This is a genomic window from Pseudomonas sp. NBRC 111143 (genome assembly GCF_001320965.1).
Lineage (GTDB): Bacteria > Pseudomonadota > Gammaproteobacteria > Pseudomonadales > Pseudomonadaceae > Aquipseudomonas > Aquipseudomonas machongensis.
In genome coordinates, this window is record NZ_BCBT01000036.1 from 1 (window position 1) to 55,903 (window position 55,903).

General features: G+C 62.7%; 54 protein-coding genes, 1 other RNA gene and 1 pseudogene (1 of these 56 cut by a window edge). 40 read left to right on the forward strand and 16 right to left on the reverse strand.

Going from position 1 to position 55,903, the window contains the following annotated elements:
• Positions 1–32: 32 nt before the first annotated feature.
• The gene (gene rhlB, locus APH44_RS18720; RefSeq protein ID WP_054893970.1) at positions 33–1,490 is read right to left on the reverse strand and encodes an ATP-dependent RNA helicase RhlB; all 1,458 of its coding nucleotides are present in this window, start codon (positions 1,488–1,490) and stop codon (positions 33–35) included.
• A 114-nt stretch (positions 1,491–1,604) separates the two neighbouring features.
• Positions 1,605–2,261, reverse strand: coding sequence for an alpha/beta hydrolase (locus tag APH44_RS18725; RefSeq protein WP_054893971.1), 657 nt, complete (start codon positions 2,259–2,261; stop codon positions 1,605–1,607).
• A 336-nt stretch (positions 2,262–2,597) separates the two neighbouring features.
• Between APH44_RS18725 and APH44_RS18730 the strand changes: the two genes are divergently transcribed.
• From APH44_RS18730 to APH44_RS18745, 4 genes are all read left to right on the forward strand, one after another.
• Positions 2,598–3,626, forward strand: a complete 1,029-nt coding sequence (locus APH44_RS18730; RefSeq protein ID WP_054893972.1) for an amino acid ABC transporter substrate-binding protein — start codon at positions 2,598–2,600, stop codon at positions 3,624–3,626.
• 67 nt (positions 3,627–3,693) lie between these two features.
• The gene (locus APH44_RS18735) at positions 3,694–4,872 is read left to right on the forward strand and encodes an amino acid ABC transporter permease (protein WP_054893973.1); all 1,179 of its coding nucleotides are present in this window, start codon (positions 3,694–3,696) and stop codon (positions 4,870–4,872) included.
• Between the two features lie 10 nt (positions 4,873–4,882).
• On the forward strand, positions 4,883–5,980 hold the full coding sequence (locus APH44_RS18740) for an amino acid ABC transporter permease (RefSeq protein ID WP_054893974.1): 1,098 nt from the start codon (positions 4,883–4,885) through the stop codon (positions 5,978–5,980).
• 10 nt (positions 5,981–5,990) lie between these two features.
• The gene (locus APH44_RS18745; RefSeq protein WP_054893975.1) at positions 5,991–6,755 is read left to right on the forward strand and encodes an amino acid ABC transporter ATP-binding protein; all 765 of its coding nucleotides are present in this window, start codon (positions 5,991–5,993) and stop codon (positions 6,753–6,755) included.
• A 36-nt stretch (positions 6,756–6,791) separates the two neighbouring features.
• Here the strand turns inward: APH44_RS18745 and algW are convergent, their stop codons facing one another.
• Complete coding sequence (gene algW / locus APH44_RS18750) at positions 6,792–7,952, reverse strand: Do family serine endopeptidase AlgW (protein WP_054893976.1); 1,161 nt, start codon at positions 7,950–7,952, stop codon at positions 6,792–6,794.
• 200 nt (positions 7,953–8,152) lie between these two features.
• Here algW and APH44_RS18755 point away from each other — a divergent pair, with 200 nt between their 5' ends.
• From APH44_RS18755 to cysN, 3 genes are all read left to right on the forward strand, one after another.
• Entirely contained in the window at positions 8,153–8,911 is a 759-nt protein-coding gene (locus tag APH44_RS18755) for a Nif3-like dinuclear metal center hexameric protein (protein ID WP_054893977.1), read from the forward strand.
• Between the two features lie 145 nt (positions 8,912–9,056).
• Entirely contained in the window at positions 9,057–9,974 is a 918-nt protein-coding gene (gene cysD, locus APH44_RS18760; protein WP_009408193.1) for a sulfate adenylyltransferase subunit CysD, read from the forward strand.
• Between the two features lie 15 nt (positions 9,975–9,989).
• Positions 9,990–11,891: a sulfate adenylyltransferase subunit CysN gene (cysN, locus tag APH44_RS18765; RefSeq protein WP_054893978.1), complete on the forward strand. Its 1,902-nt coding sequence runs from the start codon at positions 9,990–9,992 to the stop codon at positions 11,889–11,891.
• Positions 11,892–11,952: 61 nt separating this feature from the next.
• Here cysN and APH44_RS18770 read toward each other — a convergent pair whose 3' ends face one another.
• The 3 genes from APH44_RS18770 to APH44_RS18780 form a co-directional block, all read right to left on the reverse strand.
• A complete protein-coding gene (locus APH44_RS18770) occupies positions 11,953–12,198 on the reverse strand; it encodes a bacteriocin immunity protein (RefSeq protein ID WP_054893979.1) in 246 nt (81 codons plus the stop codon).
• Positions 12,195–12,515, reverse strand: a complete 321-nt coding sequence (locus tag APH44_RS18775; RefSeq protein ID WP_054893980.1) for an S-type Pyocin — start codon at positions 12,513–12,515, stop codon at positions 12,195–12,197. Before APH44_RS18775 ends, APH44_RS18770 begins: the two co-directional genes overlap by 4 nt.
• A 167-nt stretch (positions 12,516–12,682) precedes the next feature.
• On the reverse strand, positions 12,683–13,162 hold the full coding sequence (locus APH44_RS18780; protein WP_054893981.1) for an Lrp/AsnC family transcriptional regulator: 480 nt from the start codon (positions 13,160–13,162) through the stop codon (positions 12,683–12,685).
• A gap of 127 nt (positions 13,163–13,289) precedes the next feature.
• Between APH44_RS18780 and APH44_RS18785 the strand changes: the two genes are divergently transcribed.
• Positions 13,290–14,495 carry a methionine gamma-lyase gene (locus tag APH44_RS18785; protein ID WP_054893982.1) on the forward strand — a complete coding sequence of 402 codons (1,206 nt, stop codon included), beginning with the start codon at positions 13,290–13,292 and terminating at the stop codon, positions 14,493–14,495.
• A 62-nt stretch (positions 14,496–14,557) separates the two neighbouring features.
• Here APH44_RS18785 and APH44_RS18790 read toward each other — a convergent pair whose 3' ends face one another.
• Positions 14,558–14,995 carry a YhcB family protein gene (locus APH44_RS18790; RefSeq protein ID WP_054893983.1) on the reverse strand — a complete coding sequence of 146 codons (438 nt, stop codon included), beginning with the start codon at positions 14,993–14,995 and terminating at the stop codon, positions 14,558–14,560.
• 135 nt (positions 14,996–15,130) lie between these two features.
• On the opposite strand from APH44_RS18790, the gene APH44_RS18795 reads away from it, so the two are divergent.
• The 3 genes from APH44_RS18795 to zapE all read left to right on the forward strand — a co-directional run bounded on the left by APH44_RS18795 (position 15,131) and on the right by zapE (position 18,320).
• Complete coding sequence (locus APH44_RS18795; RefSeq protein WP_054893984.1) at positions 15,131–15,766, forward strand: alpha/beta hydrolase; 636 nt, start codon at positions 15,131–15,133, stop codon at positions 15,764–15,766.
• Between the two features lie 25 nt (positions 15,767–15,791).
• Complete coding sequence (locus tag APH44_RS18800) at positions 15,792–17,141, forward strand: tryptophan--tRNA ligase (protein WP_054893985.1); 1,350 nt, start codon at positions 15,792–15,794, stop codon at positions 17,139–17,141.
• A gap of 84 nt (positions 17,142–17,225) precedes the next feature.
• A complete protein-coding gene (zapE, locus tag APH44_RS18805) occupies positions 17,226–18,320 on the forward strand; it encodes a cell division protein ZapE (RefSeq protein WP_054893986.1) in 1,095 nt (364 codons plus the stop codon).
• 61 nt (positions 18,321–18,381) lie between these two features.
• Here the strand turns inward: zapE and APH44_RS18810 are convergent, their stop codons facing one another.
• A complete protein-coding gene (locus tag APH44_RS18810; protein ID WP_172964850.1) occupies positions 18,382–19,278 on the reverse strand; it encodes a GlxA family transcriptional regulator in 897 nt (298 codons plus the stop codon).
• A 237-nt stretch (positions 19,279–19,515) separates the two neighbouring features.
• On the reverse strand, positions 19,516–20,556 hold the full coding sequence (locus tag APH44_RS18815; RefSeq protein WP_054893987.1) for an NADP(H)-dependent aldo-keto reductase: 1,041 nt from the start codon (positions 20,554–20,556) through the stop codon (positions 19,516–19,518).
• Between the two features lie 257 nt (positions 20,557–20,813).
• On the opposite strand from APH44_RS18815, the gene rplM reads away from it, so the two are divergent.
• The 7 genes from rplM to APH44_RS18850 all read left to right on the forward strand — a co-directional run bounded on the left by rplM (position 20,814) and on the right by APH44_RS18850 (position 25,682).
• The gene (gene rplM, locus APH44_RS18820; RefSeq protein WP_054893988.1) at positions 20,814–21,242 is read left to right on the forward strand and encodes a 50S ribosomal protein L13; all 429 of its coding nucleotides are present in this window, start codon (positions 20,814–20,816) and stop codon (positions 21,240–21,242) included.
• A 14-nt stretch (positions 21,243–21,256) separates the two neighbouring features.
• Complete coding sequence (gene rpsI / locus APH44_RS18825) at positions 21,257–21,649, forward strand: 30S ribosomal protein S9 (protein WP_054893989.1); 393 nt, start codon at positions 21,257–21,259, stop codon at positions 21,647–21,649.
• Between the two features lie 262 nt (positions 21,650–21,911).
• Positions 21,912–22,505 (forward strand): ubiquinol-cytochrome c reductase iron-sulfur subunit, encoded by a 594-nt coding sequence (gene petA, locus APH44_RS18830; RefSeq protein ID WP_054893990.1) that lies wholly within the window; start codon positions 21,912–21,914, stop codon positions 22,503–22,505.
• Positions 22,505–23,716 carry a cytochrome bc complex cytochrome b subunit gene (locus APH44_RS18835; protein ID WP_054893991.1) on the forward strand — a complete coding sequence of 404 codons (1,212 nt, stop codon included), beginning with the start codon at positions 22,505–22,507 and terminating at the stop codon, positions 23,714–23,716. The genes petA and APH44_RS18835 overlap by 1 nt, the downstream gene beginning before the upstream one ends.
• Positions 23,716–24,495, forward strand: coding sequence for a cytochrome c1 (locus APH44_RS18840; protein WP_054893992.1), 780 nt, complete (start codon positions 23,716–23,718; stop codon positions 24,493–24,495). Before APH44_RS18835 ends, APH44_RS18840 begins: the two co-directional genes overlap by 1 nt.
• Positions 24,496–24,616: 121 nt before the next feature.
• Positions 24,617–25,240, forward strand: a complete 624-nt coding sequence (locus tag APH44_RS18845; RefSeq protein ID WP_054893993.1) for a glutathione S-transferase N-terminal domain-containing protein — start codon at positions 24,617–24,619, stop codon at positions 25,238–25,240.
• A gap of 10 nt (positions 25,241–25,250) precedes the next feature.
• Positions 25,251–25,682: a ClpXP protease specificity-enhancing factor gene (locus tag APH44_RS18850; RefSeq protein WP_054893994.1), complete on the forward strand. Its 432-nt coding sequence runs from the start codon at positions 25,251–25,253 to the stop codon at positions 25,680–25,682.
• Positions 25,683–25,728: 46 nt separating this feature from the next.
• Here APH44_RS18850 and APH44_RS18855 read toward each other — a convergent pair whose 3' ends face one another.
• The 5 genes from APH44_RS18855 to APH44_RS18875 all read right to left on the reverse strand — a co-directional run bounded on the left by APH44_RS18855 (position 25,729) and on the right by APH44_RS18875 (position 29,473).
• Positions 25,729–25,947 carry a YgdI/YgdR family lipoprotein gene (locus tag APH44_RS18855; RefSeq protein ID WP_054893995.1) on the reverse strand — a complete coding sequence of 73 codons (219 nt, stop codon included), beginning with the start codon at positions 25,945–25,947 and terminating at the stop codon, positions 25,729–25,731.
• Positions 25,948–26,027: 80 nt separating this feature from the next.
• The gene (locus APH44_RS18860) at positions 26,028–26,606 is read right to left on the reverse strand and encodes a BON domain-containing protein (protein ID WP_054893996.1); all 579 of its coding nucleotides are present in this window, start codon (positions 26,604–26,606) and stop codon (positions 26,028–26,030) included.
• A complete protein-coding gene (locus APH44_RS18865) occupies positions 26,603–27,196 on the reverse strand; it encodes a phosphoheptose isomerase (protein ID WP_054893997.1) in 594 nt (197 codons plus the stop codon). The genes APH44_RS18860 and APH44_RS18865 overlap by 4 nt, the downstream gene beginning before the upstream one ends.
• 88 nt (positions 27,197–27,284) lie before the next feature.
• Entirely contained in the window at positions 27,285–27,656 is a 372-nt protein-coding gene (locus APH44_RS18870) for a YraN family protein (RefSeq protein ID WP_054893998.1), read from the reverse strand.
• Entirely contained in the window at positions 27,656–29,473 is a 1,818-nt protein-coding gene (locus tag APH44_RS18875) for a penicillin-binding protein activator (protein ID WP_054893999.1), read from the reverse strand. The genes APH44_RS18870 and APH44_RS18875 overlap by 1 nt, the downstream gene beginning before the upstream one ends.
• Positions 29,474–29,660: 187 nt before the next feature.
• Here APH44_RS18875 and rsmI point away from each other — a divergent pair.
• The 18 genes and pseudogenes from rsmI to lpxC all read left to right on the forward strand — a co-directional run bounded on the left by rsmI (position 29,661) and on the right by lpxC (position 49,076).
• Positions 29,661–30,536, forward strand: a pseudogene (gene rsmI / locus APH44_RS18880) (16S rRNA (cytidine(1402)-2'-O)-methyltransferase).
• A 67-nt stretch (positions 30,537–30,603) separates the two neighbouring features.
• Positions 30,604–30,963, forward strand: an RNA gene (gene rnpB, locus APH44_RS19020) — RNase P RNA component class A.
• 309 nt (positions 30,964–31,272) lie between these two features.
• Complete coding sequence (mraZ, locus tag APH44_RS18885; protein ID WP_004575120.1) at positions 31,273–31,728, forward strand: division/cell wall cluster transcriptional repressor MraZ; 456 nt, start codon at positions 31,273–31,275, stop codon at positions 31,726–31,728.
• Positions 31,725–32,672, forward strand: coding sequence for a 16S rRNA (cytosine(1402)-N(4))-methyltransferase RsmH (rsmH, locus tag APH44_RS18890; RefSeq protein ID WP_054894000.1), 948 nt, complete (start codon positions 31,725–31,727; stop codon positions 32,670–32,672). Before mraZ ends, rsmH begins: the two co-directional genes overlap by 4 nt.
• The gene (gene ftsL, locus APH44_RS18895) at positions 32,669–32,962 is read left to right on the forward strand and encodes a cell division protein FtsL (RefSeq protein WP_054894001.1); all 294 of its coding nucleotides are present in this window, start codon (positions 32,669–32,671) and stop codon (positions 32,960–32,962) included. The genes rsmH and ftsL overlap by 4 nt, the downstream gene beginning before the upstream one ends.
• Entirely contained in the window at positions 32,962–34,692 is a 1,731-nt protein-coding gene (locus tag APH44_RS18900) for a penicillin-binding protein 2 (protein ID WP_177342481.1), read from the forward strand. The genes ftsL and APH44_RS18900 overlap by 1 nt, the downstream gene beginning before the upstream one ends.
• Entirely contained in the window at positions 34,692–36,179 is a 1,488-nt protein-coding gene (locus tag APH44_RS18905; protein WP_054894003.1) for a UDP-N-acetylmuramoyl-L-alanyl-D-glutamate--2,6-diaminopimelate ligase, read from the forward strand. Before APH44_RS18900 ends, APH44_RS18905 begins: the two co-directional genes overlap by 1 nt.
• Positions 36,172–37,539 carry a UDP-N-acetylmuramoyl-tripeptide--D-alanyl-D-alanine ligase gene (murF, locus tag APH44_RS18910; RefSeq protein ID WP_054894004.1) on the forward strand — a complete coding sequence of 456 codons (1,368 nt, stop codon included), beginning with the start codon at positions 36,172–36,174 and terminating at the stop codon, positions 37,537–37,539. The genes APH44_RS18905 and murF overlap by 8 nt, the downstream gene beginning before the upstream one ends.
• The gene (mraY, locus tag APH44_RS18915; protein ID WP_054894005.1) at positions 37,539–38,621 is read left to right on the forward strand and encodes a phospho-N-acetylmuramoyl-pentapeptide-transferase; all 1,083 of its coding nucleotides are present in this window, start codon (positions 37,539–37,541) and stop codon (positions 38,619–38,621) included. Before murF ends, mraY begins: the two co-directional genes overlap by 1 nt.
• 6 nt (positions 38,622–38,627) lie before the next feature.
• Entirely contained in the window at positions 38,628–39,974 is a 1,347-nt protein-coding gene (gene murD, locus APH44_RS18920) for a UDP-N-acetylmuramoyl-L-alanine--D-glutamate ligase (RefSeq protein ID WP_054894006.1), read from the forward strand.
• Entirely contained in the window at positions 39,971–41,185 is a 1,215-nt protein-coding gene (gene ftsW / locus APH44_RS18925) for a putative lipid II flippase FtsW (RefSeq protein WP_054894007.1), read from the forward strand. Before murD ends, ftsW begins: the two co-directional genes overlap by 4 nt.
• Entirely contained in the window at positions 41,175–42,254 is a 1,080-nt protein-coding gene (gene murG / locus APH44_RS18930) for an undecaprenyldiphospho-muramoylpentapeptide beta-N-acetylglucosaminyltransferase (RefSeq protein ID WP_054894008.1), read from the forward strand. Before ftsW ends, murG begins: the two co-directional genes overlap by 11 nt.
• Entirely contained in the window at positions 42,247–43,701 is a 1,455-nt protein-coding gene (murC, locus tag APH44_RS18935; protein WP_054894009.1) for a UDP-N-acetylmuramate--L-alanine ligase, read from the forward strand. The genes murG and murC overlap by 8 nt, the downstream gene beginning before the upstream one ends.
• On the forward strand, positions 43,698–44,654 hold the full coding sequence (locus APH44_RS18940) for a D-alanine--D-alanine ligase (RefSeq protein WP_054894010.1): 957 nt from the start codon (positions 43,698–43,700) through the stop codon (positions 44,652–44,654). The genes murC and APH44_RS18940 overlap by 4 nt, the downstream gene beginning before the upstream one ends.
• 5 nt (positions 44,655–44,659) lie before the next feature.
• Entirely contained in the window at positions 44,660–45,529 is an 870-nt protein-coding gene (locus tag APH44_RS18945) for a cell division protein FtsQ/DivIB (protein ID WP_054894011.1), read from the forward strand.
• 14 nt (positions 45,530–45,543) lie between these two features.
• The gene (gene ftsA, locus APH44_RS18950; RefSeq protein ID WP_054894012.1) at positions 45,544–46,800 is read left to right on the forward strand and encodes a cell division protein FtsA; all 1,257 of its coding nucleotides are present in this window, start codon (positions 45,544–45,546) and stop codon (positions 46,798–46,800) included.
• A gap of 55 nt (positions 46,801–46,855) precedes the next feature.
• On the forward strand, positions 46,856–48,052 hold the full coding sequence (gene ftsZ / locus APH44_RS18955) for a cell division protein FtsZ (RefSeq protein WP_054894013.1): 1,197 nt from the start codon (positions 46,856–46,858) through the stop codon (positions 48,050–48,052).
• Positions 48,053–48,164: 112 nt separating this feature from the next.
• On the forward strand, positions 48,165–49,076 hold the full coding sequence (lpxC, locus tag APH44_RS18960) for a UDP-3-O-acyl-N-acetylglucosamine deacetylase (protein WP_054894014.1): 912 nt from the start codon (positions 48,165–48,167) through the stop codon (positions 49,074–49,076).
• Positions 49,077–49,182: 106 nt separating this feature from the next.
• On the opposite strand, the gene APH44_RS18965 is transcribed toward lpxC, so the two are convergent.
• The gene (locus APH44_RS18965; protein WP_054894015.1) at positions 49,183–49,638 is read right to left on the reverse strand and encodes a DUF721 domain-containing protein; all 456 of its coding nucleotides are present in this window, start codon (positions 49,636–49,638) and stop codon (positions 49,183–49,185) included.
• Between the two features lie 350 nt (positions 49,639–49,988).
• Here APH44_RS18965 and secA point away from each other — a divergent pair, with 350 nt between their 5' ends.
• From secA to APH44_RS18985, 4 genes are all read left to right on the forward strand, one after another.
• Complete coding sequence (gene secA, locus APH44_RS18970) at positions 49,989–52,724, forward strand: preprotein translocase subunit SecA (protein WP_054894016.1); 2,736 nt, start codon at positions 49,989–49,991, stop codon at positions 52,722–52,724.
• A gap of 163 nt (positions 52,725–52,887) precedes the next feature.
• Entirely contained in the window at positions 52,888–54,105 is a 1,218-nt protein-coding gene (gene argJ, locus APH44_RS18975) for a bifunctional glutamate N-acetyltransferase/amino-acid acetyltransferase ArgJ (RefSeq protein WP_054894017.1), read from the forward strand.
• A 106-nt stretch (positions 54,106–54,211) separates the two neighbouring features.
• Positions 54,212–54,844: a glutathione S-transferase family protein gene (locus APH44_RS18980; RefSeq protein ID WP_054894018.1), complete on the forward strand. Its 633-nt coding sequence runs from the start codon at positions 54,212–54,214 to the stop codon at positions 54,842–54,844.
• On the forward strand, positions 54,841–55,785 hold the full coding sequence (locus APH44_RS18985) for a Nudix family hydrolase (RefSeq protein ID WP_054894019.1): 945 nt from the start codon (positions 54,841–54,843) through the stop codon (positions 55,783–55,785). The genes APH44_RS18980 and APH44_RS18985 overlap by 4 nt, the downstream gene beginning before the upstream one ends.
• A 35-nt stretch (positions 55,786–55,820) precedes the next feature.
• Here APH44_RS18985 and APH44_RS18990 read toward each other — a convergent pair whose 3' ends face one another.
• Positions 55,821–55,903: the 3' end of a cob(I)yrinic acid a,c-diamide adenosyltransferase gene (locus tag APH44_RS18990; RefSeq protein WP_054894020.1), read on the reverse strand. It continues 484 nt past the right edge of the window; the window shows 83 of its 567 coding nt (coding positions 485–567); its start codon lies beyond the right edge, outside the window — the gene reads right to left on this strand; the stop codon is at positions 55,821–55,823.

The following is a 55,903-nucleotide window of genomic DNA, read 5'->3' on the forward strand; positions in this document are numbered from 1 at the left end:
GCTCCTACAGGGGCTATGTAGCCCGCTGAAGGTCAGTGATGCTTGCGCGGCACTGGCGTGAGCAATTCATCCGGCGGCATCTCGCACTTGATCTTGCGCCCCAGCAGTTCCTCGATCGCCGGCAACTGGTAGGAGTCATCCTCGCCGGCAAAACTGATCGACACACCACTGGTGCCTGCACGGCCGGTACGGCCGATGCGGTGCACGTAGTCGTCCGGGTCTTCCGGCAGGGTGAAGTTGATCACGTGGCTGATACCGTCGATATGGATCCCGCGCCCGGCCACGTCGGTGGCCACCAGCACGGTGATGCGCCCTTCGCGGAAGTTTTCCAGGGTACGGATGCGCTTGTGCTGCGGCACATCGCCCGACAGTTGGGCGGCATTGATGCCGTCGCGCACCAGCTTCTCCTCGATGCGCCGCACCTCGTCCTTGCGATTGGCGAAGACCATCACCCGTTCCCACTTGTTCTGCGTGACCAGGTTGTACAGCAGCTTGTACTTGTCGCTGCCCGCCACGGCATAGACGTGCTGCTCGACCGTCTCGCTGGCGACGTTCTCCGGCTCGATCTCGACGATGGCCGGATCAGTGGTCCACTGCTTGGCCAGGTTCATGACGTCGTCGGTGAAGGTGGCGGAGAACAGCAGGGTCTGGCGTTCGCTCTTGGGCGGGGTCTGGCGGATGATCTGGCGTACCTGTGGGATGAAGCCCATGTCGAGCATGCGGTCGGCTTCGTCCAGCACCATCACCTCGACCATGTCCAGGTGCACTTCGCCGCGTTGCTGGAAGTCCAGCAGGCGGCCCGGGGTGGCGACCAGGATGTCGCAGTAGCGCTTTTCCAGGGCCTTGAGCTGCTTGTCGTACTCCATGCCGCCGACGAAGCTCATCACGTTCAGCCCGCTGTACTTGGTCAGGGCCTCGGCGTCCTTGGCGATCTGCACCACCAGTTCGCGGGTCGGGGCGATGATCAGGGCACGCGGCTCGCCCATGTAGCGTTCCTTGGGCGGCGGGGTTTGCTGCAGCTGCGAGATGATCGAGATCAGGAACGCGGCCGTCTTGCCGGTGCCGGTCTGGGCCCGGCCGATGGCATCCTGGCCACGCAGGGTGTAACCCAGGACCTGGGCCTGGATCGGCGTGCAGTAGGGGAAGCCCAGGTCGTGGATGGCATGCATCAGCTCGTTGGAGAGCTTGAAGTCGTGGAAGCGGGTCTTGCCTTCCTGAGGCTCGACCACGAAGTCCTCGGGCTTCCACAGGCTGGCCTGGGGCTTGGGTTTGCGCTCACGGCGGGTTTTTTCCCGGGGCGGCTCGACAGGCGCGGCTTCAGCCTTGGCCACAGGTTCGGGCTGGCTGCGCGGCGCAGACTTCGCTCTTGGCGGTTTCGGGGGCCGGGCCGGTGCAGGCTGAGGCGTGGGTGCAATCACGGGGGCAGCGGGCGCGACGGCCTGTGGGGCGGCGTCTCCCTTGCCGAATATTTTCTTGAGTGCCTTGAGCACGGTCGTCTCGTCAACTGGTTAAGGAATGTACGCCGGGCAGTGTAATGCAAGATCCAGGCTCGGCGTAGTACCGGGTGTAGTCCAATGCGCCGACGGCTACAGGCGCACGTCGATTTACAGCAGGCGCTTGGCCAGCCAGTCGTGGATATCGCTCAGTTCCTCGACCACCACCTCGTGTTCCATGGGGTATTCGTGCCAGCGCGCGGCCACGCCCCAGGTGTTCAGGTACTCGAAGGCCGTGCGGCCCATCGACGGGATCACCACCGGGTCATGCACGCCATGCAGGCATAGGGCCGGGGTACGTTGCTGGCAAGCGCTGAGCTGATGGCTTTCGGTGAAGGTCGGTGCGTAGGTGGACAGGGCGATCACCCCTCCGAGCGCTTCCTGCCACTTTATATAGGCGGTATGCAGCACTACGGCGCCGCCCTGGGAAAATCCGGCGAGGATGATCCTCGACAGGTTGATGCCCTTGGCCTGCTCGGCCTTGATCAGCTCGATGACCTGGTCGGCCGATTCTTCAAGTTGCGCCTCGTCGATGGCCCGGGCCGGGGTCATGGCCTTGATGTCGTACCAGCTCGGCATGGCATAGCCGCCGTTGATGGTGACTGGGCGGGTCGGCGCCTGGGGCATGATGAAACGGGTGCTTTGCAGACGTTCCTGCATGAATTCGGCCACCGGTAGGAAGTCGTAACGGTCGGCCCCCAGGCCGTGCAACCAGATCACACAGGCGTCGGCGGTCTTCTGGGGTTCGAGAATCAGCGGGTTGGTCATGACTGCTCCGAAAAAGTGCGTAAGAACTTATTGAGTGCGTAAAAAGAAGGCGCTGGTGGTTAGTGCCATAAAAAGATGTCGCAACTCTACAACTTTACCCCCTTGACGCATGCTTAAACGCTTAAGGCGGCAACTATGGTACGCGCTTTGCTACGTTCGTACCGATGCGATGGACGGGGACCTGAACGGTAACACCCGCCCACGTGGATGGAAGGCTGTCACAGAACAGCCCATTGCGCCAATTGACCCAAAAACAAGCCAACAAGGGTCGGATGCGCCTCATAAGGGTGCGGTGCAATTCCGGCTCGGTACAACAAGAGCATTTGGAGGTTGTTGATGAAGATGTTGAAAACCACGCTGGCAGTCCTGACCGCTGCCGCCACCCTGGGCACCGTGGGCGCCGCCCAGGCTGGCGCCACGCTCGATGCGGTAAAGAAGAAGGGCTTCGTCCAGTGTGGCGTGAGCGACGGCCTCCCGGGCTTCTCCGTTCCTGACGCCCAAGGCAAGATCGTCGGCATCGACGCCGACGTCTGCCGCGCCGTGGCTGCCGCCGTGTTCGGCGACGCCACCAAGGTCAAGTTCAGCCAGCTCAACGCCAAGGAGCGCTTCACCGCGCTGCAGTCCGGCGAAGTCGACGTACTGTCGCGCAACACCACCTGGACCAGCTCGCGTGACGCTGGCATGGGCCTGGTGTTCGCCGGTGTCACCTACTATGACGGCGTGGGCTTCCTGGTGAACAAGAAGCTGGGCGTTTCCAGCGCCAAGGAGCTCGATGGCGCGACCATCTGCATCCAGGCCGGTACCACCACCGAGCTGAACGTCTCCGACTACTTCCGCGCCAATGGCCTGAAGTACACCCCGATCACCTTCGACACCTCCGACGAGAGCGCCAAGTCGCTGGAGTCCGGTCGTTGCGACGTGCTGACGTCCGACAAGTCGCAGCTCTACGCACAGCGCTCCAAGCTGGCGGCTCCCACCGAGTACGTGGTGCTGCCGGAAACCATCTCCAAGGAGCCCCTGGGCCCGGTCGTGCGTAAAGGCGACGAGGAGTGGTTCAGCATCGTCAAGTGGACCCTCTACGCCATGCTCAACGCCGAAGAAGCAGGCGTGACCTCGAAAAACGTCGAGGCCGAAGCCAAGTCCACCAAGAACCCCGACGTCGCCCGCCTGCTGGGTGCCGACGGCGAGTACGGCAAGGACCTGAAGCTGCCCAAGGACTGGGTAGTGCAGATCGTCAAGCAAGTCGGTAACTACGGTGAAGTGTTCGAGAAGAACCTGGGCAAGAGCACCCCGCTGGAAATCGACCGCGGCTTGAATGCCCTGTGGAACAACGGCGGCATCCAGTACGCACCGCCTGTGCGCTGATGGCTGCCCCCCGCGACGGCATCCGGCCGTCGCGGGTCGTTCGACTCCCTTCTTTTCGGGGCATTTCATGCAAAATCATATCGGCGCACGGAAAGGGTTATCCCTGAGCGATCCACGTGTGCGCGCGTGGCTGTTCCAGATCATCACGGTCGTGGCCGTGATCGGCCTGGGCTGGTACCTCATCCACAACACCCAGACCAACATGCAGCACCGAGGGATCACCTCGGGCTTCGACTTTCTCGAGCGCAGTGCCGGTTTCGGCATCGCCCAGCACCTGATCGACTACACCGAAGCCGACACCTATGCACGGGTGTTGCTGGTCGGCCTGCTCAATACCCTGCTGGCAAGTGTCATCGGCATCATCATCGCCACCGTGCTTGGCTTCGTCGTCGGCGTTGCCCGGTTATCCTCGAACTGGGTGATCAGCAAGCTCGCGGCCGTTTACGTCGAGACCTTCCGTAACATTCCACCGCTGCTGCAGATCCTGTTCTGGTACTTCGCGGTATTCACCGCCTTGCCGGGGCCACGCGGCAGCATCAACATCGATGACCTGTTCTTCATCAGCAGCCGTGGCGTGAACATGCCCGGAGCCTCCATCGGCGAAGGTTTCTGGCCGTTCGTCGTGGCGGTGCTGCTGGCGGTCGTGGCCATTGTCCTGATGGTGCGCTACGCCAACAAACGCTTCGATGAGACCGGCCAGCCGTTCCACAAGTTCTGGGTAGGGCTGGCGCTGCTCGTTGGCATTCCCGGTATCAGCGCGCTGCTGTTTGGCAACCCATTGCAGTGGGAAGTGCCGCAGCTCAAAGGTTTCAACTTCGTCGGCGGCTGGGTGCTGATTCCCGAATTCCTCGCGCTGACCCTGGCACTGTCGATCTACACCGCCGCCTTCATCGCAGAAATCGTACGCGCCGGTATCCGCTCGGTCAGCCATGGCCAGACCGAAGCGGCCCGTTCGCTGGGCCTGCGCGAAGGGCCGACCTTGCGCAAGGTCATCATTCCGCAGGCGATGCGGGTGATCATTCCGCCGCTGACCAGCCAATACCTGAACCTGACGAAGAACTCGTCGCTCGCGGCGGTCATCGGCTACCCGGAATTGGTGTCGCTGTTTGCCGGCACGGTGCTGAACCAGACCGGCCAGTCGGTCGAGGTCATGGCGATCACCATGGCTGTGTATCTGACGATCAGCATCAGCATCTCGTTGCTGATGAACTGGTACAACAAGCGCATTGCGCTGATCGAGCGGTGAGGACAGGCGCATGACTTCCCATGTTTTCAAACCCGATATGCCGCCACCGGTGAAGACCGTCGGCGTGCTGGCGTGGATGCGCGCCAACCTGTTCTCCAGCTGGATCAACACGCTGTTGACCCTGTTCGCGATCTACCTGGTCTGGCTGATCGTGCCGGCACTGCTGCAGTGGGCGTTCCTGGACGCCAACTGGACGGGCACGACCCGCGCGGACTGCACCAAGGACGGCGCATGTTGGGTGTTCATCCAGCAACGCATCGGCCAGTTCATGTACGGCTATTACCCGAGCGAGTTGCGCTGGCGGGTCGACCTGACCGTGTGGCTGGGCGTGATCGCCGCCGCACCGCTATTCATCCGCCGGTTCCCGCGCAAGGTGCCCTACGGTATTGGTTATCTGGTGCTGTATCCGATCCTCGCCTACCTGCTGCTGCACGGTGGCAGTTTCGGCCTGACGCTGGTGCCGACCTCGCAATGGGGCGGCCTGATGCTGACCCTGGTCATCGCGACCGTAGGTATCGCCGCAGCCTTGCCGCTGGGCATCCTGCTGGCGCTGGGACGGCGCTCGAAGATGCCGGTGGTCAAGGCCGTGTCGGTGACTTTCATCGAGTTCTGGCGTGGCATTCCGCTGATCACCGTGCTGTTCATGTCGTCGGTGATGCTGCCGCTGTTCATGCCCGAGGGCACGAGCTTCGACAAGCTGCTGCGGGCGATGATTTTCGTGATCCTGTTCGAGTCGGCCTACATTGCCGAGGTGGTTCGCGGCGGCCTGCAGGCGATTCCCAAGGGGCAGTACGAGGCAGCTGCGGCGATGGGGCTGGGCTATTGGCGTGCCATGGGCCTGGTGATCTTGCCGCAGGCCCTGAAGCTGGTGATCCCCGGCATCGTCAACACCTTCATCGCGCTGTTCAAGGACACCAGCCTGGTGATCATCATCGGCCTGTTCGACCTGCTCAACAGCACCCGCCAAGCCACGGCAGATCCTGCCTGGCTCGGCATGGCGACCGAGGGCTACGTGTTCGCGGCCCTGGTCTACTGGATTTTCTGTTTCGGTATGTCCCGCTACTCCATGCACCTGGAGCGCAAGCTGGACACTGGCCACAAGCGTTAGGAGTTTCGAAATGAGTGAAGCGATCAAGCAGCCTGCCGGCCCCGAAGGCATCATCCAGATGCAGGGTGTGAACAAGTGGTATGGCCAGTTCCATGTGCTCAAGGATATCAATCTGAACGTACGCCAGGGCGAGCGCATCGTCCTGTGCGGGCCGTCCGGCTCGGGCAAGTCCACCACCATCCGCTGCCTGAACCGGTTGGAAGAGCACCAGCAGGGGCGCATCGTCGTCGATGGCGTGGAACTGACCAACGACCTCAAGCAGATCGAGGCGATCCGTCGTGAAGTCGGCATGGTGTTCCAGCACTTCAACCTGTTCCCGCACCTGACCATCCTCGAGAACTGCACCCTGGCACCGATGTGGGTTCGCAAGATGCCCAAGCGCAAGGCCGAGGAAATTGCCATGCATTACCTGGAGCGTGTGCGTATTCCAGAGCAGGCGCACAAGTTTCCGGGGCAGTTGTCGGGCGGTCAGCAGCAACGTGTGGCCATTGCCCGCGCGCTGTGCATGAAGCCCAAGATCATGCTGTTCGACGAGCCGACTTCGGCACTCGATCCGGAAATGGTCAAGGAAGTGCTCGACACCATGGTCGGCCTGGCCGAAGACGGCATGACCATGCTCTGCGTCACCCACGAGATGGGCTTCGCCCGCACCGTGGCGAACCGGGTGATCTTCATGGACAAGGGCGAGATCGTCGAGCAGGCCTCGCCGGATGACTTCTTCGACCGGCCGCGCAGTGACCGGACCAAGTTGTTCCTGAGCCAGATCCTGCACTGATGTGACTGGGGCCGCAAAAGCGGCCCCATGTCGTTGTTACTTTTCTTCCTTGGTCGCCACCGGCGCCGGTGGCGGACGCAGCCCGACCTCGGCAATCAGCTTCAACTGCTTGCCATTGCGCATCACCTCGATGCTGATCTTCTCGCTGGGTTTGATTCGTGCCACCTGGTTCATCGACCTGCGACCATCGCCGGCCGGCTCGCCATTGATGCTCATGATCACGTCACCCAGTTGCAGCCCGGCACGCTGGGCCGGGCCGTCGCGGAAAATACCGGCGACAACGATGCCCGGACGCCCCTGCATGCCGAACGACTCGGCCAGCTCCTCGCTCAATGGCTGCGTCTCGATGCCCAGCCAGCCGCGAATCACCTGGCCGTGCTCGACGATCGATTTCATCACCTCCAGCGCAAGCTTGGCGGGGATGGCGAAACCGATACCCTGCGAACCACCGGATTTGGAGAAGATCGCGGTGTTGATGCCGATCAGATTGCCGTTGGCGTCGACCAGTGCACCGCCGGAGTTGCCCGGGTTGATGGCCGCGTCAGTCTGGATGAAGTCTTCATAATTGTTCAGCCCCAGCTGGTTGCGGCCGGTGGCGCTGATGATGCCCATGGTCACGGTCTGGCCGACGCCGAAGGGGTTGCCGATGGCCAGGCAGACATCGCCGATGTGGATGTTATCGGAGCGGCCGATGGTGATGGCTGGCAGGTTCTTCAGGTCGATCTTCAGCACCGCCAGGTCGGTTTCCGGGTCGCTGCCGATGACGCGGGCCAGGGTCTCGCGGCCATCCTTGAGCGCCACCACGATCTGGTCGGCCCCGCTGGTCACGTGGTTGTTGGTCAGCAGGTAGCCTTCGGGGCTCATGATCACCGCCGAGCCCAGGCTCGATTCCCAGCGCCGCTGCTTGGGCAGGTTGTCGCCGAAGAAACGACGGAACTGCGGGTCTTCGAACAGCGGATGGGCGCTCTTGTTGACCACTTTGGTGGTGTACAGGTTGGCGACCGCGGGCGCCGCCAGGGTGACGGCGTCGGCATAGCTGACCGGGCCCTGCATGATCCGGGAAGTCTGCGGTGCCTGTTGCAGGTTGACGTCCTGGCTGGGCAGGCCGACCCATTCCGGGAAACGCTGGATGATCAGTGCGGCGATCAGTACGCCAGTGAGCAGGGGCCAGCCAAAGTAACGCAAAGCCTTGAGCATCGAATGAATCCTGGAAATGGGACGAGGGCCGGGGCGCGAACGCGCGCGATCATACACCTCGGTGATCGGTGAGGGTATGGATCGCGAAGCAGCCGAAGCTGATGTACGCCGGTTTCCCCGAATCCGGCGACGGCCCATAATGGCGCCCAGTATACGAGGCCTGGCGCCCGTTGAAGCAGCGAATTACGAGGAGATTTTCCATGGCCGTCGCCCTTAGCACCCTGGTCGAGGAAGCCGAGCGCTACCTGTCCAGCGCCAAGATCCAGGATTACTGCCCCAACGGCCTGCAGGTCGAGGGGCGTCCGCAGGTCAGCCGCATCGTCACGGGCGTCACGGCCAGCCAGGCCTTGCTCGATGCCGCAGTCGAAGCCGAGGCCGACCTGGTGCTGGTGCACCATGGCTACTTCTGGAAGGGCGAGAGCCCGTGCATCACCGGGATCAAGCAGCGGCGCATCAAGACCCTGCTCAAGCACGACATCAGCCTGCTGGCCTTCCACCTGCCGCTGGACGTGCACCCTGAGGTGGGCAACAACGTGCAGTTGGCGCGCCAGCTCGATATTACCGTCGAAGGCCCTCTCGACCCCGAAAACCCGCGGGTGGTCGGCCTGATCGGCTCGCTCGCCGAGCCCATGTCGGCCGGCGATTTCGCCCGCCGCGTGCGCGAAGCCATGGGCCGCGAGCCGCTGTTGGTCGAGGGGGAGGGGATGATCCGCCGGGTTGGCTGGTGCACCGGTGGCGGCCAGGATTATATCGACAACGCCATCGCCGCGGGTGTCGACCTGTTCATCAGCGGCGAGGCCTCGGAGCAGACGTACCACAGCGCGCGCGAGAACGGCATCAGCTTCATCGCAGCAGGGCACCACGCCACCGAACGCTATGGGGTGCAGGCGCTGGGCGACTACCTGGCCAAGCGCTTTGCCCTGGAACACCTGTTCATCGATTGCCCGAATCCGATTTAGGCAGGTGCGGTCCTCAAACCCCCAGTCATATCATTAGACCGTTTCGATCTAGCTGGCCTCCTAAATAGAATCAGGCGCTGTGATAAAGTGGCTCGCTCGAACACGGCCCGCTGGCCGTCCATAAGATCGTTTTTCGTGAGTAGCCATGGTCGACAAACTGACGCACTTGAAACAGCTGGAGGCGGAGAGCATCCACATCATCCGCGAGGTGGCCGCCGAGTTCGACAACCCGGTGATGCTGTACTCGATCGGCAAGGACTCCGCCGTGATGCTGCACCTGGCGCGCAAGGCTTTCTTCCCGGGCAAGCTGCCGTTCCCGGTGATGCACGTCGACACCCAGTGGAAATTCCAGGAGATGTACCGCTTCCGCGACAAGATGGTCGAGGAAATGGGGCTGGAGCTGATCACCCACGTCAACCCCGAGGGTGTGGCGCAGGGGATCAACCCCTTCACCCACGGCAGCTCCAAGCACACCGACATCATGAAAACCCAAGGCCTGAAGCAGGCGCTGGACAAGCATGGTTTCGACGCCGCCTTCGGTGGCGCTCGCCGCGATGAAGAGAAGTCGCGGGCCAAGGAGCGTGTCTACTCGTTCCGCGACAGCAAGCACCGCTGGGACCCGAAGAACCAGCGTCCGGAGCTGTGGAACGTCTACAACGGCAAGGTCAACAAGGGCGAGTCGATCCGCGTCTTCCCGCTGTCGAACTGGACCGAGCTGGACATCTGGCAGTACATCTACCTCGAAGGCATCCCGATCGTGCCGCTGTACTTCGCCGCCGAGCGTGAAGTCATCGAGAAGAACGGCACCCTGATCATGATCGACGACGATCGCATCCTCGAGCACCTGAGCGACGAGGAGAAGGCGCGCATCGTCAAGAAGAAGGTGCGTTTCCGTACCCTGGGCTGCTACCCGTTGACGGGCGCTGTCGAGTCCGAAGCCGAAACGCTGACCGACATCATTCAGGAAATGCTTCTGACGCGTACTTCCGAGCGTCAGGGCCGAGTCATCGACCACGATGGCGCCGGCTCCATGGAAGACAAGAAACGTCAGGGCTACTTCTAACTTCAGGGTTACTCCATGTCGCACCAATCCGATTTGATCAGCGAAGACATCCTCGCTTATCTGGCTCAGCACGAGCGCAAAGAACTGCTGCGTTTCCTCACCTGCGGCAACGTGGATGACGGCAAGAGCACCCTGATCGGGCGCCTGCTGCACGACTCCAAGATGATCTACGAGGACCACCTCGAGGCCATCACCCGTGACTCGAAGAAGTCCGGTACCACGGGCGAGGAAGTCGACCTGGCGCTGCTGGTCGATGGCCTGCAGGCCGAGCGCGAGCAGGGCATCACCATCGATGTCGCCTACCGCTACTTCTCCACCGCCAAGCGCAAGTTCATCATCGCCGACACCCCGGGCCACGAGCAGTACACCCGCAACATGGCCACCGGCGCCTCGACCTGCGACCTGGCGATCATCCTGGTCGATGCCCGCTACGGCGTGCAGACTCAGACCCGCCGCCACAGCTATATCGCCTCGTTGCTGGGCATCAAGCACATCGTCGTCGCGATCAACAAGATGGACCTCAAAGGCTTTGACGAGCAGGTCTTCGAGTCGATCAAGGCCGACTACCTGAAGTTCGCCGACGCCATCGACCTGAAGCCGTCGAGCCTGCACTTCGTGCCGATGTCGGCGCTCAAGGGCGACAACGTCGTCAACCGCAGCGAGCGCTCGCCGTGGTACACGGGCCCGGCGCTGATGGAGATCCTCGAGACCGTCGAGGTTTCGGCTGACCGCAACGTCACCGACCTGCGTTTCCCGGTGCAGTACGTCAATCGCCCGAACCTGAACTTCCGCGGCTTTGCCGGCACCATCGCCAGTGGCGTGGTGCACAAGGGCGACGATATCGTGGTGCTGCCGTCGGGCAAGAGCAGCCGCGTCAAGTCCATCGTCACCTACGAGGGCGAGCTGGAGAACGCAGGCCCAGGTCAGGCCGTGACCCTGACCATGGAAGACGAGATCGACATCTCCCGCGGCGACCTGCTGGTGCATGCCGACAACGTCCCGCAGGTGGCCGACCAGTTCGAGGCCATGCTGGTGTGGATGGCCGAGGAGCCGATGCTTCCGGGCAAGAAGTACGACATCAAGCGCGCCACCAGCTATGTGCCAGGCTCGATTGCCAGCATCACCCACAAGGTCGATGTGAACACCCTGGAGCAGGGCGCCGCCAGTGCGCTGCAACTGAACGAGATCGGTCGCGTCAAGGTCGCCCTGGACGCCGCCATCGCACTGGACGGCTACGACAGCAACCGCACCACCGGTGCGTTCATCGTCATCGATCGCCTGACCAACGGCACCGTTGGCGCCGGCATGATCATCGCCCCGCCGGTGCTGCCGCACGGCGGCACCGGTCAGCACGGCAAGCTCGCCCACGTCTCCACCGAGGAGCGTGCCTTGCGCTTCGGCCAGCAACCAGCCACCGTGCTGTTCAGCGGCCTGTCGGGCGCCGGCAAGAGCACCCTGGCCTACGCCGTGGAGCGCAAGCTGTTCGACATGGGCCGTGCGGTCTACGTGCTCGACGGCCAGAACCTGCGCCATGACCTGAACAAGGGCTTGCCGCAGGATCGCGCCGGTCGCACCGAGAACTGGCGTCGTGCTGCTCACGTGGCGCGCCAGTTCAACGAGGCCGGCCTGCTGACCCTGGCCGCCTTCGTCGCCCCGGATGCCGAAGGCCGCGAGCAGGCCAAGGCGCTGATCGGCAAGGAACGCCTGGTGACCGTCTACGTCCAGGCTTCGCCGCTGGCGTGCCGCGAGCGCGACCCACAGGGCCTGTATGCCGCCGGTGGCGACAACATCCCGGGTGAAAGCTTCCCGTTCGATGTGCCGCTGGATGCGGACCTGGTGATCGACACCCAGAGCACCAGCGTCGAGGACGGCGTGAAGCAAGTGCTGGATGTGCTGCGCCAGCGCGGCGCGATCTGACGTTCGCTGCTGCACCAGAAACCCCGCCTCGGCGGGGTTTTCTGTTGGTGGCCAGACCCATTCAGGCAAGCCCATTGTCCTGCCGCCACGTCATCACCTTTTGAACAATGCTGTTCGCCGACTCGCTTGTGCCTGATTCAGGGTGATAGATGAGGTCTGACCCCTGCGGGTGAGCGGTGATGTCGATGAAGTGCTCCAGCAACCCATCCTGGAACTCGGACGAACCTTGTGCGGTGACGAGCATTTCGACCAGTGATTCGAACTCGTCAGATGCGTAGTCGCTCAGCTGTTGCCTGAAGGTGATCATTCCTCGACCTCCGAGGACAGCGCATATTGCAGGGCGCTCATGATCCGCATGTTGTCCATGTCGTACACCACTGCGCTGAGCTCCGGTGGCAAGAGGTGGCAGATCTGGTAGGAGCGCAAGCCTCTGGCCGTTTCACCGAACGGCGCGCGAGGCGCCCAGCCTTTCTTGATTCGGTTCAATTGCGATTCGACGAATTGCTTCGAGAGTACCGGGTCTTCGGCGATGGTCATCCAGAAGGTGCTGGAGAACTGGTCGAAGCTTGTGAAATGGTGTCCGGCGAGTTTTTGGGCGATGTGAGTGGGGATGGGTGTGGCCATGTCGTTCGGGCTCCTTGTGCACGACAGGGTGAGGTGTCCCATGATCAACGCTTGGTCAGCCAGGGAATAGATTCCGATTGCCGAGTTCTGCGCGGGTTGTTTTCTTGTGGCGAGTCAGAAAACTCCGCTACTGGTGTCGTCCAGGGCTGGCACCCTGTGCAAGACGCCTAGATATGCTTCTCCCCCACCGGAATCACTCGCCTTTCCTTCACTGCCTTGTACGAAAAGCTCGAATAGATTTCCTTCACCCCGGGCAGTGTCTGCAGCACTTCGCGGGCGAATTCGCCGAAAGACTCCAGGTCCCGCGCAAGGACCTCCAGGAGAAAGTCATAGCGCCCCGAGATGTTGTGGCAGGCGACGATTTCCGGGATTTCCATCAGGCGCTTCTCGAAGGCGCGTGCAGCGTCCTTGTTGTGCGATTCCATCATGATGCTGACGAATGCAGTGACGCCAAAGCCCAGAGACTTGGGCGAAAGGATGGCCTGGTAGCCGGTGATGTAGCCGCCTTCCTCCAGTAGCTTTACCCGACGCCAGCAAGGTGAAGTGGTCAGGGCGACCTGGTCGGCGAGGTCGGCGACGGTGAGGCGGGCGTTGTCTTGCAGGGCGCCAAGCAGGGCGCGGTCGGTTCGGTCGAGAGGGGCTGGCATGGTGTGCCCTTTTTTCGGTCTGATTGTTGTTTTTGTTCCAGAACTGCCGATGTTCACGGGGCAATTTGGAAAAAAATCCGGTGTGCCAAGGCATAAGCTTAGAACAAACAACAAGGAGGCTGTTGTCATGCGCGCCACTGTCGACAAGACCGGTTTTTCCACGCGGGCCATTCACCATGGCTACGACCCGCAGTCCCACGGTGGTGCGCTGGTGCCGCCGGTCTACCAGACCGCGACCTACGCGTTCGAAAGCGTCGAGTATGGTGCGGCCTGTTTTGCCGGCGAGCAGGCCGGGCATTTCTACAGCCGTATCTCCAACCCGACCCTGTCCCTGCTCGAGCAGCGCATGGCTTCGCTTGAAGGTGGCGAGGCGGGCCTGGCGCTGGCCTCGGGGATGGGCGCCATTACGTCCACGCTGTGGACGCTGCTGCGTCCCGGTGATGAGCTTATCGTCGGCGATACCCTGTATGGCTGCACCTTCGCTTTCCTGCACCATGGCATCGGCGAATTCGGCGTCAAGGTGAAACATGTCGATCTGAACGATCCCGCTGCGCTCGAGGCGGCGATCACCTCCAATACACGGATGATCTATTTCGAAACCCCGGCCAACCCCAACATGCACCTGGTGGACATCGCCGCAGTGGTGGGCGTGGCGCGCCAGCATGAGCTGCTGGTGGTGATCGACAACACCTACTGCACCCCCTATCTGCAACGCCCGCTGGAGCTGGGCGCGGACCTGGTGGTGCATTCGGCGACCAAGTACCTCAGTGGCCATGGCGATATCACCGCCGGGTTGGTGGTGGGGCGCAAGGCGCTGATCGACCGTATTCGCCTGGAAGGCTTGAAGGACATGACCGGCGCCGTGCTGTCGCCGCACGACGCATCGCTGCTGATGCGCGGTATGAAAACCCTGGCCCTGCGCATGGAGCGCCATTGCAGCAATGCCTTGCGCGTGGCGCAGTTTCTGGAGCGGCATCCGCAGGTCGAGCTGATTCACTACCCTGGCCTGCCGAGCTTTGCACAGTTCGGCCTGGCGCAGCGGCAGATGCGTTTGCCGGGCGGGATGATTGCGTTCGAGCTCAAGGGTGGCATCCAGGCGGGGCGACGCTTCATGAACGCGTTGCAGCTGTTCAGGCGTGCAGTGAGCCTGGGCGATGCCGAGTCGCTGGCGCAGCACCCGGCGAGCATGACCCATTCGAGCTATACGCCCGAGGAGCGGGCGCAGCATGGGATCTCCGAGGGGTTGGTGCGGTTGTCGGTGGGCCTGGAGGATGTCGACGACCTGCTGGCGGATCTTGGGCAGGCCCTCGGGAGCCGTGTTCGAGTTGAGTGATGGCCACTTCTCGCGGGCACAAAAAAAGGCCGCTTTACGCGGCCTTTGTCATGCTTGCTGGGTCAGCGCTTGAGGCCGTAGCTCTCGTCGAGCATGCCCGGCGAGTTCGGCGCCTTGGGCGCGTAGTCACGTGGGACTTCGGCGGTATCCTTCGGCGGTGTCAGGCGATCGCGCGGACCTTGCGCGGCTTCGGAGTGCAACGAAGCGAGCAGGCGCTGACGGGTCAGTTCGTCCAGGGCCAGGCGATTGGCCCCGTCCGCCAGGTGATCCTGCACATCCTGGTAGCTCTGGGTCAGTTTCTTGACCAGCGAAGCAGTGCTGTTGAAGTGGGTGACCACTTCGTTCTGGTAATTGTCGAAACGCTGCTGGATGTCATCCAGCTGGCGTTGCGTACTGCTGGGAGCCGCGTTGGGGAGAAGGCGGGCCAGGGCGAAACCGACGACGACACCAACGACCAGTGCCAGGGTCGGCAGCAACCAAACAAGGAGCGAGTGTTCCACGAGTCCTTCCTCTATAAACGGCTTTGCTTTACGTTAACGGCTCAGACCTGCGCTGTATACCGCGAGCAATCGCAAATCAGAACAGAATTCCCCCTCTAGACGAATCGACCCCCCTCGAGGTCACGGAGTAGTGCCTTGCTTGTCCGCGAAACCCCCTTGTTCATCGACGGCCCCAGTGGCCCGCTGGAAGCCTTGTACCTGGACGTGGAAGATGCCCGCGGCGTGGTGCTGATCTGCCACCCCAACCCGGTCCAGGGCGGCACCATGCTCAACAAGGTGGTCTCGACGCTGCAACGCACGGCTCGCGATGCCGGCTACAGCACCCTGCGCTTCAACTACCGTGGCGTCGGCCAGAGTGCCGGCAGCCACGACATGGGTGCTGGCGAAGTGGCCGATGCCGAGGCCGCCGCGGCCTGGCTGCGCGACAAACACCCTGAGCGGGCGCTGGTACTGATGGGCTTCTCGTTCGGGGGCTTCGTCGCCGCCAGCCTGGCTGGGCGCCTGGAGGCCGACGGGGTGACGCTGCAACATCTGTTCATGATTGCCCCGGCGGTGATGCGCCTGACCGAGCAGTTCCCGCTGGCGCAGCAGTGCCCGATCACCGTGGTCCAGCCCGACGCCGACGAGGTGGTCGACCCTGCGCTGGTCTATGAATGGTCCGACACACTGACGCGCCCCCATGAGCTGCTGAAAGTGGCAGAATGCGGACACTTCTTCCATGGCAAGCTGACCGATCTGAAGGATCTGGTGCTGCCGCGTCTTTCGAACTGAGCCAAGCCTGAATAAGCGATCACCCATGACCACGCGCATTCTCACCGGTATCACCACCACCGGCACCCCGCACCTGGGCAACTACGCCGGTGCCATCCGCCCGGCGATCCTCGCCAGCCAGCAGCCCGGTGCCGACTCGTTCTACTTCCTGGCCGACTATCACGCCCTGATCAAGTGCGACGACCCGCTGCGCATCCAGCGCTCGCGCCTGGAAATCGCCGCCACCTGGCTGGCCGGCGGCCTGGATCCGGACAAGGTCACGTTCTACCGCCAGTCCGACATTCCCGAGATCCCCGAGCTGACCTGGCTGCTGACCTGCGTGGCTGCCAAGGGCCTGCTCAATCGTGCCCACGCCTACAAGGCCTCGGTCGACAAGAACCTGGAAAACGGCGAAGACCCGGATGCCGGTGTGTCCATGGGCCTGTACAGCTATCCGGTGCTGATGGCTGCCGACATCCTGATGTTCAACGCACACAAGGTCCCGGTCGGTCGTGACCAGATCCAGCACGTTGAGATGGCCCGTGACATCGGCCAGCGCTTTAACCACCTGTTCGGCCAGGGCAAGGAGTTCTTCGTCCTGCCCGAGGCGGTGATCGAGGAGAGCGTGGCCACGCTTCCGGGCCTGGACGGTCGCAAGATGTCCAAGAGCTACGACAACACCATTCCGCTGTTCACCAGCGCCAAGGACATGAAGGACGCCATCTCGCGCATCGTCACCGATTCGCGTGCCCCAGGCGAGGCGAAGGACCCGGACAACTCCCACTTGTTCACCCTGTACCAGGCCTTCGCCAGCGCCGCACAAGCCGGCGAGTTCCGCGAAGAGCTGCTGCAGGGCCTGGGCTGGGGCGAGGCGAAAAGCCGCCTTTTCCAGTTGCTCGACGGCCAGTTGGCCGAGAAGCGCGAGCACTACCATCAATTGATCTCGCGGCCGTCGGACCTGGAAGACATCCTCCTGGCCGGCGCCGCCAAGGCCCGCAAGATTGCCACGCCGTTCCTCGAGCAGTTGCGTGAGTCGGTGGGCCTGCGCTCCTTCCGCAGCAGCGTCCAGGTCAACGCCGAAGTGAAGAAGAAGGCCGCCAAGAGCGCGCGCTTCGTCAGCTTCCGCGATGAAGACGGCAGCTTCCGCTTCCGCCTGCTGGCCGCCGATGGCGAGCAACTGTTGCTGTCGCGCAGCTTCGCCGACGGCAAGAGTGCAGGCGCGGTGAGCAAGCAACTGCAGCAGGGTGGCGAGGCGGATGTGCGTGTAGATGGCCTGGGCTTCAGCCTGTGGCTCGATGGCGAGCAGGTGGCCGACGGGCCGCAGTTCGCCGATGCAAGCGCCCGTGATGCGGCGGTGCTGAGCCTGCGTGAGGCGTTGGCGCCCCAGCAGGACTGAGGCATATTGACACAAGTCTGATTGCCATTAAGCGGGCCGGTCGCTACAGTGACGGCCCGTTTTTTGTTGCCTCGCTAACGAATCATGACGCCCCTAGAACGATATCAAGCAGATCTGAAACGCCCCGATTTCTTCCATGACGCGGCGCAGGAAACGGCTGTGCGTCACTTGCAGCGCCTGTACGACGACCTGGTCGCCGCGCAGAACAACAAGCCGGGCGTGTTCGGCAAGCTGTTCGGCAAGAAGGAGCAGACGCCGGTCAAAGGCCTGTATTTCTGGGGCGGGGTGGGGCGTGGCAAGACCTACCTGGTCGACACCTTCTTCGAGGCGCTGCCGTTCAAGGAGAAGATGCGCACCCACTTCCACCGCTTCATGAAGCGTGTGCACGAGGAAATGAAAACCCTCAAGGGGGAGAAGAACCCGCTGACCATCATCGCCAAGCGCTTCTCCCAGGAAGCCAAGGTGATCTGCTTCGATGAGTTCTTCGTGTCCGACATCACCGATGCGATGATCCTCGGCACCTTGATGGAAGAGCTGTTCAAGAACGGCGTCTCGTTGGTGGCGACCTCCAACATCGTGCCGGACGGCCTGTACAAGGACGGCCTGCAGCGTGCGCGCTTCCTCCCGGCCATCGCCATGATCAAGCAGTACACCGATGTGGTGAACGTCGACAGTGGCGTCGACTATCGCTTGCGCCACCTGGAGCAGGCGGAGCTGTTCCACTTCCCGCTCAACGAAGCTGCCCACGAGAGTCTGCGCGCCAGTTTCAAGGCACTGACCCCCGATTGCACCCAGGCGGTCGAGAACGACGTGCTGATGATCGAGAATCGCGAGATCCACGCGTTGCGCACCTGTGACGACGTCGCCTGGTTCGACTTCCGCGCCCTGTGCGACGGTCCGCGTAGCCAGAACGACTACATCGAGCTGGGCAAGATCTTCCATGCCGTGCTGTTGAGTAATGTCGAGCAGATGGGCGTCACCACCGACGACATCGCCCGCCGCTTCATCAACATGGTCGACGAGTTCTATGATCGCAACGTCAAGCTGATCATTTCGGCCGAAGTCGAGCTCAAGGACCTCTACACCGGCGGGCGCCTGAGCTTCGAGTTCCAGCGTACCCTCAGCCGACTGCTGGAAATGCAGTCCCACGAGTTCCTGGCTCGCGCGCACAAACCCTGAAGCAGTACCTGACCCCTGGCAGGCGCGGGCTTGGCGCACCCGCTAGGGGAGGTTGGTGTTCTCAGGCTTCCTGCATGAACTGCTGCCGATACTGGTTCGGCGACAATTCAGTGTGCTGGCGGAAGAGTCGGGCGAAGAAGCTCGCGTCGTCGTACCCCACCTCATAACTGATGGTCTTGATGCTCTTGCGGGTGCTCGAGAGCAGGCCCTTGGCTGTCTCGATGCGCAGGCGCTGCAGGTAGTGCAGTGGCTTGTCCCCGGTCGCGCTCTGGAAGCGGCGCATGAAGTTGCGGATGCTCATGCCATGGTTGCGCGCCACGTCCTCGAAGCGGAACTTGTCGGCGAAGTGCTCCTCCAGCCAGTGCTGGATCTGCAGGATGATCAGGTCCTGGTGCAGCTTCTGGCCGCCAAAGCCCATGCGCCCCGGCGTGTAGTTGCGCTGCACTTCGTAGAGGATGTCGCGAGCCACCGCCCGGGCGACGTTGGCGCCGCAGAAGCGCTCGATCAGGTAGATGTACAGGTCGCAGGCCGAGGTGGTGCCGCCGGCGCAGTACAGGTTGTCGGCGTCGGTCAGGTGCTTGTCCTGGTTCAGGCGGATGGTGGGGAAGCGTTCGGCGAAGCTGTTGAAGAAGCGCCAGTAGGTGGTCGCCTCCTTGCCGTCGAGCAGGCCTGACTCGGCGAGCCAGAACACGCCGCTGGCTTCACCGCACAGCACGGCGCCACGGGCGTGCTGCTCACGCAGCCAGGGCAGGACTTGCGGGTAGCGGGCGAGCAGGTTGTCGAAGTCGTCCCAGAACGCCGGGAGGATGATCACATCGGCGTCGCCCAGGCCACTGTCGACGGGGAGTTGTACGTCGCTGAAGCTGTCCACCGGCTGGCCGTCAGGGCTCACCAGGTGAATCTCGAACATCGATTGCAGCCCCAGGCCCAGTTGCTTGCTGTAACGCAGGCTGGCCAGGTGGAAGAAGTCCTTGGCCTGCATCAGTGTCGAAGCGAACACCTTATCAATGGCCAGGATGCTGACGCGCCGCAACGACGCGGAGGGTTGGGTAAACATCATTGTCATTGTTCTTATAGGGTAGAGTGGTCAATCACCGGCTGGATCGTCTTATTTTTTGGCGATTGTGTCTACCCCGAAGAAATGCGCTGCCTTCTTCGCGGTCCTAACTGCGAAGAAGGCAGCAATGCTATCGCCTCACGGCGCCGGATTCGGTTGCCCCTGGTGAATCAGCTCGATCGCTGCCAACAGTTCGTCGCCGAGTTTCAGTTCGATGCTTGCCAGGTTGCTGCGCAACTGCTCGAGGCTGGTCGCCCCGATGATGTTGCTGGTCACGAACGGCTGGCGGGTGACGAACGCCAGGGCCATCTGCGCGGGATCCAGGCCATGTTCGCGGGCCAACTGCACGTAGCGGCTGCAGGCGGCCACGGTCTGCGGGTTGGAGTAGCGGGCGAAGCGGCTGAACAGGGTCAGGCGTGCATTTTCCGGACGCGCGCCGTTTTCGTACTTGCCCGACAGCATGCCGAAGGCCAGCGGCGAATAAGCCAGCAGGCCGCACTGCTCGCGGATCGCTACTTCCGCCAGGCCCACCTCGAAGCTGCGATTGAGCAGGTTGTACGGGTTCTGGATCGAAACTGCCCGTGGCCAGCCCCGGCTTTCGGCCAGGTGCAGGAACTTCATGGTGCCCCACGGCGTTTCGTTGGACAGGCCGATGTGGCGGATCTTGCCGGCGCGCACTTGCTCGTCGAGCACCTCCAGCGTTTCCTCCAGCGGCGTGAACAGGTCGTTGGGCAAGTGCTGGTAGCCCAGCTTGCCGAAGAAATTGGTCGAACGTTCCGGCCAGTGCAGTTGGTAGAGGTCGATGCGGTCGGTCTGCAGGCGCTTGAGGCTTTCGTCCAGCGCGGCGACGATGTGCTGGCGGTTGTGCTTGAGCTGGCCGTCGCGGATATGGCTGATGCCGTTGCCGGGGCCGGCGACTTTGCTGGCGAGGATCCAGTCGTCACGGTCGCCATTGGCGGCGAACCAGTTGCCGATGATGCGTTCGGTGGCCGCGTAGGTCTCCGGGCGCGGCGGCACCGGGTACATTTCGGCGGTATCGATGAAGTTGATGCCGGCGGTCTTGGCCAGGGCGATCTGCTCGAAGGCCTCATCCTGGACGTTCTGCTCACCCCAGGTCATGGTGCCCAGGCACAGTGCGCTGACGTTGAGGTCGGTACGGCCGAGCTTGCGGTATTCCATCGGAAGGCTCTCTGCTGGACAAAGAAACCATCAAAGCAGGTTGAAAATCTTTGCGCAATCTGGATAATGCTGGGCCTCTCCGTGTGGCGGAAGTGATGCACCACCACGCAGGAAGAACCCCGTCGATCATGGGCGTGCCCGACCCGAGCCCCCAAAAGCGTCCGTGCTCGGCTGCGCGCTTGCCCTTGGCAAGTTGTGCACTATCCAGTAAGATTCGCCGTCTATTTTTCGCTGGGCGGCCTCTGAGGCTTTAGAGAATGAAAACTTTTACTGCTAAACCGGAAACAGTAAAGCGCGAGTGGTTCGTAATCGATGCCGCTGGTCAGACCCTGGGTCGTCTGGCTACCGAAATCGCTACCCGTCTGCGCGGCAAACACAAGCCTGAGTACACTCCTCACGTTGACACCGGCGACTACATCGTCGTCATCAACGCCGAGCAGGTTCGTGTAACTGGTGCCAAGTCTTCGGACAAGATGTACTACTCCCACTCCGGCTTCCCAGGTGGCATCAAGGAAATCAGCTTCGAGAAGCTGATCGACAAGGCCCCTGAGCGCGTCATCGAGACCGCGGTCAAAGGCATGCTGCCGAAGAACCCGCTGGGTCGCGACATGTACCGCAAGCTGAAAGTGTACGCGGGTGCTACCCACCCTCACACTGCTCAGCAGCCTCAAGAACTGAAGATCTAACGGGATAGTTCATTATGTCGGCGACTCAAAATTACGGCACTGGCCGTCGCAAGACCGCAACCGCTCGCGTTTTCCTGCGTCCGGGTACTGGTAACATCTCCATCAACAACCGTCCTCTGGACACTTTCTTCGGCCGCGAAACCGCTCGCATGGTTGTTCGCCAGCCGCTGGAACTGACCGAGACCGTTGAGAAGTTCGACATCTACGTCACCGTCGCCGGTGGTGGTGTCAGCGGTCAGGCCGGTGCTATCCGCCACGGTATCACCCGCGCCCTGATGGAATACGACGAAACCCTGCGTGGCGCTCTGCGTCGTGCTGGCTACGTCACCCGCGACGCTCGTGAAGTCGAGCGTAAGAAAGTGGGTCTGCGTAAAGCGCGTAAGCGTCCTCAGTACTCCAAGCGTTAATACCGCTTCGGCAGTCGAAAAAGCCCGGTTCCTTGGAACCGGGCTTTTTTTATGTCTTGAACTAACCTGTCAGCATGTCCGGGCCGAGTTGCCACATAGACGCAGATCAAGCAAAGCGAGGGTTGTAGCCCGAACCAGGGGTAATCACCTTGTCAGTGTGTGGATTTGTTTCTTACCATGGCGGCCAATTTTTAGCGCCACAGACATTACTAATAGACGCCTGATCCAGCGGGCGAGAAGAAAGCTGATGGGAGAGGACTGAATGAGCAATGACGGCGTCAACGCAGGCCGGCGCCGCTTCCTCGTAGCTGCCACATCCGTGGTGGGGGCTGCGGGGGCAGTGGGGGCTGCGGTACCGTTCGTGGGGTCATGGTTCCCCAGTGCCAAGGCGAAAGCCGCTGGGGCACCGGTGAAGGTCAATATCGCCAAGGTAGAGCCCGGGCAGCAGATGGTTGCCGAATGGCGTGGTCAACCGGTGTTCATCGTGCGACGAACGCAAGAGATCCTCGGCAATTTGAAAAAGATCACCGCAGACCTGTCCGACCCCGAGTCCAAGGCTTCGGTGCAGCCGACCTACGTCGATCCCGAAGTCCGCTCGATCAAGCCGGAAATCCTCATTCTCGTTGGCTTGTGCACCCACCTGGGGTGCTCGCCGACTTTCCGTCCGGAAGTCGCCCCCGCCGACCTCGGTCCTAAGTGGGTCGGTGGCTATTTCTGCCCTTGCCATGGCTCGCACTACGATTTGGCAGGTCGCGTCTACAAGTCGCAGCCAGCCCCGCTCAATCTGCCAGTGCCGCCGCACTCGTACGAGTCGGACGACATCATCGTCATCGGCGTCGATCAGGAGAACGCATGATGAGCAAGTTCATGGACTGGATTGACGCTCGCTTCCCCGCCACGAAAATGTGGGAAGACCACCTGAGCAAGTATTACGCGCCCAAGAACTTCAACTTCCTGTACTTCTTTGGCTCCCTCGCGCTGCTGGTGCTGGTCAACCAGATCGTCACGGGGGTCTGGCTGACCATGAGCTTCACGCCCTCGGCAGAGGAGGCCTTCGCCTCGGTCGAGTACATCATGCGCGATGTCGAGTACGGCTGGATCCTGCGCTATCTGCACTCCACCGGCGCCTCGGCGTTCTTCATCGTGGTCTATCTGCACATGTTCCGCGGGTTGCTCTACGGCTCCTACCAGAAGCCCCGTGAACTGGTGTGGCTGTTCGGCATGCTGATCTACCTGGCGCTGATGGCCGAGGCCTTCATGGGTTACCTGCTGCCCTGGGGGCAGATGTCCTACTGGGGCGCCCAGGTGATCATCTCGCTGTTCGGTGCCATTCCGGTGATCGGTGATGACCTCACTCAATGGATCCGAGGTGACTACCTGATCTCTGGCATCACCCTGAACCGCTTCTTCGCCCTGCATGTGGTAGCGCTGCCGATCGTCATTCTCGGGCTTGTGGTACTGCATATCCTGGCGCTGCACGAGGTGGGCTCGAACAACCCGGACGGTGTCGACATCAAGAAGCACAAGGACGAAAACGGCGTACCGCTGGATGGCATCCCCTTCCACCCGTACTACACGGTGAAAGATATCGTCGGGGTCGTGGTATTCCTCTTCGTGTTCTGTGCTGTGGTGTTCTTCTTCCCGGAAATGGGTGGCTATTTCCTGGAAAAACCGAACTTCGAGCAGGCCAATGCCTTCAAGACGCCCGAGCACATTGCGCCGGTGTGGTACTTCACGCCCTTCTACGCGATCCTGCGGGCGGTGCCTGACAAGCTGTTCGGTGTCATCGCCATGGGCGCGGCGATCGCGGTGCTGTTCGTGTTGCCCTGGCTCGATCGCAGTCCGGTGCGCTCCATGCGCTACAAGGGCTGGTTGAGCAAGATCTTCCTGCTGGTGTTCTGCGTGGCCTTCATCATTCTCGGCGTGCTCGGTGTACTGGCGCCTACGCCCGGTCGGACCCTGTTGTCCCAGGTCTGCACCGTGCTGTATTTCGCCTACTTCCTGCTGATGCCGTTCTACACAAGGCTCGAGAAGACAAAACCGGTTCCGGAAAGGGTGACTGGCTGATGAAAAAGTTTATTGCAGTAATGTTCCTGGCATTGATGCCTGCCTTATCCTTTGCTGCCGAGCAGGGTGTGGAGCTGCAGAAGGTCGATATCGACCTGACCGACAAGGCCGCGTTGCAGGATGGCGCGCGAACCTTCGCCAACTATTGCATGGGTTGCCACAGCGCCAAGTTCCAGCGTTACGAGCGGGTTGCCGATGACCTTGGCATCCCCCACGAGCTGATGCTCGAAAAGCTGGTGTTCACGGGGGCCAAGATTGGCGATCACATGAAGATCGGCATGCAGCCCAGCGATGCCAAGACCTGGTTCGGTGCGGCGCCGCCCGATCTCACGTTGGTCGCCCGAGTGCGGGGTAACGATTGGCTGTACAGCTACCTGCACAGCTTCTACGAAGACAAGTCGCGCCCTTATGGGGTGAACAACAAGGTCTTCCCGAACGTGGGCATGCCCAATGTGCTGGTCGGGCTGCAGGGCAACCAGGTGATTGGGTGCAAGCAGATCCAGACAGTGGTCGACGGCAAGAAGCAGTTCGACCCGCTGACTGGCAGTCCTTTGACCCATGAAGCCTGTGACCAGCTGACCATCGAGCCGAAATCCGGTACCCTGACGCCCGAGCAGTTCGACGAGAAGGTCAAGAACCTGGTGACCTTCCTGGCCTATTCGGCCAACCCGGTCAAACTGGAAAGTCAGCGCATCGGTACCTATGTCCTGCTGTACCTGGCTTTCTTCTTCGTGTTCGCCTACTTGCTCAAGCGCGAATACTGGAAGGACGTGCACTGATCACGCAGTAGTTTCTGGTAGTTGAACGCGCCCTGGGGCGCTCCTGCGCAATCGCGAGGAGCCTCCCAGGGCGCGTTTGCATTTGCAGTTTCACAAGCATCCCCATGCGAGGAGGAGCTACATGGGCGCGACCAACAGGTTAGCCTGCTATTCCGACCCCGCTGACCATTATTCTCATCGGGTACGCCTCGTTCTCGCCGAGAAGGGCGTCAGTGTGCAGATCATCGACGTCATCGCCGATCGTCTGCCGCCCAGACTGATCGAAGTGAACCCCTATGGCAGCGTGCCAACCCTGGTCGACCGCGACCTGGCGTTGTACGAATCGACCGTGGTGATGGAATACCTCGAGGAGCGTTATCCTCATCCGCCGCTGATGCCGGTATACCCGGTAGCGCGCGGCAACAGCCGCCTGCTGATGCACCGTATCCAGCGTGACTGGTGTGCACTGGCTGATGTCATTCTCGATCCGCGTGCCGCCGAAGCTGCGCGTGGCGAGGCGCGCAAGTCGCTGCGCGAGAGTCTGACCGGTGTCTCGGCGCTGTTCGGCGAGTTTCCCTGCTTCATGAGCGAGGAGCAAAGCCTGGTCGATTGTTGTCTACTGCCCATACTCTGGCGATTGCCGGTCCTGGGTATCGAACTGCCGCGGCAAGCCAAGCCGCTGCTGGATTATATGGAGCGACAGTTCGCCCGCGAGCCTTTCCAGGCGAGCCTGTCCGCTGCTGAACGTGAAATGCGCAAGCTTTAAGGAGCCGTTGATGAACTCCAGTCGCCCCTATCTGGTTAGAGCACTGTACGAGTGGATCGTCGACAACGATTGCACCCCCCATATGCTGGTCAACGCCGAGTATCCGGCGGTCCAGGTGCCCCAGGGTTTTGCCAGCGATGGCCAGATCGTCTTGAACATCTCGCCCAGTGCCGTGCGTAACCTGCACATGGACAACGACGCGGTGAGCTTCGAGGGGCGCTTCAGTGGCGTGGCCCATTCGCTCTATGTACCGGCAGGCGCGATCCTGGGGATCTATGCTCGGGAGAATGGCCAGGGCATGGTGTTCGAGCTGGAGCCGCCGTTGATGGATGGCGAAGAGCTCGATGAGGAAGGCGTCGAGCCTGATGATGATGGCCCGCCGGAGGGGGGTGGCCAGCCGCCGCGACCCACTGGGCGGCCGAGCTTGAAAGTGGTCAAGTAATAAAAAAGGCGATCCATCCGGATCGCCTTTTTTATTCAAGTTCGGATTACAGGTCCTTGATCGTGCGGACCTGGTCCTTGTTGATGCGGGTCGGCTTGCCGTCCAGCTGCTTGAATTCGTAGAAGCCCGAGTCTTTGTCGAACTTTGGCGTGTCGAGCGTCTGCAGCTCGCGGCCGTCGTTGAGGGTGATCGCGCTCGGGGTGGAGCAGCCGGCCAAGGTGGCGAAGGCGGTGATGGCGAGAAGGGACAGCAGGGACTTCTTCATGGGCTTTCCTGGGTTGTTTGCGGCAATACCTGGTGCGATGGGCCGCAGCGCGCGTTCATCGCGCGCCGTGGCTCTGGATATCAATCGATGTACTCGAACAGCTTGACGATCTTCTGTACGCCGGACACACCTTGAACCACGCTGGTGGCGGCGTTGGCTTCCTGCTGGGTGACCAGACCGAGCAAGTAGACGATGCCGTTCTCGGTGATCACCTTGATGCGCGAGCTGGGCACGTTGGCGTCACCGATCATCTGGGTCTTGATCTTGGTGGTCAGCCAGGTGTCGTTGTTGCGTGCCAGGATCGACGAGGGCTGCATCACCTGCAGTTCGTTATGCACCTTCTTGACCCGTTGTACCTGGCCGGCGGTCTGCTCGGCGAGGCTCTTCAGGTCGGCGCGCGGGGTCTGGCCGGCGAGCAAGACGATGCCGTTGTAGCTGCTGACGACGATGTGCGAGCCCTTGTCCAGGTCTGGGCTTGCCTTGGCCACGTTGACCGAAACCTTGGTTTCGATCAGCGAATCGTCGATCTTGCTACCAATGGTGCGTGTACCGCGGTCATCCTCGATCGGCGAGTTGCGGGTCGAGGTCAATACCGAGCTGCAGCCGGAAATACCGAGGCACAGGGTCAGGGCCATGAGGCCGAGGCGCTTGGGGATCATTCTTCACTCCCGAACAGTTGGCTGTCGATCAGATCGCACAGGCAATGGATCGCCAGCAGGTGGACTTCCTGGATGCGCGCAGTGACCGTGGAGGGGACGCGGATCTCCACATCCTCGGGCAGCAGCAGCGAAGCCATACCGCCGCCGTCACGTCCGGTCAATGCTACGACAATCATTTCACGATCATGTGCGGCCTGGATCGCCTGAATCACATTGGCCGAGTTGCCGCTGGTGGAGATCGCCAGCAGTACATCGCCTGGTTGGCCCAGGGCGCGGATCTGCTTGGAGAAGACTTCGTTGTAGCTGTAGTCGTTGGCGATCGAGGTGATGGTCGAGCTGTCGGTGGTCAGGGCGATGGCCGGCAGGCTCGGACGCTCGCGCTCGAAGCGGTTGAGCAGTTCCGAGGAAAAATGCTGGGCGTCACCCGCCGAGCCGCCGTTGCCGCAGGCGAGCATCTTGCCCTCGTTGAGCAGCGCGTTGACCATGACCAGGCTGGCCTGCTCGATGTGCGGTGCCAGGATGTCCATTGCCTGTTGCTTGGTATCGATGCTGGCCTGGAACAGCCGGCGAATTCGGGATTGCATGTCCATCTGGTGTGACCTTAAGTGCGGCGGAGGCCTGCGCGACGCGCGACAGGGGCCAGCCCGCGAAACATAGAGCAAAGAAATCGGAATGGGTTCAGCATTCGAAGGCGTTTTTCAGCCATTGAAGCGGCCGACCTGCATGGTGGCTGCCCTGCAGGGCGACTACGTCGAAGCGGCAGGGGTGATCGGCCCAGCGGGGCTCCTTCAGCAGGAACATGTTGGCGGCAAGCGCCAGGCGTTTCTGCTTGCGCCCGTCGATACTTCCGACGGCGCCGCCGAAGTCCACGTGCAAGCGGTAGCGGACTTCGACGAATACTACTGTATCGGCGTCGAGCATGACCAGATCAAGCTCGCCTCCCTTGCATCGCCAATTGCGCGTCAGCAGCTGCAGGCCTTGCCCTCGAAGATAATCGAGGGCCTGGTTTTCTGCCGCGAGCCCGGCGCTGGTAGGCGAGGCGTCGGGCATCAGCGAGCCGTGTCCGGCAGGCGCTTGACCTGACCGCCGGAGAACTCGGCCCAAGGCAGTTGGCGCTCGATACGCTGGTTGGCGTTGATGCTCAGGCTGCCGGACAGGCCCTCTACACGGTTGTCAGGCAGCGCCTTGAGCTGGCCGAGGCGTGGCGCGAGGCTATAGGCATCGACCCCCATCGCGTACAGGCGACCCAGGCTGCCGGCAGCCTGCGGCCACTGCTGGACCACCTGCTGGCGCAGGCTGTTGGTGTTGTCCAGCAGCCATGGGGTTTCGCAGAAGCGAATGCCGTTCATGTCGTTGTACTGGTTCACGTCTCCGCTGGCGCTGTAGAGGTTGGAGGTCGCATAGACCGGCACGTCACCCGCGTACTGGAAGTTTAGGGTCGGCTTGATCTGTTGGGCCTGCTGCGGGGTGGCAGCGAGGAAGATGAAATCGATGTCCTGGCGACGCGACGGTTGTGCGGCGACATTGCCACCCACGGCACTCTGCAGGCTCTTGGCGCGACCTTCGCTCTGGCGCAGCTGGAACAGATCGGCGATCTGTTGAGCCAGGGCCACCGGCTGGGCGATGCGCTCGGCAGCGAGCAGGGTGCCGCCGTTGCCTTCCCAGTCCTGGCGGAAAGCTGCGAGCACGCGGTCGCCCCATTCGCCGCTCGGCACCAGGGCCACGGCGCGGACCAGGCCGTCTGCGCGGGCACGGCGAGAGACTTCGCGGGCTTCGTCCTCGGCGGCGAGGCCGAACTGGAACAGTTGTGGTGGCGATTTCTGCCCGGCCTCGGCGTAGTTCAGCGCCAGGGTGGTGATGGGCAGTTGCGGGTAGTCGGCGAGTTTCTTCACCAGTGGTTTTTCGAGCGGACCGATCACCAGCTGTACGCCGGCCGCCTGGGCCTGGCGATAGAAGTCATCCAGCGAGGTGAGGCGCGAGCTGTCGAAAACCTGAACCGCCGGCGCTGGCTGGCCGGATTGCTGGGCCTGGAAGTGGGCTGCCATGAAGCCGTCGCGCAGTGCACGGGCTACACCGGCCAGCGGGCCTTCCTGTGGCAGCAGCAGGGCGATCTTGGTCAGTGGCTGGCTGGCCAGTTGCTTGAGTTTGACCAGTGCGTCAGGCAACTGCTTGGCGGCCGGATGATCGGCATGTTGCTGGCGCCAGCTATCGATGGCGGCCTGTTGTTGTTCCAGGGTGCCGGCGGTCTTGACCGCCAGGGCCAGGCTGGTCCAGCCGGCGAGGGTCGGGTTGCTGGCCGGTTGCTGCAATTGGTCGGCAGGCAGCGAGGCTACCAGCGACCAGATAGCATCGTTGTTCTTGGCTGCGGCCGGGCCGCTGAGCAGTGGGGCGAGCAAGACGCGCTGCTGGGCAGCAGGGAGTGCCTGGCCGTCGGCTTCGAGGGCTGCAGCATGCACGCTATAGGTGCGTACCTGCAGCTCTTCGGGCAGCTCGCCGACGCGTTGCAGGCTTGGGTGCGATAGGGCGTCGAGGGCGGCTTTGGGCTGGTTGCGGCTCATCGCCAGTTCGGCGGCGAGGGTGCTGGCGAACACCTGTTGGGCGGGTTTGAGCGTGTCCAGTGGAACCTGCTCGAGGATGCGTGCGGCGCGTGGGAAGTCCTTCTGCCGGTAGGCCATGTCGGCGGCGCTCAGGCGCAGCAGCGCGGCGTCTTCGACGGACTTGCTGGAAGCCGCCTTCTCGAGCAGTTGCTCGATACTGGCGTCCGGGGTGCGTGGCAGTTCGCCCAGGCTGGATGAGGGCGAGCTGGCGCAGGCTGCCAGCAGGGCAGCGAGACAGAGGGCTGTGAGCAGCCGCAGGCAAGCGATCATGTAAGGGTCCTGTTACTCGATCAAGTTGGCCGACAATTGTACCCAAGCGCTGGCCGGGGCGCGATCTTGCTGACGCTGATCCTTCACTATAGGTCGCATGTCAGGGGATGGCGGCCAAGTTCTTTGCGCCTTGTTGCGGGCGCTCGGGCTACAATGGCGCCTTTGATCGGCAAGGCAGGTGTGTGCAGTGACTGATGTTGCAGGGGTTCCAAAATCCATAGCGGGTACGCTTTACGTCGTTGCGACGCCCATCGGCAACCTCGACGACATGAGCGCCCGGGCACTCAAGGTGCTGGCCGGCGTGGCGCTGATCGCGGCCGAGGATACCCGCCATTCTGTGCGCCTGCTTCAGCACTTCGGCATCGAGACGCCGCTGGCGGCCTGTCATGAGCACAACGAGCGCGACGAAGGCAGTCGCTTCATCACGCGCTTGCTGGCGGGTGACGATGTGGCGCTGGTGTCCGACGCCGGCACACCGCTGATTTCCGATCCGGGCTATCACCTGGTGCGCCAGGCGCGGGCTGCCGGGGTGAGGGTGGTGCCGGTGCCAGGGGCGTGTGCGCTGATCGCTGCGCTGTCGGCAGCAGGGCTGCCCTCTGATCGCTTCATCTTCGAAGGCTTCCTGCCGGCAAAGGCTGTCGGGCGCCGTGCGCGACTGGAGCAGGTCAAGGAGGAGCCCCGGACCTTGATCTTCTATGAGGCGCCGCATCGCATCCTGGAATGCTTGGAGGACATGGAGGCGGTATTCGGGGGTTAGCGCCCGGCCGTTCTGGCGCGAGAGCTGACCAAGACGTTCGAGACGCTCAAGGGGTTGCCGTTGGCCGAGTTGCGCGCCTTTGTCGCAGCGGATGCCAATCAGCAGCGTGGGGAATGCGTGGTGCTGGTCGCGGGCTGGAGTGCGCCGCAAGACGATCAGGCGATCAGCAGCGACGCCATGCGTGTACTGGACCTGCTGCTGGCAGAATTGCCGCTCAAGCGGGCGGCGGCATTGGCGGCGGAAATTACCGGCGTGCGTAAGAATCTTCTTTATCAGGCGGCGCTGGATAAACAGAAAAACCACTAGTGGCGTAATGATATTATTTGCGGTATTGCTTGTTCTTGCTCGCGCCTGCCGTTACCCTTGTCGGCGGAGAGTCGATCGGACAGTCGCTGCCTGCATTTGTTCCGCAAAAGCAGGGGGAGGAAAGTCCGGGCTCCGCAGGGCAGAGTGCCAGGTAACGCCTGGGAGGCGCGAGCCTACGGAAAGTGCCACAGAAAACAACCGCCTAAGCACTTCGGTGCCGGTAAGGGTGAAAAGGTGCGGTAAGAGCGCACCGCACGACTGGCAACAGTTCGTGGCTAGGTAAACCCCACTCGGAGCAAGACCAAATAGGGTTCCTTATGGCGTGGCCCGCGTCGGAACCGGGTAGGTTGCTAGAGGCGTCCAGTGATGGCCGTCGTAGAGGAATGACTGTCCTCGACAAAACCCGGCTTACAGATCGACTCTCCACCTCTTCTTTTCCTGCTTGAATCGATAGCAGATCCCTCCTGGTAATGCCGAAAAGTTCTTACTCTTGATAATTCACTTTAACTTCACACTCTATCCGTTTGAGTGCGCTTGATTTTTCCCGCCAGTTTTTTCTCCCGGTAGTCCTTCCGCCTTCCTTTGTTGCGCTAAATCTCGGTCCTGTAAGGGTTTTCCTTATGAACGCGCCTTGACGGTGTGGCGGACGGATTCCTATAGTGTGCGCAAGTGGCAGAAAGTGGGATGAAGTGGGTTTTCTGGCACAAAAAAGTTAACATTGTGGGGAATCGCAGCCGTGTTTCGCGGAGCCAACGCCGTCAGCCTCGATGCAAAGGGCCGTCTCGCCATGCCGAGCCGGTACCGTGACGAGCTCGATTCGCGTTGCAATGGTCAACTTATCGTGACCATCGACGCTGTTGACCCCTGCTTGTGTGTTTATCCCCTCGATGAGTGGGAGCAGATAGAAGCCAAGTTGCGTGCCTTGCCGTCGCTGCGTGAGGAAAACCGTCGCCTGCAGCGTTTGCTGATCGGTAACGCGGTGGACCTGGAGCTCGATGGCAGTGGTCGTTTCCTGGTGCCGCCCCGTTTGCGTGAGTACGCCAAGCTCGACAAGAAGGCGATGCTGGTGGGGCAACTGAACAAATTCCAGCTGTGGGATGAGGATGCCTGGAACGCGGTTTCGGCAGCCGACCTCGCAGCTATTCAACAACCGGGCGCCATGCCCGATGAACTGCGTGACCTGATCCTGTGACGATAGATAGCGGCTTCAACCACATCACCGTATTGCTCGACGAAGCTGTCGAGGCATTGGCCCTGCGCGCCGACGGTTGCTATCTGGACGGGACCTTCGGTCGCGGAGGGCACAGTCGTCTCATTCTCAGCAAGCTCGGGCCGCAAGGGCGGCTGTTGGGCTTCGACAAGGATCCACAGGCGATTGCCACGGGGCAAGCGCTGGCGGCCGAAGACGGCCGCTTTGTCATTGTGCAGCGCAGCTTCGCCGAGCTCGGTGATGAAGTGCGCGCGCGCGCGCTGGACGGCAAGGTCAGCGGTATCCTGCTCGACCTGGGTGTCTCCTCGCCGCAGCTGGACGATCCCGAGCGCGGCTTCAGTTTCCTCAACGATGGCCCGCTGGACATGCGCATGAATCCGGGCCAAGGGATCAGCGCTGCCGAGTTCATCGCGACCGCCCCCGTCGAAGAAATAGCCCGCGTGTTCAAGGAATATGGCGAGGAGCGTTTTGCCGGCCGCATGGCGCGTGCGGTGGTCGAGCGTCGCGAGAAGCAGCCGTTCACCCGTACTGCCGACCTGGCCGAAGTGCTCAAGGTCGCCAACCCTGCTTGGGAAAAGGGCAAGAACCCGGCAACTCGGGCCTTCCAGGGGCTGCGCATTCATGTCAATAACGAGCTGGGTGACCTGGAGGCCGGCCTCGACGCCGCGCTCGAGGCGCTGGAAGTCGGCGGCCGCCTGGCGGTGATCAGCTTCCACTCGCTGGAAGACCGTATCGTCAAACTGTTCATGCGCAAGCTGGTCAAGGGCGAGGCGGATAACCTGCCACGCAACCTGCCGGTGCAGCACAAGGTCTTCGAACCTCGTATCAAGCTGATCGGCAAGGCGCAGTTCGCCTCCGATGCGGAACTCAAGGCCAACCCGCGTGCGCGCAGTGCCGTCATGCGCGTGGCGGAGAAGCTGCGGTGAGTCGCCTGTTCGCCAAGCCATTGCCAGGCGGAAGCTTCCTGATGCTTCTGCTGTTCGTTGGCGTGCTGGTGTCGGCCATCGCTGTCTCCTACAGCGCGCACTGGAACCGCCAGTTGCTCAACACGCTCTACAACGAGCTGAGCGAACGCGACAAGGCCCAGGCTGAGTGGGGTCGCCTGATTCTCGAGCAGAGCACCTGGACTGCCCACAGCCGCATCGAAAACCTGGCCGCCGGCCAGTTGAAGATGCGCGTGCCCAACGCTGACGAAGTGCGGATGGTGACGCCATGATGAAGCTCGAGGGTGCACTCTACCCCTGGCGCTTTCGGGTCGTCGTTGGCCTGCTGGCGTTGATGGTCGGCGCCATCAGCTGGCGCATCATCGACCTGCAGGTGGTCGACCGCGACTTCCTCAAGGGCCAGGGTGATGCTCGCAGCCTGCGCCATATTCCGATTCCTGCACACCGTGGCCTGATCACCGACCGCAATGGTGAGCCTCTGGCTGTCAGTACGCCGGTCACCACGCTGTGGGCCAACCCCAAGGAGATGCAGGCGTCCAAGGATCGCTGGCCGCAACTGGCCGCCGTGCTGGGGCAGAACCCGCAGCAATTGATCGAGCGCCTCACCCAGCAGGCCAACAAGGAGTTCATCTACCTGGTTCGTGGCCTCACGCCCGAGCAGGGCCAGCAGGTGCTCGACCTTAAAGTGCCCGGTGTCTACGGCCTCGAAGAGTTCCGCCGCTTCTATCCGGCGGGTGATGTCACCGCGCACATGGTGGGTTTCACCGACCTGGATGACCACGGCCGTGAAGGTGTCGAGCTCGCCTATGACGAGTGGCTGGCCGGGGTGCCTGGCAAGCGACAAGTGATCAAGGACCGGCGCGGTCGCCTGATCAAGGATATTCAAGTCACCAAGAACGCCAAGGCCGGTAAGACCTTGGCGTTGTCGATAGATCTGCGCCTGCAGTACCTGGCGACTCGCGAGCTGCGCAACGCCATCGCCGAACAGGACGCCAAGGCCGGCAGCCTGGTGATCATGGACGTCAAGACCGGCGAGGTCCTGGCGATGGTCAACCAGCCAACTTACAACCCCAACAACCGCCGCAGCATGTTCCCGGCAGCCATGCGTAACCGGGCCATCATCGATGTCTTCGAGCCCGGCTCGACGGTCAAGCCGATCTCCATGAGTGCGGCCCTGCAGAGCGGGCGCTGGAAACCGACCGACAAGGTCGAGGTGTATCCGGGCAGTCTGCAGATCGGTCGCTACACGATCAAGGACGTTTCCAGGAGCGAGGGCCCGATCCTCGACCTGACCGGCATCCTGATCAACTCCAGTAACGTCGGCATGAGCAAGATCGCCTTCGATATCGGCGGCGAAGCCATCTATCGGGTGATGTCGCAGGTCGGCCTGGGGCAGTACACCGGCCTGGGCTTCCCGGGCGAGCGTGTTGGCAACCTGCCCAATCATCGCGAATGGCGCAAGGCCGAGACGGCCACGCTTTCGTACGGCTACGGCGTATCGGTCACCGCCCTGCAGTTGGTTCACGCCTACGCCGCGCTGGCCAACGACGGCAAGATGGTGCCGCTGTCGATTCTCAAGGTCGACAAGGCGCCGGAAGCCGTGCAAGCCATTCCGCAAGAAACCGCAAAGACCGTGCAGGGCATGTTGCAGCAGGTGATCGAGGCGCCGCGTGGTGTGTTCCGCGCCCAGGTGCCGTTCTACCACGTCGCTGGCAAGTCGGGTACGGCGCGCAAGGCCACGGTCGGCTCCAAGGGCTACACCGAAAACGCCTACCGCTCGCCGTTCGCAGGCTTCGGCCCGATGAGCGACCCGCGCTACGCCATCGTTGTGGTCATCGACGAGCCGGGCAAGGGCGGCTACTTCGGTGGCCTGGTATCGGCGCCGGTGTTCAGCAAGGTCATGTCCGGCACCCTGCGGCTGATGAACGTGCCGCCGGATAACCTGCCGCCCGCGAACGCGCAGCAGGCCAGTGCAGTACCCGCCAAGGGAGGGCGTGGTTGATGACGATGCCATTGAGCAAGCTTTTCGCCCACGCCAGCCGCGATCCGTTGATTCGCGAGCTGACACTCGACAGTCGCCAGGTGCGGCCGGGTGATCTGTTCCTGGCGGTGCCAGGTGCCAAGGTCGATGGTCGTGATCACATCGCCGATGCGCTTGCCCGTGGTGCTGCGGCCATCGCCTATGAAGAGCAGGGCGCCACGGTGTTGCCGCTGACCGACGTGCCGCTGATTCCGGTCAAGGGCCTGATCGCGCAACTGTCAGCCATCGCCGGCCGCTTCTATGGCGAGCCGAGCCGCCAACTCAATCTGGTCGGTGTGACGGGCACCAACGGCAAGACCAGCGTGACGCAACTGCTCGCCCAGGCCCTTGATCAGTTGGGCCAGCGCTGTGGTCTGATCGGCACCTTGGGCACCGGTTTCTACGGAGACTTGCAGAGCGGCCGTCTGACCACGCCGGATCCGATCGCCGTGCAAGCCACGCTCAACGACCTAAAGAAGGGTGGCGCTGAGGCCGTGGCGATGGAAGTGTCTTCCCATGCCCTGGAGCAGGGGCGCGTGGCAGCACTGGCCTTCGATATCGCGGTGATGACCAACCTGTCGCGCGATCACCTGGACTACCACGGCAGCATGCAGGCCTACGAGGCCGCCAAGGCCAAGCTGTTCGCCTGGCCGAGCCTGCGTTGGCAGGTGGTCAACCTGGACGACGCCTTTGGTCGTCGTCTGGCCGAGGACTTTGCTCGCCGCCCGAGTGCCGATCATATCGAGACCCGGCTGCTCAGCTATAGCCTGGAAAACCCGGACGCGTCGCTGTTCTGCCGCGAAGCCCATTTCGACGACGATGGCGTGCGCGCCCTCCTGGTCACCGCTCAAGGCGAACGCACACTGCGCAGCCAACTGCTCGGGCGTTTCAACCTGAGCAACATGCTCGCAGCCGCGGCCACGCTGCTGGCGCTGGATTATTCGCTGGACGAAATCCTGAAAGTCATCCCGCAGTTGCAAGGGCCTGTCGGTCGCATGCAGCGCCTGGGCGGGGGAGCCAAACCGCTGGTGGTGGTCGATTACGCGCACACCCCCGATGCGCTGGAAAAGGTGCTCGAAGCCTTGCGTCCGCACGCCCACGGCAAGCTGCTGTGCCTGTTCGGTTGCGGCGGGGATCGCGATCGCGGCAAGCGTCCGCTGATGGCCGAAGTGGCCGAGCGTCTGGCTGACCGCGTGCTGGTCACCGACGACAACCCGCGTACCGAGGATCCGCTGCGGATCTTCGATGACATTCGCCCAGGTTTCGCCAAGCCTGCCGACGTCGAGTTCGTCGCCGGTCGTGGCGAAGCCATCGCACACCTGATCGCCACCGCTGCCGCCGACGATGTGATCGTGCTGGCCGGCAAGGGGCACGAGGATTACCAGGAGATCAATGGCGAGCGCCTTGTTTTCTCCGATCTGGTCGAAGCCGAGAAGGCGCTTTCAGCCTGGGAGGCTCCACATGCTTAAGCCCATGACACTCAGCCAGCTGACCGCAGCACTGAGTGCTCGTCTGGTCGGGGCCGACGCCACCTTCACCGGTGTCAGCATCGACAGCCGCAGCGTGGCTGCGGGGCAACTGTTCATTGCACTGACCGGCCCGCGTTTCGATGGCCACGACTACCTTGCCGATGTGAAGGCCAAGGGCGCCGTGGCCGCGTTGGTCGAGCGCGAAATCGCCGATGTCGACTTGCCGCAGTTGCTGGTCGCCGATTGCCGCGTGGCGCTTGGCCTGCTGGGCGCGCTCAATCGCGCCGCCTTCGACAAACCGGTGGTCGCCATCACCGGCTCCAGCGGCAAGACCACGGTCAAGGAGATGCTGGCCTCCATTCTGCGCACCCGCGGCCTGGTACATGCCACCCGTGGCAACCTGAACAACGACCTCGGTGCGCCACTGACGTTGCTGGAGATCGCGCCCGATCACAGTGCGGCGGTGATCGAGCTGGGTGCTTCGCGCATCGGCGAGATTCGCTACACCGTTGGCCTGACCCGGCCACAAGTCGTCATCCTCAACAACGCTGGCACCGCCCACGTGGGTGAATTCGGTGGCCCGGAGAAGATCGTCGAGGCCAAGGGAGAGATTCTCGAAGGTTTGGGGGAGGGCGGTATCGCCGTGCTCAACCTGGACGACAAGGCCTTTGACATTTGGCACAAGCGCGCCGGCGCGCACCAGGTGCTGAGCTTTGCCCTGAGCAACGAGAAGGCCGATTTCTACGCCAGCGACATCGGTCGCGACGCGCGCGGCTGCCCCTCGTTCACCCTGCACGGCCCAAGCGGCAGTGCGCCGGTGCAGTTGAACCTGCTTGGCACGCATAACGTCGCCAACGCGCTGGCCGCTGCGGCTGGCGCCCATGCCGTAGGTGTGAGCCTGCCGGGCATCGCTGCCGGCCTTGCCGCAGTGCAGCCGGTCAAGGGCCGTTCCGTGGCACAGATCGCGCCCAGCGGTGCGCGGGTGATCGACGACACCTACAACGCAAATCCCACCTCGATGTGTGCCGCCATTGATATACTCGCCGGCTTTTCCGGACGCACCGTCCTGGTGCTCGGGGATATCGGCGAACTGGGGCAATGGTCCGAGGAAGGCCACCGTCAGGTGGGCGACTACGCACGCGGCAAGGTCGATGCCTTGTACGCGACTGGCACCAACATGGTTCATGCGGTTCAGGCGTTCGGCGCCAATGGCCGCCATTTCGCTACTCAAGCTGAGCTGATCGACGCCGTTCGTGCCGAGAGCGTCAGCGACACCACTATCTTGATCAAGGGCTCGCGCAGCGCTGCGATGGAAAACGTCGTGGCTGCTTTGTGTGGTGCCAGCGGGGAGAAACATTAATGCTGCTGCTGTTGGCTGAGTATCTGCAACAGTTCTACAAGGGCTTCGCGGTCTTCCAGTACCTGTCCCTGCGCGGGATCCTGGGTGTGTTGACGGCGTTGTCCCTGGCACTGTGGCTGGGGCCCTGGATGATTCGTACCCTGCAGATTCGCCAGATCGGCCAGGCTGTGCGTAACGACGGCCCGCAATCGCACCTGTCCAAGTCCGGTACCCCGACCATGGGCGGTGCGCTGATCCTGTCTGCCATCGCCATCAGCACCTTGCTGTGGGCTGACCTGACCAATCGCTATGTATGGGTGGTGTTGATCGTCACCCTGCTGTTCGGCGCCATCGGCTGGGTCGACGACTACCGCAAGGTGATCGAGAAGAACTCGCGTGGCCTGCCGAGCCGCTGGAAGTACTTCTGGCAGTCGGTGTTCGGCCTCGGGGCTGCGGTCTTCCTCTACATGACCGCCCCGACCAGCGTCGAAACCACGCTGATCGTGCCGTTCCTCAAGGACTTCACCATCCCCCTGGGCGTTGGCTTCGTGGTGCTGACCTACTTCGTCATCGTCGGTTCGAGCAACGCGGTCAACCTGACCGACGGCCTCGATGGTCTGGCGATCATGCCGACGGTGATGGTCGGCGGTGCGCTGGGCATCTTCTGCTACCTGTCGGGCAACGTGAAGTTCGCCGAATACCTGCTGATCCCTTATGTGCCGGGCTCGGGTGAGCTGATCGTGTTCTGCGGTGCGCTGATCGGTGCAGGCCTGGGCTTCCTCTGGTTCAACACCTACCCGGCACAGGTCTTCATGGGTGACGTCGGCGCCCTGGCGCTGGGTGCGGCGCTGGGCACCATCGCCGTGATCGTCCGCCAGGAAATCGTGCTGTTCATCATGGGCGGCATCTTCGTGGTGGAAACCCTGTCGGTGGTGATCCAGGTCGCATCGTTCAAGTTGACCGGCAAGCGTGTGTTCCGCATGGCGCCGATCCACCACCATTTCGAACTCAAGGGTTGGCCCGAGCCGCGGGTGATCGTCCGATTCTGGATCATCACCGTGATTCTGGTGCTGATCGGCCTTGCCACCCTGAAACTGAGGTAAACGAGCGTGTCACTGATCGCTTCCGACCAATTCCGCATCGTTGTCGGCCTCGGCAAGAGCGGCATGTCCCTGGTTCGCTTCCTGGCGAACCGGGGTATTGCCTTTGCGGTCGCCGATACCCGCGAGCAACCGCCGGAACTGGACACCCTGCGCCGTGAATACCCGCAGGTGGAAGTGCGCTGTGGTGAACTGGATGTGGACTTCCTGTGCCGCGCCAACGAGCTCTACGTAAGCCCGGGCCTGGCATTGGCTACCCCGGCGTTGCAGCAGGCCGCCGCGCGCGGCGTGAAACTCTCCGGTGACATCGAGCTGTTCGCACGCCATGCCAAGGCGCCAATCGTTGCCATCAGCGGCTCCAACGCCAAGAGCACGGTGACCACCCTGGTCGGCGAGATGGCTGCCAAGGCCGGCAAGCGTGTCGCTGTCGGCGGCAACCTCGGCACCCCGGCGCTTGACCTGCTCGACGATGCGGTCGAGTTGTACGTCATGGAGCTGTCGAGCTTCCAGCTCGAGACTACCGATCAGCTCAACGCCGAAGTGGCCACCGTGCTGAACATCAGCGAGGACCACATGGATCGCTACAGTGGCCTGCCGGCTTATCACCTGGCCAAGCACCGCATCTTCCGCGGTGCGCGCCAGGTGGTAGTCAACCGTCAGGACGCCCTCAGCCGGCCCCTGCCCGTCGAAGGTCGCCCATGCTGGACATTCGGCCTCAACGCCCCAGACTTCAAGGCCTTTGGCCTGCGTGAAGTGGAGGGCGAGAAGTATCTGGCCTTCGAATTCCAGACCCTGATGCCGGTGCGTGAGCTGAAGATCCGCGGTGCCCATAACCAGAGCAATGCCCTGGCAGCCCTGGCCCTGGGCCATGCCGTCGGTCTGCCCTTCGAGCCGATGCTCGAGGCTCTGCGCGAGTTCAAGGGGCTTGTCCATCGCTGCCAGTGGATCCGCGAGCGCAATGGCGTGAACTGGTACGACGACTCCAAGGCTACCAACGTCGGCGCGGCACTGGCGGCAATCGAAGGCCTGGGTGCCGACATCGAAGGCAAGCTGGTGCTGATCGCCGGTGGCGATGGCAAGGGCGCTGATTTCGCCGCCTTGCGCCAGCCGGTCGCTGCCTATTGCCGCGCTGTGGTGTTGCTGGGGCGTGACGCCGAGCGCCTGGCCGAGACGTTCGGCGACAGCGTGCCGCTGGTCCGGGTCAAGACCCTGGACGAAGCTGTGCAGCGCTGCGCCGAGCTCGCCCAGCCAGGGGACGCGGTGCTGCTGTCGCCGGCCTGCGCCAGCCTCGACATGTTCAAGAACTTCGAAGAACGCGGGCGCCTGTTCGCCCAGGCAGCGGAGGGGCTGGCATGATCTTCGGCATCATCAAGCCGTATCCGTCGCCGCTGATCAGCGGTCGTGGCATCGACATCGACTTCGCCTTCCTTGCCGGCTGCCTGGCCTTGCTGGGGTTGGGCCTGGTGATGATCACCTCGGCGTCCTCGGAAGTGGCCGCCGTGCAGTCCGGCAATCCGCTCTATCACATGATCCGCCACCTGGTGTACGTCGCGATCGGCCTTGTTGCCTGCGGTGTGACCATGATGGTGCCGATCGCCACCTGGCAGCGTATGGGCTTCATGATGCTGATCGGCGCCTTCGGCCTGCTGGTGCTGGTACTGGTGCCGGGGATCGGTCGGGAAGTGAACGGTTCGATGCGCTGGATCGGCTTCAGCTTCTTCAACGTCCAGCCTTCGGAGATCGCCAAGGTCTTCGTGGTCATCTATCTGGCGGGTTACCTGGTACGCCGCCAGACCGAGGTGCGCGAGAGTTGGATGGGCTTCTTCAAACCGTTCATCGTCCTGCTGCCCATGGCAGGCCTGCTGCTGATGGAGCCGGACTTCGGCGCCACCGTGGTGATGATGGGCGCTGCGGCGGCCATGCTGTTCCTGGGAGGGGTGGGGCTGTTCCGCTTCTCGCTGATGGTGGTGCTGGCGGTGGTCGCGGTGTTCATCCTGGTCCAGGCGCAACCCTACCGGATGGCGCGTCTGATCACCTTCACCGACCCCTGGTCCGATCAGTTCGGTTCGGGCTACCAGCTGACCCAGGCACTGATCGCCTTCGGTCGTGGCGAGTGGCTGGGCGTTGGCCTGGGCAACAGCGTACAGAAACAGTTCTACCTGCCCGAGGCGCACACCGACTTCGTGTTCTCGGTGCTGGCCGAAGAGCTTGGCGTAGTCGGCTCGCTGTGCACCGTGGCGCTGTTCGTGTTCGTCACCATCCGCGCCTTGTACATCGGCCTGTGGGCCGAGAAGGCCAAGCAGTTCTTCGCCGCCTACATGGCCTTCGGCCTGGCCTTCCTGTGGATCGGCCAGTTCCTGATCAACATCGGTGTGAACGTGGGCCTGCTGCCGACCAAGGGGCTGACGCTGCCATTCCTCAGCTACGGGGGCAGCTCGCTGGTGATCTGCTGCGCCTGCGTGGGGCTTTTGCTGCGTATCGAGTGGGAGAGTCGAACGCACCTGGGCAGCGAGGAGCACGAGTTCAAGGAGAGCGATTTTGCCGAGGAGACCAGTCATGGCCGCTGATGGCAAGAACGTACTGATCATGGCCGGTGGCACCGGGGGGCATGTGTTCCCGGCCCTGGCCTGCGCCCGCGAATTCCAGGCGCGCGGCTACAGCGTGCACTGGCTCGGTACGCCACGGGGTATCGAGAACGAACTGGTGCCCCAGGCTGGCTTGCCGCTGCACCTGATCCAGGTCAGCGGGCTGCGTGGCAAGGGCAAGCTGTCGCTGCTCAAGGCGCCGTTCACCCTGGTCAAGGCCGTGCTGCAGGCGCGGCGCATCATTCGTGAGCTCAAGCCGGTGTGCGTGCTGGGCTTTGGCGGCTATGTCACAGGCCCAGGCGGTGTTGCCGCGCGGCTGTGCGGTGTGCCGCTGGTGATTCACGAACAGAACGCCCGTGCAGGTACCGCCAATCGCCTGCTGGTGCCACTGGCCGCGCGAGTCTGCGAAGCTTTCCCCGACACTTTCGCTGCCAGCGAGAAGCGTCGGACCACCGGTAACCCGGTGCGCCCCGAACTGTTCCTGGAAACGCCTCGTGCGGCACTTGCCGGGCGTCGTGCGCGTCTTCTGGTACTCGGTGGCAGCCTCGGTGCGGAACCATTGAACAAATTGCTGCCTAAGGCCCTGTCCGAAGTGACTGCAGACCTGCGGCCAGAGGTGTTCCACCAGGCTGGCAAGCAACATGCGTCGATCACCGCCGAGCGTTATCGCGAGGCCGGTATCGAGGCTCAGGTAGAGCCTTTCATCAAAGACATGGCCCACGCTTATGGCTGGGCCGACATGGTGGTGTGCCGGGCCGGCGCCCTGACCGTCAGCGAACTCGCGGCGGCAGGCCTGCCCTCGATGCTGGTGCCCTTGCCCCACGCGATCGACGATCACCAGACTCACAACGCCCAATATCTGGCTCGCGAAGGTGCCGCCTTCCTGATGCCACAAGCGACAACTGGCGCAGCGCAGCTCGCTGAACGCCTGAACGAGGTGCTGATGCAACCCGAGAAACTCAACACCATGGCCGGCACTGCGCGCCGCCTGGCCAAGCCTGCTGCAACCAGCACCGTGGTCGATATCTGCCTGGAGGTGGCCCATGGTTGAAAGCCAGAAAGCCATGCCGCAGCCCAAGATGGGCCGCATTCGCCGCATTCACTTCGTCGGTATCGGCGGCGTGGGCATGTGCGGTATCGCCGAAGTGCTGCTGAACCTGGGCTACGAAGTGTCCGGTTCCGACCTCAAGGCCTCGCCGGTCACCCAGCGCCTGGAGTCGTTCGGCGCCGAAATTTTCGTGGGCCACCGTGCCGAGAACGCTGCCACCGCCGATGTACTGGTGGTCTCCAGCGCAATCAATCCGGCCAACCCTGAAGTTGCCACCGCGCTCGAACGCCGTATCCCGGTGGTGCCGCGTGCCGAGATGCTGGCCGAGCTGATGCGCTACCGCCACGGCATTGCTGTCGCCGGTACCCACGGCAAGACCACCACCACCAGCCTGCTGGCCTCGGTGTTCGCTGCCGGTGGCCTGGATCCGACCTTCGTCATCGGTGGCCGTCTGACTGCGGCTGGCACCAACGCCCAGCTCGGCACCAGCCGCTACCTGATCGCCGAAGCCGATGAAAGCGATGCGAGCTTCCTGCACCTGCAGCCGATGGTCGCTGTCGTCACCAACATCGACGCCGACCACATGGCGACCTACGAGGGTGACTTCAACAAACTGAAGAAGACCTTCGTCGAGTTCCTGCACAACCTGCCGTTCTACGGCCTGGCCGTGATGTGCCTGGACGACCCGGTCGTGCGCGAGATTCTGCCTCAGGTCAAGCGTCCGACCGTCACCTACGGCTTCAGCGAAGAAGCCGACATCCGCGCCATCAATGTGCGCCAGCAGGGCATGCAGACGCATTTCACCGTGCTGCGTCGCGACTGCGAGCCGCTGGAGGTGTCCGTGAACATGCCGGGCAACCACAATGTGCTCAACGCCCTGGCCACCATCGCCATTGCCACCGACGAGGGCATCAGTGACGACGCCATCATCCAGGGCCTGTCGGGCTTCCAGGGTGTGGGGCGACGCTTTCAGGTGTACGGCGAGCTGCCAGTCGAGGGCGGTAGCGTGATGCTGGTCGACGACTATGGCCATCACCCCACCGAAGTGGCGGCGGTGATCAAGGCCGTGCGCGGCGGTTGGCCGAGCCGGCGCCTGGTAATCGTCTACCAGCCGCACCGCTACAGCCGCACCCGCGATCTTTACGACGACTTCGTGCAGGTGCTGGGTGATGCCAACGTGCTGCTGCTGATGGAAGTCTACCCGGCCGGCGAGGAGCCGATCCCCGGCGCCGACAGCCGCCAGCTGTGCCACAGCATCCGCCAGCGCGGCAAGCTGGACCCGATCTACATCGAACGTGGTGCCGAGCTCGCGCCACTGGTCAAGCCACTGCTGCGCGCTGGCGACATCCTGATCTGCCAGGGTGCCGGCGATGTGGGTGGCCTTGCCCCGCAACTGATGAAAAGCCCGCTGTTCGCTGGCGCTGTCGCCAAGCAGGAGAAACCGCTGTGAGTACCGCCTACGACAAACTGCACTCCACGCTCGACGTCAAGGCCTTCGGCCGCGTCGCCGTGCTGTATGGCGGCAAGAGCGCCGAGCGTGAGGTTTCGCTCAAGTCGGGCGCCGCGGTGATCGAGGCGCTGACCTCGGCCGGCGTGGATGTGGTTGCCATCGATGTGGGTGACGATCTGCTCGCCCGCTTGCAAAGCGAGAAGATCGACCGCGCCTTCATCATTCTTCACGGCCGTGGTGGTGAAGACGGCAGCATGCAAGGCCTGCTCGAGTGCCTGGGCATTCCCTACACCGGCAGCGGCATCCTCGCCTCGGCGCTGGCCATGGACAAACTGCGCACCAAGCAGGTGTGGCAGAGCCTGGGCATTCCGACCCCGCGTCACGCCGTGCTGGCCAGCGAAAGCGACTGTGTCGAGGCCGGCAAGGAACTGGGCTTCCCGCTGATCGTCAAACCGGCCCATGAAGGTTCCAGCATCGGCATGGCCAAGGTGAACAGCGTCGAAGAGCTGGTTGCCGCCTGGAAGGACGCTGCCAAGTACGACTCCCAGGTACTGGTCGAGCAGTGGATCCACGGTCCGGAGTTCACCATTGCGGTGCTGCGCGGGCAGGTGCTGCCACCGATCGCACTGGGTACGCCGCACGTGTTCTACGACTACGACGCCAAGTACATCGCCAACGACACCCAGTACCGCATTCCATGCGGCCTGGACGCTGGCAAGGAACAGGAACTGATGGACCTGACTGCCCGCGCTTGCGATGCCATCGGCATCGAGGGCTGGGGCCGTCTGGATGTAATGCAGGACGAGCAGGGCCGGTTCTGGCTGCTCGAAGTCAACACCGCACCCGGCATGACCGATCATAGCCTGGTGCCCATGGCGGCCCGCGCTGCCGGTCTGGACTTCCAGCAGCTGGTGCTGGCGATCCTGGCCGAAAGCGTAGCGACGCGAGGTTAAGAGCCATGCAAGGCGCAATGATACGTCAGCAGCAACCCGTCACCGGCCGCAGCAAGCCGGTGCCGCGCGGTGCCAGCCGACTGGTGGCCGACGAGCCCGTATCGGCGCGCCTGCCACGGCCCAGCTTCGGTGGGTTGAAACGCCTGCTGTGGCCGGTGCTGCTGGTCGCTGCCGGCTTCGGCGCCTACGAAGGCGCGATCCGGTTGATGCCTTACGCCGACCGCCCGATCACCAAGATCGCCGTGCAAGGCGACCTGAGCTACATCAGCCAGCAGGCGGTGCAGCAGCGTATCGCGCCTTATGTCGCGGCGAGCTTCTTCAGTGTCGATCTGCCGGCGATGCGTACAGAGCTTGAGCAGATGCCATGGATCGCCCACGCCGAAGTGCGTCGGGTATGGCCGGATGAGGTGGTGATCCGCCTCGAGGAACAACTGCCGGTCGCGCGCTGGGGCGATGAGGCCTTGCTCAACAACCAGGGCCAGGCGTTCACCCCGCGGGAGCTGGCCAACTATGAGCATTTGCCGCAGCTGTTCGGGCCGCAGCGCGCTCAGCAACAAGTCATGCAGCAGTATCAGGTATTGAGCCAGATGCTGCGCCCCATGGGCTTCTCCATCGCTCGCCTGGAGCTGCGCGAGCGAGGCAGCTGGTTCCTGACCACCGGTGCGGGTAGCGCCGGTCCTGGCATCGAGCTGCTGTTGGGGCGCGATCATCTGGTGGAGAAGATGCGCCGGTTCATTGCCATATACGACAAGACACTCAAAGAGCAGATCACCAACATCGCCCGCATCGATCTGCGATACGCCAACGGATTAGCGGTTGGCTGGCGGGAACCGAATGCACCGACGACGGCCCAACCCGCCGTTGCGAAGAATTAGAGAGAGGCAGGACCATGGCAAACGCGCATAGCGGCAAAATGATCGTCGGGCTGGACATTGGCACCTCCAAGGTGGTGGCGCTGGTTGGCGAAGTGGCGGCGGACGGCACCCTGGAGATCGTCGGGATCGGTACGCATCCGTCCCGCGGCTTGAAGAAAGGCGTGGTGGTGAACATCGAGTCGACCGTGCAGTCGATCCAGCGCGCGGTGGAAGAAGCGCAGTTGATGGCCGGCTGCCGCATCCACTCGGCGTTCGTCGGTGTTGCCGGCAACCACATCCGCAGCCTGAACTCCCATGGCATCGTCGCCATCCGCGACCGTGAGGTCAGCGTCGCCGACCTCGAGCGCGTGCTCGACGCTGCCCAGGCCGTGGCCATCCCGGCCGACCAGCGCGTGCTGCACACCCTGCCCCAGGACTACGTGATCGACAACCAGGAAGGTGTGCGCGAGCCACTGGGCATGTCTGGCGTGCGTCTGGAAGCGAAAGTCCATGTGGTCACCTGCGCGGTCAACGCCGCTCAGAACATCGAGAAGTGCGTGCGCCGCTGCGGCCTCGAGATTGACGACATCATTCTCGAACAACTGGCCTCGGCTTATTCGGTGCTGACCGATGACGAGAAAGAACTGGGCGTGTGCCTGGTAGACATCGGCGGCGGCACTACCGACATCGCCATCTTCACCGAAGGTGCGATCCGCCACACCGCGGTGATCCCGATCGCCGGCGACCAGGTCACCAACGACATTGCCATGGCCCTGCGTACACCTACGCAGTACGCCGAGGAAATCAAGATCCGCTACGCCTGCGCCCTGGCCAAGCTGGCCGGCGCCGGCGAGACCATCAAGGTGCCGAGCGTCGGCGATCGTCCGCCGCGCGAACTGTCGCGCCAGGCCCTGGCAGAAGTGGTCGAGCCTCGTTACGACGAGCTCTTCACCCTGATCCAGGCCGAGTTGCGTCGCAGCGGCTACGAGGATCTGGTGCCGGCCGGCATCGTCCTGACCGGCGGTACATCGAAGATGGAAGGCGCCGTGGAACTGGCCGAGGAAATCTTCCACATGCCGGTACGCCTCGGCGTGCCGCACAGCGTTCGGGGGCTGAGCGACGTGGTGCGCAACCCGATCTATTCAACCGGCGTGGGACTGCTCACCTACGGCCTGCAAAAGCAGACCGAGGACCTGCCCCTGACCGGCAACAGCAGCAGCAACAGCTATGGCGATGAACCTAAGGCCCCGGTGCTTGAGCGCTTCAAGCGCTGGGTCCAAGGCAACTTCTAAGTTTCAAAGCAGTAGTGGTAGGCGCAAAAACTAGAGAACTGTAAGGAGAGGGAAAATGTTCGAGCTCGTAGACAACGTCCCGCAAAGCCCGGTCATCAAAGTGATCGGTGTCGGTGGTGGTGGTGGCAACGCCGTCAACCACATGGTCAAAAGCAGCATCGAAGGTGTGGAATTCATCTGCGCCAACACCGATGCCCAGGCGCTGAAGAACATTGGCGCACGCACCATCCTGCAACTGGGGACCGGTGTGACCAAGGGCCTGGGTGCCGGTGCCAATCCGGAAGTCGGTCGTCAGGCCGCGCTGGAAGACCGTGAGCGCATCGCCGAAGTGCTGCAAGGCACCAACATGGTGTTCATCACCACTGGCATGGGCGGCGGTACCGGTACTGGTGCTGCGCCGATCATCGCCGAAGTGGCGAAGGAAATGGGCATCCTCACCGTTGCGGTGGTGACCCGTCCGTTCCCGTTCGAGGGTCGCAAGCGCATGCAGATCGCCGATGAAGGCATCCGCATGCTGGCTGAAAGCGTTGACTCGCTGATCACCATCCCCAACGAGAAGCTGCTGACCATCCTGGGCAAGGATGCAAGCCTGCTGTCTGCCTTCGCCAAGGCCGACGACGTGCTGGCTGGCGCCGTGCGCGGCATCTCCGACATCATCAAGCGTCCGGGCATGATCAACGTCGACTTTGCCGACGTGCGCACCGTGATGGGCGAGATGGGCATGGCCATGATGGGCACTGGCTGCGCCAGCGGTCCGAACCGTGCTCGTGAGGCCACCGAGGCGGCGATTCGCAACCCGCTGCTCGAGGACGTCAACCTGCAGGGTGCCCGCGGTATCCTGGTGAACATCACCGCAGGTCCTGACCTGTCGCTGGGTGAGTACTCCGACGTGGGTAGCATCATCGAGGCCTTCGCCTCCGACCACGCGATGGTCAAGGTCGGCACCGTGATCGATCCTGACATGCGCGACGAGTTGCACGTCACCGTGGTCGCTACTGGCCTGGGTGCGCGCATCGAGAAGCCGGTCAAGGTCGTCGACAACACGCTGCAGACCGCGCAGCAGGTGTACGAGTCCTCCAACCCGGCTCCGGTTCGCCAGGAGCAGTCGGCGGTAAACTACCGTGACCTGGAGCGTCCGACCGTGATGCGCAACCAGGCACACGCAGGCGCTGCGGCTGCGGCTAAACTCAACCCACAGGACGATCTGGACTACCTTGACATCCCGGCCTTCCTGCGTCGCCAGGCCGATTGATGGAATTTATCAGGGGTATAAGGGTGATTGGTGTTCAGCAAAGGCCGGGTCTGCTATCATTCTCAGCCTTTGTTGATACCAATTCGCAATTAGCGCTAAAGCGGCCAATGCCATGATTAGACAACGCACCCTGAAGAATACCATTCGTGCCACAGGTGTCGGCCTGCATTCCGGAGAGAAGGTCTACCTGACTCTCAAGCCAGCACCCGTGGATACCGGCATCGTTTTCCGCCGCGCTGACCTCGACCCTGTGGTCGAAATCCCGGCGCGTGCGGCCAACGTCGGCGAGACAACCATGTCGACGACGCTGGTCAACGGTGACGTCAAGGTCGATACGGTCGAGCACCTGCTCTCCGCCATGGCGGGCCTGGGCATCGATAACGCCTACGTCGAGCTCTCCGCCTCGGAAGTGCCGATCATGGATGGCAGCGCCGGTCCCTTTGTATTCCTGATTCAGTCCGCCGGCCTGGAAGAACAGGACGCCGCTAAAAAGTTCATCCGTATCCTGCGCGAAGTCAGCGTGGAGGAGGGCGACAAGCGCGCCACCTTCCTGCCCTTCGACGGGTTCAAGGTGAGCTTCGAGATCGACTTCGATCACCCGGTCCTCAAGGGCCAGACCCAGAGTGCAGTGGTTGATTTCTCCAGCACGTCGTTCGTGAAGGAAGTCAGCCGAGCACGCACCTTCGGTTTCATGCGTGACATCGAGTACCTGCGCAAGCACAACCTTGCGTTGGGTGGCAGTGTCGAGAACGCCATCGTGGTCGATGAGACCGGTGTGCTCAACGAAGACGGACTTCGCTCCGATGACGAATTCGTCAAGCACAAGATCCTCGACGCGATCGGTGACCTCTATCTGCTGGGCAACAGCCTGATCGGCGAGTTCAAGGGCTACAAGTCCGGACACGCGCTGAACAACCAGTTGCTGCGCAAGCTGATCGCAGAAACGGACGCCTGGGAAGTGGTTACTTTCGAAGATGCCAGTACGGCACCGATCTCCTACATGCGCCCTGTTGCGGCCGTGTAAGTTCGAACACTCTCTAGTTCATTGAGGCCACCTTCGGGTGGCCTTTTTTATTGGCGCGCCCATGGCCGAGCGGTGTTTGAGGCCTTCGCAGATAACGCCTGGAACTTCAGGTCTTGTCGTGGGCGCGTGCTGCAAGCCGTTCCAGCGCGGCCCGCAGTTTTTCGTCATCAATGCCTTGCGCCGTCTCGCGCAGGCTTTGTGCCGCTTGTTGCGACAACTCGGTGGTGTGTGTCGGGCGCGCGGGTGCGCCAACTGGTGGTTGCACCTGGAACTTGATGCGCTGCAGGTTGGCGAAGGCTTCCATGGCTCGCAGCGTTGTCAGCAGACGCTTCTGCTGGTAGCGCAGACGCGTTGCCCAATGGCCGTCCGTCACCACCAGGAGCAGACAGCCATCGCGCCAGGAGGCTACGTGACAGTGTGCCCTTGCAGCAGGCTGCAACTGGCTTTCCAGCAAACGCTGCAGGTGCTCGAGGCGCTCGGCCTGGTTGAGCAGCAGGCGCAGCGGCCTGGCCTGGCGCAGCAAGGCGGCGGGTGGCTGGGCAGAAGGGGGTTTGTAGGCCATCGGAGTACGCATGAGGTTACAAGATTGGCAGTCTAACAGATGCCGCCAGGGCCGTTGCCTGTGCCGGACGCTTTACCGGCAGCACCGATCCTGGGGGCGGTGCAGAGGGGGCAGGCGCAGGCCCGCCCGCGAGGAGGCCAAACACGTTTCATGTCTGGCCGCCTTGAACTTGAGGAAAATGTCCCTATGTTAGAGAGGCCCCGTTTAAAGCGCTGTGCCAGCATCGTGGAAATCCACCACTTTCCTCACCAACGTTTCCGGGTAGAATGCTCGTTCGCATGCGGCCCAAGGGCTGCACGGGCGACTCACGGGGCCGCCCTCCATCCCTAAGTGTGGAAGATCCTGCCGATATGTTTGCGCCTTTGTTAAAAAAACTTTTTGGAAGCAAGAACGAGCGTGAAATCAAGCGCATGCTCAAGACGGTGAGCACCGTCAATGCCTTCGAAGAGAAGATGGTGGCCCTCTCCGACGAGCAACTGCGTGGCAAGACCGCAGAGTTCAAAGAGCGCCTGGCCAAAGGCGAAACCCTCGACCAGTTGTTGCCCGAAGCCTTCGCCGTGGCCCGTGAGGCCGGCAAGCGTGTCATGGGCATGCGCCACTTCGATGTCCAGCTGATCGGTGGCATGACCCTGCACGAGGGCATGATCGCAGAAATGCGTACCGGTGAAGGCAAGACCTTGGTCGGTACCCTGGCGGTCTACCTGAACGCGTTGTCCGGCAAGGGCGTGCATGTGGTCACGGTCAACGACTACCTGGCTCGCCGTGACGCCAACTGGATGCGTCCGCTGTATGAATTCCTCGGCCTCAAGGTGGGCATCGTCTCGGCCTTCCAGCCGCCGGAAGAAAAGCGCGCCGCCTATGCTGCCGACATCACCTACGGCACCAACAACGAATTCGGTTTCGACTACCTGCGCGACAACATGGCGTTCAGCCAGGACGAGAAGTTCCAGCGTGAGCTGAACTTCGCCGTGATCGACGAAGTCGACTCCATCCTCATCGACGAAGCGCGTACCCCGCTGATCATCTCCGGTCAGGCCGAAGACAGCTCCAAGCTGTACATCGAGATCAACCGCCTGATCCCGCGCCTGAAGCAGCACATCGAAGAAGTCGAAGGCCAGGTGACTCAAGAGGGTCACTTCACCATCGACGAGAAGAGCCGCCAGGTCGAGCTCAACGAGGCCGGTCACCAGTTCATCGAGGAGATGCTCACCCAGTCCGGCCTGCTGGCCGAAGGCGAGAGCCTCTACTCGGCCCACAACCTGGGCCTGCTCACTCATGTCTACGCGGGCCTGCGTGCGCACAAGCTGTTCCACCGCAACGTCGAGTACATCGTCCAGGACGGCCAGATCCTGCTGATCGACGAACATACCGGCCGTACCATGCCGGGCCGCCGCCTGTCCGAAGGCCTGCACCAGGCCATCGAGGCGAAGGAAAACCTGAACATCCAGGCCGAGAGCCAGACCCTGGCTTCGACCACCTTCCAGAACTACTTCCGTCTCTACACCAAGCTGTCCGGCATGACCGGTACTGCCGACACCGAAGCGTTCGAGTTCGCCCAGATCTACAACCTCAACGTGATGGTCATTCCGCCGAACAAGCCGCTGGCACGGAAGGACTTCAACGACCTGGTCTACCTCACCGCCGACGAGAAGTACGCGGCGATCATCGCCGACATCAAGGAAAGCATGGCCAAGGGCCGTCCTGTCCTGGTGGGTACCGCGACCATCGAGACCTCCGAGCACATGTCCAACCTTCTGCAGAAGGAAGGCATCGACCACAAGGTCCTGAACGCCAAGTACCACGAGAAGGAAGCCGAGATCATCGCCCAGGCCGGTGCGCCGGGCGCCCTGACCATCGCCACCAACATGGCCGGTCGTGGTACCGACATCCTGCTGGGCGGTAACTGGGAAGCCGAAGTCGCTGCCCTGGAAAACCCGACCAGCGAGCAGATCGCGCAGATCAAGGCCGACTGGCAGAAGCGCCACCAGCAGGTGCTGGAAGCCGGTGGCCTGCACGTGATCGCCTCCGAGCGTCACGAGTCGCGTCGTATCGACAACCAGCTGCGTGGCCGTGCCGGCCGTCAGGGCGATGCCGGTTCGAGCCGCTTCTACCTGTCGCTGGAAGACAGCCTGATGCGTATCTTCGCTTCCGACCGGGTGAAGAACTTCATGAAGGCGCTGGGCATGCAATCCGGCGAAGCCATCGAGCACCGCATGGTCACCAACGCCATCGAAAAAGCGCAGCGCAAGGTCGAAGGTCGCAACTTCGACATCCGCAAGCAGCTGCTCGAATACGACGACGTGGCTAACGAGCAGCGCAAGGTGATCTACCACATGCGCAACAGCCTGCTGGCTGCCGAGAACATCGGCGACACCATCGCCGAGTTCCGCAAGGAAGTGCTCGACGCCACTATCAGCCAGCACATTCCGCCGCAGTCGCTGCCCGAGCAGTGGGACGTGGCGGGCCTTGAGGCCGCGCTGTCGAGCGACTTCGCCATGAAGCTGCCGATCCAGCAGTGGCTCGACGAGGACGATCACCTCTACGAGGAGACCCTGCGCGAGAAGCTGCTGAACGAGATCACCACCGCCTACACCGAGAAGGAAGACCAGGCCGGCATCGACGCCCTGCGCACCTTCGAGAAGCAGATTCTGCTGCGCGTGGTGGACGACCTGTGGAAAGACCACCTGTCGACCATGGATCACCTGCGTCACGGTATCCACCTGCGCGGCTACGCCCAGAAGAACCCGAAGCAGGAGTACAAGCGCGAGTCGTTCACCCTGTTCCAGGAGCTGCTCGAGTCGATCAAGCGCGACACCATCCGTGTGCTGTCGCACGTTCAGGTTCGCCGCGAAGACCCTGCCGAAGAAGAAGCCCGCCTGCGCCGCGAGGCCGAGGCACTGGCCAGCCGCATGCAGTTCCAGCATGCCGCAGCCCCAGGTCTGGAAAGCGAGCAACTGAGCGAGGAGGGCGCCGAAGTGGCTGTAGCCTCTGCGCCCGTTCGCAACGAACAGAAACTGGGCCGCAACGAGCCGTGCTGGTGTGGTTCGGGCAAGAAGTTCAAGCATTGCCATGGTCAGATCGAGTGATTCGATCCGTCACCTGACATCTACAGGGCCGCTTGGCGGCCCATCGCGGCACAAGGCCGCTCCCACAGGCATCGCACAGAACCTGTAGGAGCGGCCTTGTGCCGCGATGGGGCGCAAAGCGGCCCCGCTTTTCGCAACTCATTCATTTTCTAGGAGCGCTCCAATGGCTGTCGGTCTCGGTCCCCTGCCTACCCTGCACCCGGTTCCCGGTTTCGAACTCGGCATCGCTTCGGCGGGCATCAAGCGCCCTGGGCGCAAGGACGTGGTGGTGATGCGCTGCGCCGAAGGCTCCAGCGTTGCCGGCGTGTTCACTCTCAACGCCTTCTGCGCCGCTCCCGTGATCCTCTCCAAGCAGCGCGTGCAGGGCACTGTGCGCTACCTGCTGACCAACACCGGAAACGCCAACGCCGGTACCGGTGCGCCGGGCCTGGCCGCCGCCGAGCGCACCTGCGCCAAGCTGGCCGAGCTGACCGGCGTGCCTGCCGAGTCCGTGCTGCCATTCTCCACCGGGGTGATCGGCGAGCCGCTGCCGGTCGAGAAGATCGAAGGCGCGCTGCAGGCTGCGCTGGACAACCTTTCGGAAAACAACTGGGCCGAAGCCGCTACTGGCATCATGACCACCGACACCCTGCCCAAGGGTGCCAGCCGTCAGTTCCAGCACGACGGCGTCACCGTCACGGTCACCGGGATCAGCAAAGGTGCAGGCATGATCCGCCCGAACATGGCCACCATGCTCGGCTACATCGCCACCGACGCCAAGGTCGCCCCGGCTGTGCTCAAGGACCTGATGCTCGATGGTGCCAACAAGTCGTTCAACCGCATCACCATCGATGGCGACACCTCGACCAACGATTGCTGCATGCTGATCGCCACCGGCAAGGCCAACCTGCCGGAGGTAACCGAGGCGAGTGGCGCGCTGTTCGAAGCGCTGAAGAAGGCCGTGTTCGACGTGTGCATGGAGGTGGCCCAGGCCATCGTCCGTGATGGCGAAGGTGCGACCAAGTTCGTGACCGTGCAGGTCAATGGCGGGGGGAATCATCAGGAGTGCCTGGATGTCGGCTATGCCGTCGCTCATTCGCCGCTGATCAAGACTGCACTGTTCGCCTCCGACCCCAACTGGGGCCGCATTCTGGCTGCCGTCGGCCGCGCAGGCGTGCCGGAACTGGACGTCAGCCTGATCGATGTGTACCTCGACAGCGTGTGCATCGCCAGCAAGGGCGGTCGCAGCCCGAGCTACACCGAAGAGCAAGGTTCGGCGGTGATGGCCCAGGAAGAGATCACCATTCGTATCGAACTGGGTCGCGGCCAGTGCAGCGAAACCATCTGGACCACTGATCTGTCCCACGAGTACGTGAAGATCAACGCCGAATACCGTACCTGATCCACCCAAGGCCGCTGCCACAGGCTCGAAGGGGACCTGTGGAGCGGCCTTGTGTCGCGATGGGCTGCGTAGCAGCCCTGAATCCAAAGAGCAATGGAGCCGAACCATGAGCTATCACCTGATCATCGGCGACAAGCTGTATTCTTCCTGGTCGCTGCGCGGCGCCCTGGCCCTTGAGCTGGCAGGCGTCGGTTATGACGAGACACTGATCAAGCTCAACCAGCCTGATACCCGCAAGCGCATTCTCGAATTCTCGGCCACCGGCAAGGTGCCGTTGCTCAAGACCGAGCACGGCGTGATCGCCGACTCCCTGGCCATCGCCGAATACCTCAATGAACAGCACCCCGAGGCGCAGCTCTGGCCGGTGGAGGTCGCTGCGCGTGCCCAGGCGCGCTCGGCGTGTGCGCAGATGCACAGTGGTTTCTTTGCCTTGCGCGGTGCGATGCCGTTCGATCTGTCGCGCGATCAGGCGTTGGATAGCGTGCCGCTCGAAGTGCAGGTCGATATCGACCGCATTGTCGCCTTGTGGGGCGAGTGCCGCCTGATGGCCAAGGACGGCGGCCCGTTCCTGTTCGGACGGCCCACGCTGGCCGATGCCTTCTTCGCCCCGGTGGCGGTGCGTTTGCGTACCTACCGTGTGCAAGTGCCCGCGCAGGCGGCGGCGTACATCGAAACGATCTACAACTGGCAGGCCTTCCAGGCCTGGCAGAAAGCGGGCTTGATGGAGTGTAACGGGTGAAACGGATCCATGTAGTTGCAGCCGTCATTCGCGGCGTCGACGGGCGCATCCTCATCGCGCGCCGCGCCGATACTCAGCACCAGGGCGGCCTGTGGGAATTTCCCGGCGGCAAGGTGGAAGAGGGCGAGGGCGTCGAGGCCGCACTGGCCCGTGAGCTGCACGAGGAGCTGGGTATCGTCGTCAGCGCCTCTCGGCCGCTGATCAAGGTCAGCCATGACTACCCGGACAAGCAGGTGCTGCTGGACGTGCGCGAGGTGTCGGCTTTCACCGGCGAGCCCCATGGCGCCGAGGGCCAGCCATTGGCGTGGGTTGCTCCGCGAGACCTGGACCAGTATGCATTTCCCGAGGCCAATAAACCGATCGTGGCGGCCACACGCCTGCCGGACCAGTACCTGATCACCCCGGATGGGCTCGATACCCCGGCGTTGCTGCGAGGTATCCAGAAGGCAGTGGCCTCCGGCATCAGGCTGATCCAGTTGCGCGCGCCAGACATGTACGACCCCAAGTACCGCGATGTGGCGGTGGATGCGGTCGGGCTCTGTGCCGGCAAGGCTCTGCTGATGCTCAAGGGACCACTGGAGTGGCTGGGGGACTTCCCGTCTGCAGGTTGGCACCTGACGGCGGCGCAATTGCGCAAGTACGCTGCCAAGGGGCGACCGTTCCCGCAGAATCGCTGGCTGGCGGCGTCCTGCCATAGCGCCGAGGAGCTCGAGCTGGCACGGCAGATGGGAGTGGACTTTGTCACTCTGTCGCCAGTGCAGCCTACCCAGACCCACCCCGAGGCCACGCCGATTGGTTGGGAGGAGGCGCAGCGCTTGATTGCAGGCTTCAACCAGCCAGTGTTCCTGCTGGGCGGGGTCGGGCCGGGTGAGCGTGAGCGGGCCCGTGAGGCGGGTGCTCAAGGTGTTGCCGGGATTCGGGCGTTCTGGCCTCAAGCCTGAGTCGCAGCCGGGGCCGCTTTGCGGCCCCGATGGTCTCAGCCTTGCGGCTTCTCGGCAGGCTGCCATAGCACCTCGGCCACCCCCTGGCGTCGGCCGATGATCCGCGCTGCGACAAACA

What these genes read in the sequence shown, in the direction of transcription:
- rpsI (WP_054893989.1), top strand. Translation starts at nt 21,257, where the DNA reads ATGTCGGCGACTCAAAATTACGGCACTGGCCGTCGCAAGACCGCAACC.
- APH44_RS18775 (WP_054893980.1), bottom strand. Translation starts at nt 12,515, where the DNA reads ATGGCCACACCCATCCCCACTCACATCGCCCAAAAACTCGCCGGACAC.
- rplM (WP_054893988.1), top strand. Translation starts at nt 20,814, where the DNA reads ATGAAAACTTTTACTGCTAAACCGGAAACAGTAAAGCGCGAGTGGTTC.
- argJ (WP_054894017.1), top strand. Translation starts at nt 52,888, where the DNA reads ATGGCTGTCGGTCTCGGTCCCCTGCCTACCCTGCACCCGGTTCCCGGT.
- APH44_RS18735 (WP_054893973.1), top strand. Translation starts at nt 3,694, where the DNA reads ATGCAAAATCATATCGGCGCACGGAAAGGGTTATCCCTGAGCGATCCA.
- APH44_RS18865 (WP_054893997.1), bottom strand. Translation starts at nt 27,196, where the DNA reads ATGGACATGCAATCCCGAATTCGCCGGCTGTTCCAGGCCAGCATCGAT.
- petA (WP_054893990.1), top strand. Translation starts at nt 21,912, where the DNA reads ATGAGCAATGACGGCGTCAACGCAGGCCGGCGCCGCTTCCTCGTAGCT.
- APH44_RS18850 (WP_054893994.1), top strand. Translation starts at nt 25,251, where the DNA reads ATGAACTCCAGTCGCCCCTATCTGGTTAGAGCACTGTACGAGTGGATC.
- zapE (WP_054893986.1), top strand. Translation starts at nt 17,226, where the DNA reads ATGACGCCCCTAGAACGATATCAAGCAGATCTGAAACGCCCCGATTTC.
- APH44_RS18800 (WP_054893985.1), top strand. Translation starts at nt 15,792, where the DNA reads ATGACCACGCGCATTCTCACCGGTATCACCACCACCGGCACCCCGCAC.
- murF (WP_054894004.1), top strand. Translation starts at nt 36,172, where the DNA reads ATGCTTAAGCCCATGACACTCAGCCAGCTGACCGCAGCACTGAGTGCT.
- murG (WP_054894008.1), top strand. Translation starts at nt 41,175, where the DNA reads ATGGCCGCTGATGGCAAGAACGTACTGATCATGGCCGGTGGCACCGGG.
- APH44_RS18945 (WP_054894011.1), top strand. Translation starts at nt 44,660, where the DNA reads ATGCAAGGCGCAATGATACGTCAGCAGCAACCCGTCACCGGCCGCAGC.
- APH44_RS18980 (WP_054894018.1), top strand. Translation starts at nt 54,212, where the DNA reads ATGAGCTATCACCTGATCATCGGCGACAAGCTGTATTCTTCCTGGTCG.
- APH44_RS18755 (WP_054893977.1), top strand. Translation starts at nt 8,153, where the DNA reads ATGGCCGTCGCCCTTAGCACCCTGGTCGAGGAAGCCGAGCGCTACCTG.
- algW (WP_054893976.1), bottom strand. Translation starts at nt 7,952, where the DNA reads ATGCTCAAGGCTTTGCGTTACTTTGGCTGGCCCCTGCTCACTGGCGTA.
- APH44_RS18780 (WP_054893981.1), bottom strand. Translation starts at nt 13,162, where the DNA reads ATGCCAGCCCCTCTCGACCGAACCGACCGCGCCCTGCTTGGCGCCCTG.
- APH44_RS18965 (WP_054894015.1), bottom strand. Translation starts at nt 49,638, where the DNA reads ATGGCCTACAAACCCCCTTCTGCCCAGCCACCCGCCGCCTTGCTGCGC.
- lpxC (WP_054894014.1), top strand. Translation starts at nt 48,165, where the DNA reads ATGATTAGACAACGCACCCTGAAGAATACCATTCGTGCCACAGGTGTC.
- APH44_RS18870 (WP_054893998.1), bottom strand. Translation starts at nt 27,656, where the DNA reads ATGCCCGACGCCTCGCCTACCAGCGCCGGGCTCGCGGCAGAAAACCAG.
- mraY (WP_054894005.1), top strand. Translation starts at nt 37,539, where the DNA reads ATGCTGCTGCTGTTGGCTGAGTATCTGCAACAGTTCTACAAGGGCTTC.
- APH44_RS18845 (WP_054893993.1), top strand. Translation starts at nt 24,617, where the DNA reads ATGGGCGCGACCAACAGGTTAGCCTGCTATTCCGACCCCGCTGACCAT.
- APH44_RS18770 (WP_054893979.1), bottom strand. Translation starts at nt 12,198, where the DNA reads ATGATCACCTTCAGGCAACAGCTGAGCGACTACGCATCTGACGAGTTC.
- ftsA (WP_054894012.1), top strand. Translation starts at nt 45,544, where the DNA reads ATGGCAAACGCGCATAGCGGCAAAATGATCGTCGGGCTGGACATTGGC.
- APH44_RS18860 (WP_054893996.1), bottom strand. Translation starts at nt 26,606, where the DNA reads ATGATCCCCAAGCGCCTCGGCCTCATGGCCCTGACCCTGTGCCTCGGT.
- ftsZ (WP_054894013.1), top strand. Translation starts at nt 46,856, where the DNA reads ATGTTCGAGCTCGTAGACAACGTCCCGCAAAGCCCGGTCATCAAAGTG.
- APH44_RS18905 (WP_054894003.1), top strand. Translation starts at nt 34,692, where the DNA reads ATGACGATGCCATTGAGCAAGCTTTTCGCCCACGCCAGCCGCGATCCG.
- APH44_RS18840 (WP_054893992.1), top strand. Translation starts at nt 23,716, where the DNA reads ATGAAAAAGTTTATTGCAGTAATGTTCCTGGCATTGATGCCTGCCTTA.
- cysD (WP_009408193.1), top strand. Translation starts at nt 9,057, where the DNA reads ATGGTCGACAAACTGACGCACTTGAAACAGCTGGAGGCGGAGAGCATC.
- APH44_RS18855 (WP_054893995.1), bottom strand. Translation starts at nt 25,947, where the DNA reads ATGAAGAAGTCCCTGCTGTCCCTTCTCGCCATCACCGCCTTCGCCACC.
- cysN (WP_054893978.1), top strand. Translation starts at nt 9,990, where the DNA reads ATGTCGCACCAATCCGATTTGATCAGCGAAGACATCCTCGCTTATCTG.
- APH44_RS18875 (WP_054893999.1), bottom strand. Translation starts at nt 29,473, where the DNA reads ATGATCGCTTGCCTGCGGCTGCTCACAGCCCTCTGTCTCGCTGCCCTG.
- APH44_RS18725 (WP_054893971.1), bottom strand. Translation starts at nt 2,261, where the DNA reads ATGACCAACCCGCTGATTCTCGAACCCCAGAAGACCGCCGACGCCTGT.
- APH44_RS18815 (WP_054893987.1), bottom strand. Translation starts at nt 20,556, where the DNA reads ATGGAATACCGCAAGCTCGGCCGTACCGACCTCAACGTCAGCGCACTG.
- ftsW (WP_054894007.1), top strand. Translation starts at nt 39,971, where the DNA reads ATGATCTTCGGCATCATCAAGCCGTATCCGTCGCCGCTGATCAGCGGT.
- APH44_RS18730 (WP_054893972.1), top strand. Translation starts at nt 2,598, where the DNA reads ATGAAGATGTTGAAAACCACGCTGGCAGTCCTGACCGCTGCCGCCACC.
- APH44_RS18745 (WP_054893975.1), top strand. Translation starts at nt 5,991, where the DNA reads ATGAGTGAAGCGATCAAGCAGCCTGCCGGCCCCGAAGGCATCATCCAG.
- secA (WP_054894016.1), top strand. Translation starts at nt 49,989, where the DNA reads ATGTTTGCGCCTTTGTTAAAAAAACTTTTTGGAAGCAAGAACGAGCGT.
- murC (WP_054894009.1), top strand. Translation starts at nt 42,247, where the DNA reads ATGGTTGAAAGCCAGAAAGCCATGCCGCAGCCCAAGATGGGCCGCATT.
- APH44_RS18785 (WP_054893982.1), top strand. Translation starts at nt 13,290, where the DNA reads ATGCGCGCCACTGTCGACAAGACCGGTTTTTCCACGCGGGCCATTCAC.
- APH44_RS18740 (WP_054893974.1), top strand. Translation starts at nt 4,883, where the DNA reads ATGACTTCCCATGTTTTCAAACCCGATATGCCGCCACCGGTGAAGACC.
- APH44_RS18900 (WP_177342481.1), top strand. Translation starts at nt 32,962, where the DNA reads ATGAAGCTCGAGGGTGCACTCTACCCCTGGCGCTTTCGGGTCGTCGTT.
- APH44_RS18835 (WP_054893991.1), top strand. Translation starts at nt 22,505, where the DNA reads ATGAGCAAGTTCATGGACTGGATTGACGCTCGCTTCCCCGCCACGAAA.